A 40,460-nucleotide genomic window follows, 5' to 3' on the forward strand; every position below is an offset into this window, starting at 1 on the left:
GTCTTGAGACAATTGCTGTCGGGCCGCGAACTCGATTTCAGCGCCCGACCAGATTTAGAAGTGCCGGATTTAAAAACGTTGGTGGAGGCGATCGCCTAAATAACCGCAGATTGATGTCAAAATAGTTGTTTAAAATTATAAAAATGTGGAGATTACTATGAATTGCCAAATATTGACCGGATTGTTGACGGGATTAGTTGTTTCGACTACCACAAGTTTGATAAATTGTCAACCAAGTTATGCGGAAAGTCACAAAATTTTAGGGGAAATTGCGATTAATTCAAATTTGAGATTGTTGGCTTCAGCAAAGGTAGATTTGGGAGTTGAGGTTGCGAGGAAGCTTGTGGCGGCAGAACCCACAGCCGAGGAGTTTTATAATCAGGGTGTGGAGAAGTACAACAAACGAGATTATCAAGGTGCTATAGAGGCTTTCGATCGAGCAATTCAGCTTAATCCTAATTATGTTGATGCCTACGTTAACCGGGGTAATGCCCGCGATGACTCAGGAGACAGACAGGGTGCGATCGCCGATTACGATCGAGCCCTAAAAATTGACCCCAACAATGGCTCAGCCTATTACAACCGGGGTGTTACCCGATCGAGGTTAAGAGACTATGAAGGTGCGATCGCCGATTACAGCGCAGCCCTAAAAATTAACCCCAACAATGGCTCAGCCTACTACCACCGGGGTGTTATCCGAGTGAGGTTAGGAGACAATCAAGGTGCGATCGCCGATTACAGCGAAGCCCTGAAAATTAAGCCCAACGATGCGTTAGCCTACAACGAGCGGGGTTATGCTCGCTATATATTAGGAGACAAGCAGGCTGCTCTCGCCGATTTCAACGAAGCCTTGAAAATTAACCCCAACTATGCGTCTGCTTACACAAACCGGGGTAATGCTCGCGATGACTTAGGAGACAAGCAGGGCGCGATCGCCGATTACGATCGATCCTTAAAAATTGACCCCAATAGTGATAATACCTACTACAATCGGGGTGTTACCCGATCGAGATTAGGAGACAAGCAGGGTGCGATCGAAGATTACAGCGAAGCCGTGAAAATTAACCCCAACTATGCGTCTGCTTACTACAATCGGGGAGTTATCCGCTATGACTTAGGAGACAAGCCTGGTGCGATACAAGATTTCCAAAAAGCCGCCAACTTGTATCAGCAACAAGGAAACACAGATAGCTACGAAAAAACATTAAACATAATTAGAAGAATCCAATAAATTTCTATAACTCCGGGCGAGTGCCGGTTACGCAAGTTCACAACTTTGATGTTAGAAATATGCGCGCACCCGCCCGACAAACATTATGCTTGTTGCTTGTTTAACCGCCCGCTAGCTAAAGATCGTTCAACTTGTAGCGACTTAATTCTCTTTTCAACAGCAGGGGCGAGTCAAAGTATCCCCCACAGCACAGATGCAGATTATAGTTGAGAACGGCTGCCCGACGGATTTGCCACATAAAATTATCTACTGGCAATCGCGCTGTGCACCATATTCAGGTAAAATTGTCAAGTCTTAAAAAACTACATTTAGGGCGATCGCCTTTATGAAAGTTAAATTAATCTAAATTATTTTGCTCTCTAGAACTTTGGAAATCAAAATTAGAGTGATCAAATAGTAATTTCGCGATTAAATTCGTTGCATTTTCCCAAATCAAGCGATTTCTTGCTAAACTCTAACCGAGCAGGAAATTTGCAGGCAATAAACGCTATTTATGCCGTACATTACTATCCCTAAACAATTCAGGGAACCTTCCAGGGTCATCAAATCTCAACTATTTTTAAGACCGAGACGGCTCGCCATTTTTGAAGCTTGTCTGATTGGCTTAGTCGCCGGAATCGCAGGCGTTTTGCTCAAGTCAGGAGTCGGATGGCTCGGCAGTTGGCGAGTAGCTAGTTCGGCATTAATTCCAGTTTGGATATTACTCCCCAGCGTCGGATTAGTGGGCGGGTTCCTAACAGGTTTGTTGGTAGAACGTTTGGCTCCCGAAACTGCCGGAAGCGGCATTCCTCACGTCAAAGCTGCTCTCGGCGGCGTCAATCTTGCCTTAGATTTGCGAGTAGCTGTCGCCAAACTTCTCACCACTATTTTAGCAGTTGGTTCCGGTTTATCTTTAGGAAGACAAGGCCCCACCGTGCAAATAGGAGCATCTTTAGCAGGCTGGATTGGTCACTTAATGCCTACTTCCCCAGACTACCGCAGACAATTGATTGCTTGCGGTGCAGCGGCGGGATTAGCTGCGGGTTTCAATGCTCCCATTGCGGGAGTTTTGTTTGTAGTTGAAGAACTTTTGCAGGATGTTTCGGGATTGACATTAGGGACTGCAATCATCGCTTCATTTATTGGTGCAGTTGTTTCGCAACTTTTGGGCGGCGATAGTTTAAACTTGAACCTGCGCGAGTACCCAATAACTTTTCAAATTTCCGAAATTCCGTTTTACATACTGTTAGGAGTTCTAGCGGGAATTTTCGGAGCTTTGTTTAGCAAAGGGATTGTTGCTAGCTTAAACTTTAACAAACGAACCCTCAAATTGTCCTTGCCAGTGCGAATTGCTCTAGCTGGTATAATCTGCGGTTCAGTAATAGCTTTTTTGCCAGAAACTTTTCGGAACAATACAGGTTTGCGGGAGTTTTTGCTGACTGGCGAAGCCAACGCTACAACGAGTTTAACTGCTTTTACCGCTCATTTTTTTCTGACAATTATTTCCGCTGCTTCTGGAGCTCCGGGAGGATTGTTTTCTCCTTCCTTAGTTATGGGTTCTGCCCTGGGTCAGCTAGTGGGGATTTTGCAAGAAAATTCCCTTGGTGTTGGTTTGCCAACAACCTATGCTTTGGCGGGAATGGGAGGTTTTTTTTGCGCGGTTTCGAGGGCTCCGATTACTGCGGTAGTAATTGTGTTTGAAATTACGGCGGATTTCAAATTAGTGCTACCTTTGATGATCTGTTCTGTTGTTGCTTATTTAGTCGCAGAAAAGGTAGACAGCGGCTCGTTGTACAGTCACCTTTTGGAGTTTAACGGCATTCAACTGACGCAGGTAAAAGCTGCCAGCAATACTTTGAGCGACTTGCACGCAAACGACGTTATGCAGCGCCGAGTTGAAACTCTTTCGAGCCTGCTGACTTTGGAGGAAGTGATGCAGGCTTTTTCGCGATCGCACCACCGAGGATTTCCAGTAGTAGACGGCGGTAAATTAGTGGGAATTGTCAGTCAAACCGATTTGGCAAATGCCAGCAATCGCAATTTTTCCGGCAACTCCCTGCTAAAAGAATTTATGACTGTACAGCCAATTACGGTAAAAGCAACCGATACTTTAAGCGAGGTTTTGTACAGGCTCAACAACTACCATCTCAGCCGCTTGCCGGTAGTAGAAGGCCGCCATTTGGTGGGAATTATTACTCGCAGCGACATTATCCGAGTTGAATCCGATCGCCTCAGCGGACAAGCAACCCAGGGCCCGCATCCAGAACCATCCTATGTAGTGTATCAAACCAAAGCTCCCCAAGTCGGCAACGGCAGGCTGTTAGTGCCACTTTCCAACCCGCAAACAGCGCCGGCTTTGCTGCGGCTGGCGGCGGCCATTGCGCGCGATCGCAATTACGAATTAGAATGCCTGCAAATCATCTTAGTACCGCGCAACAGTTCCCCCTCCGAAAGCGCAGTGCGGACTACAAAAAGCCGTCGCCTCCTGCAACAAGCCGAGCGAATTATTCGCACTTGGAACTTGCCAGTACACACCCAAATACGGGTAGCTCACGACGTGCCTAACGCGATTTTGGAGACGATTAAGGAGCGACATATAGATTTAATTTTGATGGGCTGGCAAGGCGAATTATCCACAACTGGACGCATTTTTGGCGATGTGGTAGATACTGTAATTCGGCAAGCTGGCTGCGAGGTAATTTTGGTGAAGTGGAGTGACAAGTTATTACTCAAAGGTAAGACAGGTGACTGGGGACAAAAGGCACAAGTTAGGGGCGAAGCATTGAGGAAAGAGTCTGCTGATTCGATCGACAACAACCTCCCAGAAAATCCCGAATCCCAAATAGCAGAATCTCCCGCACCATATTCCAACATTCACACCGAGGAATTGGGGTTGCATACGCTGATGGGTTTACAGCGCTGGTTAGTACCAATCCGCGGCAGTTACAAACAAGCCGCGGCTTTGCGATTGCTACCTGCTTTCGTGGCTGCGAGTGCTCTACCGGAGATTAAATTGTGTCAAGTTCACCAGCCTTCAGTTACAGAACCCTCGCGCGACGAATTAAAGCAAGCAGCGGAGTTTATCCAGCGCAGGGTTAGCTGTTCGGTAATCGCGACTACGGTTTGCGCTAAATCGGTTTCTGATGCTTTAATCGATCAGGCTCAGAACGATCAGTGCGATGCGATCGTGTTAGGAGCGAGTCGCGAAGGGCTACTGAAACAGGTAATTCACGGGAACATCCCGGAAGCAGTGGCGCGCGGGTGCGACTGTACAGTTATTTTAGTGCGATCGGCATCCTAGAAAAATCATACCATTTGCGATTTGCGATCGGGGATTAAAGTTTGTAGGGTGTGCACTGCGCACCGATTGATTTTGTAGCTAACCGTAGGGTGCTTAGCGGGGTAAATTCTTGAGTAGGTGGTCGTCATATTCTGACCTGACGCACCCTACAATAACTAACTTCTTCCCTCTTCCTTCTTCCTTCTTCCCTCTTCCTTCTTCCCTCTTCCTTCTTCCTTCTTCCTTCTTCCCTCTTCCTTCTTCCCTCTTCCTTCTTCCTTCTTCCTTCATTATGGTTCACTACGCACCCTACAATAACTAACTTCTTCCCTCTTCCTTCTTCCCTCTTCCTTCTTCCCTCTTCCTTCTTCCTTCTTCCTTCATTATGGTTCACTTTAACGTCGGCTTTCAAAATTTTAATTCCTTCGCCGACATCACCCTATCACTGGCGAAAACCTTAGACAAAATGGGAATTCCTATTTCAGTCGAACCCTCAGAAATCGCCTCTCACATCACCCGCAATTCCACAGCCGAAGAAAACCACCTGCTAGCGAAGTGGATGAACACCGCCCCATCAGATTTATTTCAGATAAAATGGTCTCATTACTGGAAACCTTACTTTCTCAAAGAACTTAACGGACATCTCAACTTAGAATTTTTTGCCATTAATTACGAATTCGCCAAAAACAATGATGATCATGATTACTGGATTTACGATGCAGTCAACAATTCATCCCACATTTTAGCAGTAAGCGAATATTCTAAAAACGTTTTAATCAAAGCTGGCTGTCCCGCCCAAAAAGTCTCAGTCGTACCTTTAGGTTTCAATCCTTTAATCTCGCAACTGTATTCTCCCAAACCGCACAAAACCCAAAAAAATATAAAATCTATTCTGCACATGACCAATTCTTACGATTTGTATAGATTTGGCACCGACCTCGCCATTCAAGCATTTTATCAAGAGTTTAAAGATGATGCCAACGTAGAGTTAATTATCAAAGATGGCGGCAAAAATCCTGATGTCATAGTGGAACATCTCGTAAATATCGAAAAGCAATTCGGCAAGTTAAAGCCAAAAGTTTACGTAAAACCTAAATTTTTTACCAAAGCAGAACTAGCTGATTTATACTTATCAGCCGATGCTGTTTTAGCTCCCTTTCGCGGCGAAGGTTTTGCGATTAAAATTTTGGATGCCTTTGCTGCGGGTTTACCCGTCGCCATGACTCTGTACGGAGGCCCGACGGATTACGCCAATACTACTAACTGCTATCCCATTGCTTACGATCTAATTCCCGTCGGAGAGTGTTACGATACTCAGTATCTGAAAATCAGAAATGCTCCTCATTGGGCAGAACCAAATGTTCAGTCTGTTCGCGAGCAATTGCGAAAAATTATTGAAGACCCGATGCGTTTTGAGATAGCTCAAAAAGCTAGAGAGACGGCGGATTTGTTTAATTGGGAAGCTACGGGCAAAAAATTGCTAAGATTGATGCGAGAGTTGTTTTAGGAGCGGAAATTATGGGACTCGAACGCAAAATGTTTAGGGGAATGTTTTCACCTAGCGAAGTGGTAAGATTGAAGCAGCCTTGTTTTACTCCTGGGCGATTGTTTGAACCAGGAAATTATAACGCCGCTGATTTACCAGATGTGGCTTTTGATATGGGTTTAGTAGACCATTTGTCGCCAGTCAAAGGCAAGAGTGCAGAAAATCTCAATACCCCGAACGCGCAACCTCAAAACCTTGAGGACTAAACTCCTGTTTGTAGTAAGGACTTTAGTCCTGAAAACTCCCGTTTGTACTAAGGACTTCAGTCCTGAAAACTCCCTTTTGTACTAAGGACTTCAGTCCTGAAAATTTAAATAATCAAAGACTCAAGTCCTGAATGCAAAAAATATCAAGCTAATTTAACGATTTTGTTCAATCTGGGCAATTAACTCTTTCAAAACTTTACTAGCTTGATCGTTTTCAATCTGACAAGTTCCAGCATTCCGGTGCCCGCCGCCGCCATATCTTAACATTAACTCCCCAATATTAGTTTGAGAAGTTTTGTTAAAGATTGATTTGCCAACTGCGAAAACAGTATTTTGTTTTTTCAGTCCCCACAGTGCGTGAATCGATATATTGCACTCCGGGAACAAAGCGTAAAGTACAAAACGATTCCCTGCATAAATCACATCTTCGTTGCGCAAATCCAAAACAACTAAATTACCATAAACTTTGGCGCAGCGCTGTATTTGGTCTTGAAATTTTTCTGATTGCTCGAAGTAGAGGTCTACTCTTTCTTTCACATCAGGAAGCTGCAATATTTGATCGATGGTATGATTTTTGCAGTAATCGATTAACTCCATCATTAACTGATAATTGGAAACCGTAAATTCTTTAAACCTGCCCAACCCGGTGCGGGCGTCCATTAAAAAGTTTAACAGTACCCACTCTTGCGGATGCAAAACCTCTTCTTGGGCAAATTGAGCGGAATCTGATTTGTCAACTGCCGCCATCATCGCCTCGGAAATAGTAGGAAACTTTGCTTTGCTTCCATAATATTTGTAGAGCACCCTAGCTGCTGAAGCTGCATAGGGGTCGATGATGTGGTTGATTTTGATTTTGTCGTGTCTGAGAGTTTCGCTGAAATGGTGATCGAAAGCTAGATGCACTCCCTCAACATAGGGTAAATTGGTGCTAATATCGTTATTTGTTATGTCGATTTTTCCGTCTTGCATATCTTTAGGATGCACGAATTTAATCTCGTCGATCAAATCGAGTTCTTTGAGCAAAACGGCACAGACAAGACCGTCAAAATCGCTGCGGGTGACTAATCTGTATTTTTTAGTGAGTGGCATATGCTTTGGTGATGCGGAGGAACTGATCACCCGCTAATATAACTTATTACCCGATCGCCGAACAATATGAACGCAGACCCTTATGCTTGGATAGAGAAGTCCCTCGACACTGTTCACCGGGCCGATTGGTATCGATCGCCCCAATCGATCGAAAGCTGCCCCGGGTCTGTGGTAAAATTAGCAGGGCGGCGGCTGATCAACTTTGCCAGCAACGATTATCTCGGCCTCGCGGGGGATGACAGGCTAATTCAAGCTGCTATTGCTGCAACTCAGGAATTTGGTACGGGCGCGACTGGTTCGAGGTTGGTGGGCGGACAGCGCGATTTGCACCGACAGCTAGAACAGGCTATAGCTAATTTAAAACAAACCGAAGATGCTTTAGTATTTAGTTCGGGATATTTAGCGAATTTAGGGGCGATCGCATCAGTTGTCGGCCAGCGCGATCTGATATTATCTGACAAGTACAACCATTCGAGCCTGAAAAACGGAGCCACACTCAGCGGTGCAACGGCGCTAGAGTACAAGCACTGCAATCTTGAAGATTTAAAAGCCAAACTAGAGCAAAATCGCGCCAAATATCGCAAGTGTTTAATTATTAGCGATAGCGTCTTCAGCATGGATGGGGACTTGTGTCCGCTGCCGCAGTTGTTAGCTTTGGGCGAGCAATTTAATTGTATGGTATTAGTAGATGAAGCTCACGCTACAGGAGTTTTCGGTGCTAGCGGTGCCGGTTGCGCCGAACATTTCGGGTGCAGGGGATTGCCGCTAATCCAAGTGGGCACCCTTAGCAAAGCTTTAGGAAGTTTGGGCGGCTACGTTGCGGGCTCTGCTGCTTTAATTGATTTTCTCCGCAATCGAGCTGCAACTTGGATTTATACTACAGCATTGACGCCTGCTGACACGGCGGCTGCTTTGGAAGCCGTGAGAATTGTCCAGCAAGAACCAGAACGCCGAGTTCGGTTGCAGCAAAATATTGAAACTTTTAAATATTGCGCGATTACCAATCACCAATTACCAATTAGCAATTCCCTCTCCCCAATTTTCAGTCTGCGGTTAAAAGATGCAGCCACAGCTTTAACAGTTAGCAGCCAACTTAAGGAGATGGGTATTTTTGCTGTGGCGATTCGGCCTCCGACTGTCAGCGTGAGTCGAATTCGGATTTCGCTGATGGCAACTCACGAGCTCGCACACCTTCAGCAGTTGGTAGAGGCGCTGGAGCAAGTTTTGAGTTTTGACTAAATGTTGAGTGCGCCGCGGCGCACCGCTTGACTAAATGTAATGTTGGGCATCGGGCATCGGCCTAATGACTACTGACTAATGACTTTTGATTGTCAAGATATCGCTATTGACTTATGGCAAATAGTATATACTATTTTGGGCGATCGGTCAATCAATGTAAATTTTTTGTAAATTTCGATACTTTTTGAAATTTCGCGCTATATTGAATAAGTAGCGAGTACACCAAATTAAATATAAGGAATGTCCACCATGAACACAAATCGCCAAAACGTCAAAAAAATCGCTGACACCCACCGTGCTAATATTCAAAAGCAACTGACGCACCGCATAGAAGTAGCCAGAGCCAACGGCAACCAAGATTTGATTCGGGTGCTTGAAGATGAAATGAGACAGCTTTAAGTAGCGGCCATTAAAATTTGCCCGTAGTTTGGTTTAGAGGGTTGTGCGAGAAATACAGAATTCCCGCAACCGCTACATTTTGATTTTTCACTCCTCTGTTAGTTGGTAGAAAAAACCCCGGTTTCTTCAAGAAACCGGGGTTTTTTATTGAGAAGGAAGAAGAAAGAAGGAAGAGGGAACACTCCTGGAGGCACAAACTCTATCTGTAGGGTGCGCCTCGGCCCACAGAGACTCTACCAATAGCGGATTGAACAATTTTTTGCGTAAGTTATGAAGTCAGAAGGAAGAGGGAAGAGGGAAGAACAATACTTACGCTGTATTCCTTCTATTTTTACACTATCTGTATTCACTTGACAGTTGACAGTTGACAGTTGACCGCACGCGGGGCGACCTCTAACTGGAAGGAAGAGGATTGGAGTAATGAATAGTCTTCTTTTAATTTCTCCCGATCAGGCTTGGGGCTTTAAACCAATTCTTTCTGGTAATAAATTGCGCCTCGGCGCACCCTACTAAGGAATGAAAATTTAATAACTTATACTTTTGTTTTTGTGGGATGGGCGTCTCGCCCGTCCAGAAAGGGCGGGCTCTCCCGCCCACCCCACAAACTTGTGTAAATTATTTAATTCGCGATCCTAATTAACTACAGGACTTACGCAACTGGCACATGGTGAGGGTGTGATCGCCCCCTCACGCATTAATTTAAGCAGTCCGGGGCACTGACAAGTGGACAGTCGCGACAAACTACCGGACTAAATCCAGCACAAATTACCTACAAAAACTGTTTGCTATTCGTTGGAAAATTGAGCAATTTCCTAGGGAAATCAAGCAACTAACCGGGAGAGAATATTGGCAGTGCCGTCTAGCTATAATTCCAATAAATCCTATACCTTGCCATGAATTTTTGTGGGTTGGTTGTCAAAACTTTAGCGGATAAAAATCGTCAAACAATATATAAAATTAAACAAAAATTACTATCAAAATATTTAATTGAGCAACTAAAACTTGCCGAAGTTCCGATATTTATTGTCTATTTTTATGGGGCTGGTATACGGAGCTGTGACAGTTGCGTAAGTTCTAGGCAATTTCTATGTAATGCCTGAATCCCCGAAACACCCAACGATTTAGCGGAAGCCTCAACGGCATGGCTAAAAGAACGCGAAATTTGCAAAAGTCAGAAGTCACAAATAAAATGTAATATTGAATGTAATATTGAAGATGGATGGAGATAGATTTTCCTGGTTGACTGGGAAAGGCTGCTTTGCCAAAATTTAAGACTAGGAACAATACTTAACAAAAAAAATTTAGATCTATAAAGCTGAACATCGGGGTAGTGACTGCAAAATCCCAAAAATAATAGGTAAAATTGATGGCGACAGACATCCGACACCAGCCAGAAAACGGCTATCACTCAGAACCAGCTCAGCCTTCCCCAATAGAAAATCTTAACAGCCGATCGCTCATGCGCCTGCCCCGAAGCCTGAGTGCCGTCGAAACATCGGGCTTTGGTCTCACCGCCCACGCCAATTGGTTTACCATCGCCCCAGCCATCCAAGCAGCAATTGGGCCTAGCGCCATCTTCGTCTGGTTGCCCGGTATCCTCGTCGGTATGATGCTCAACCTACAAGTAAAACGCATCGGCGAGCATTTCCCAGACATGGCTGGGGGAACGCCCAATTATACAACTAAACTACTGAAAAATTATCCCGGTCTGGGAAGCTATGCAGCGATCGGCTACTTTTTAAGCTGGGTAGCAACACTGCCAATTTCTGCGATCGTCATCACGCAACTCATCAAAGTCAACCTTAATAGTTTAGGTTTTAGCTGTCCTGAAGCTTTACTAGCTATTACCTTCACGCTCCTACCCTTCATTTTGACATTCAGCGGCACTCGCGCCTTAAGTATTCTCCACGCCTTTTTTGTGCTGCCGACAGTCGGCATATTATTAATTTTTTCCATTTACGGTCTGTTTTGGTTAGCTTTTTCCCCAGACAGTCCCGGCTTTTTCCCCACCACTTGGCCGGAATTCACCTTTATCGACTGGGCTAAATGGTTTTACTTTGGTACATACAGCTACTGCTGCGCTGACTCCGCCGCCAGTTTCGTCGCCGATAGCCGCAACCCTACTAAAACCTTACAATTTCTCAAAACTTCCGCACTGGGGATGCCACCTGTGATTTTAGGAGGCGCTTGGGTACTAATGCGCTTGGCCACCGAACCCAGTCTGAAGGACGACATATTCTTGAATGTACTAGCGGCCTGTCAGGCATTATGGGGGCCCTGGGTTCCCACCCTTGTCACCTTTCTAGTTATCGCTAGCTGTCTTCTGAGTTGCGCGACCATAGTTTCCAACTGCCCTCGGATGTTGTACCAACTTGCCGTAGATGGACATATTTCGCCAACATTCGCAGTTGTATCCCGACGGGGTGTATTTGGATCGGGCCTTGTCCTAGTTTTGGTTCTCAGTTTAATCTGTCTAGCTTGGGGAAATGTGCCTCGGCTTGTGGCAATTACTAATGTTGGCTTGGTTGTGTGCCTGACTCTGTTCCATCTGTCACTGTGGCTGCGGCGGGGTAGGCCAGAAATTCGGTGGCCTTGGTGGTCGCTGGCATTCTTCGTAGTAGATGCGGTAGTTCTAGTCGTCGGAGGCTTGGCTTGGGGCTGGCAAGACTTTATCATTGGGTTGTTGTTTCCCCTTGCCATTTTAGCAGTGGATGCAGGGATGAGTCGCATTGCCTTTGCCCCCTTCCATCCGTCGTGGTGGATTCAGCGTTACCGCAACAGTAGCAAGGTTAAAATCCCAGATTTTGTAGCCTATCAGGTTGTAGTTTTGATCTTGCTAATCGTCAGCGCCGTTGCTGTCGGCTGGATTTTTGGCCTCAAATTATATGCTAACTCTAGTGTTGGTTGGAATCTATTAGTAGTGCTACTCCTGACAGTTGTTTTTGTGGGGGTGGCCGTTGCCTGCTGGACAAGCTTACCCCAAGTCATCTCAATGGACGAAGCACGAGAGGGAGCAGAACAGCTATTTACGATCGCCCTAGATGCTATTGTAGTGCTGGATGAAAAAGGTATAATTCGTCAGACTAATCCCGCTGCTGAAAGCGTCTTCGGAATAGATGCTACTCGGCTAATTGGGTCTCACCTGAACAAATTACTACCGGGATTAGCAGCTCAGCCAGAGCAGTGGCTCAGTCGTAGCGAACAAAATCTCAAGCTACGCGATGGAGACTCGCGGATTCTGGAAGTTGCTATCTCAGACCGATTCTCTCAAGATGCTTCCGTTTCTAATCGGGATCTGCAAGAATATGTTGCGATCGTCCGCGATATCACCGATCGCAAGCAAGCCCAGGCAGCCCTACAACAGGCTAATGATGAACTAGAAATCAAAGTCGAGGAGCGTACATCTGAACTCACCCAGACTGTAGAACAACTGCAAAAGGAAATTGAAGAGCGCCAGCGAATCGAAGAAAATCTCAGAGCCATGCAAAATCAGATTATTGTCCAAGAAAAACTAGCTTCTCTGGGTAGTTTAACAGCAGGGATTGCCCACGAAATCAGAAACCCATTAAACTTTGTCAACAATTTCTCAGAAGTTTCTGCCGAATTAACCGACGAACTGTTTGAAGAATTGGGAAATCAAGGAGAACGGTTAGAACCCGAAACAAATGAATATATTGCCGAGCTATTAACCGATCTCAAAGAAAATCTTAAAAAAATTCATCAACACGGTGAAAGAGCCGACAAAATAGTTGGCAATATGCTTTTGCATTCCAGGGGACAAAGCGGGCATTGGGAGCCCACAGATATAAATAGTTTATTGGCCGAATATATCAATCTAGCCTATCACGGTATGCGAGCGAAGGAAACTACTTTTAACATTACCATAGAAACCGACTATGACAATAATATTGGCAAAGTTGATGTCGTAGCACAAGACATAGCTAGGGTTTTTCTTAACATTGTTAGCAACGCTTGTTATGCACTTCATAAAGAGAAACAAGAAAGGGGAGAAGGATTTTCACCTGTACTTGACGTGAAAACTCGAAATTTCGACAGCCGGATTGAAATCCGCATTCGGGATAATGGCCCAGGTATAATGCCAGAGGTACTCGATAAAATTTTCAATCCATTTTTTACTACAAAGCCACCAGCAGAAGGTACTGGGCTAGGTCTTTCTATCAGCCATGATGTTGTCGTCCAGCAACATCGCGGAGAACTAAAAGTTGAAACAGAAGTAGGAAACTACACAGAGTTTATCATCACATTGCCGAAAAAAATAGCCACATTTAAGGAGTAAAAAAAATGAAAGTAATGGTTGTAGACGATGAGGAAGATATTCAGTCATTGTTCAAGCAAAAATTTAGAAAAGAAATCAAAGCAGGGCAAATACAATTTTATTTTGCCCTGTCAGCAGAGGCGGCATTAGACTACTTAGAAAACCATAAAGAAGCTTCCATTGTCTTGATTTTGTCGGATATTAATATGCCGGGGATGAATGGGCTAGAACTGCTCAGAATTACCAAAGAAAAATTTCCCGCTCTAAAAGTTTTTATGATTACCGCTTATGGAGATGATAAAAATTACCAAACCGCAATGGCTTATGGAGCCGATGACTATATTACTAAGCCTGTTAATTTTGAGATGGTCAAAAATAAAATCATCAATTTGGGGTGAATTCACAATGAAACATAATTGCTAATTAAAAGCAGTACCTCACCCAATTGAAAACTGCTATGTTGCATTGTCCTTATGTTCTTCTAGATTGCTAAATTTTTATACCTGCTGCGTTCTACTAGCAACTGAGAGATTAATATGTCAGCAAAAATACTGTTTGTAGATGACGAGTCAAGTTTAGAATATCTAATTTTGCAGAAATTTAGAAAAAAGATTCGCGCGGAAGAATGGCAGCTTTTTTTTGCTCGTAATGGCGTAGAAGCGCTGGAAAGATTAAAAGAACATCCAGATATAGATATGGTAGTGACCGACCTTAATATGCCTGAAATGGATGGTCTGACTTTACTCTCTAGACTTAATCAGATAGATGTCCTCCTCAAAACAGTAGTTATGTCAGCCTATAGTGACATGGAAAGCATCAGAAATGCGATGAACTTAGGTGCCTTTGACTTTCTGACTAAGCCGATAGATTTGCAGGATTTAGAAATTACCATCAACAAAACGCTGCACCACGTACAACAGCTAAAAGAAAACCAGCGCTTGCGGCAATCAGAAGCTCACGCGAGAGAACAAGCTCAGTATTTACAAGAAGGTCTGCAAGAGCTAAAAAAGACCCAAGCTCAACTAATTCAGACGGCAAAAATGTCTTCTTTGGGTCAATTGGTTGCCGGAATTGCTCATGAAATCAATAACCCCACCAACTTTATCTACGGCAATATTAACCACGTCAGTGATTATATCCAAGACCTACTGCACCTGCTACATCTCTATCAGCAGCAGTATACCCCTCCCTGTGCTGAGATTCAAACTGAAATCGAAGCCATAGATTTAGAATTTATCATAGCAGATTTATCCAAAGTTCTAGCTTCGATGAAATGTGGTGTTGACCGCATTCACAAGATTGTTTTGTCTTTGCGTAACTTCTCAAGGCTGGATGAAGCTAACATCAAGGCTGTTGACATTCACGAAGGGATCAAAAGCAGCCTGCTGATTTTGGATAATCGACTTCAAACAACGGCAGCACGTCCAGAGATTCAAGTGATCGAGGAGTACAGCAATCTGCCTTTAGTGGAATGCTATGCTGGAGAACTCAACCAGGTGTTTATTAACATTCTTTTTAATGCGATTGATGCTTTGAATGAGTACAAAAAACAACGATCGTCAGATGACATTCCGGCTCCCCCGTTCGCCATTACTATTCGCACTGTTCTGCTAGAGGAAAACTCCCGTGTCATCATTCAAATTCGGGACAATGGACTGGGAATGACCGCAGACGTGAAAGATCGTATTTGTGAACCTTTTTTTACCACTAAGCCTGTAGGTCAGGGTACTGGTTTGGGTCTCTATATCAGTTACCAAATTATAGTGGAGAAGCATGGGGGTGCATTGAAGTGTTTTTCAGAGGTGGGGGAGGGAGCGGAGTTCTGGATTGAAATTCCAATCAGACAAACTAAGGCTGAACTCGACTTGAGCTAATCAATCGCCCTCTAACAAACTCAGCCCCTATTCCAGCCATCCGGTTTGGGATTGCAGAAATCAGCTTTTTCATTCCTCCTGAAATAATCTACAATGGAACTTAAAGTATATAAATATTACTTGGACTAAGTTAATCAATTTAAGGAGTTCAAAAAATGTCGCCTACAACCGGAATTGCTGGCAATATGCCAGCTAAAATATTATTTGTGGATGACGAGCCAGATTTAGAATCTTTAATTTCCCAGAAATTTAGAAAAAAGATCCGCACAGGAGAATACCAAGTTTTTTTTGCACACAATGGCGTAGAAGCGCTTTCAATGTTGCGAAAGCAGCCGGATATAGATATTATACTGACAGACATTAATATGCCAGTCATGGATGGCATGGCTTTGCTCGCAAAACTTAACGAGCTAGTTACTATGGTCAAAATAGTAGTTATATCTGCCTATGGCGACTTGGGAAATATTAGAAAGGCGATGAACGGTGGAGCCTTTGATTTTTTGACTAAGCCGATAGATTTTCAGGATTTATAAATTACAATTAACAAAACATTGTCCCATGTAAAACAGCTAAAGGAAAACGAGCGTTCCCGCCAACAAAGAGAGGAGAAATTACGGCAATCGGAAGCGCGAGAGCGAGAAAAAGCCATCCAACTAGAACTGGCACTGCAAAATTTACAGCGCACCCAATCTCAGCTTATTCAGACTGAGAAAATGTCTAGCTTAGGACAACTCGTTGCTGGTGTTGCCCATGAAATTAATAATCCCGTTAACTTTATTTATGGCAACTTAATTTATGTCAATGAGTATACTCAGCAGCTATTGGATTTAATCAAGCTTTACGAGCAATACTATGCCTATAATTACCCGGAAATTGAGGCTTTAATTGAAAAAATAGATCTGGAATTTATTAAAGAAGATTTGCCGAGAATGCTGTCTTCGATGGAAGTGGGGGCTGAACGTATCCGTCAGATTGTGCTAACTTTGCGGAACTTCTCGCGCCATGACGAAGCTGAGATGAAACCCGTTAATATTCATGAGGGAATCGACAGCTCTCTAGTAATTTTGCAGAGTCAGCTCAATGCTAAGCCGAATTCTTCGTCTATTCAAACTATTAAAGAATACGGAAATTTGCCAAAAATAGAATGTTATGCCGGTCAGTTGAATCAGGTATTTATGAATTTGCTAAGCAATGCCATTTATGCCTTGAATGATTATGATAAAAAACGCAGCCAGGAGCAAATTAAAAACCAGCCTAGTACGATTACGATTCGTACTTCTATAGTGAATCAGGATTGGGTAAGGATTAGTATTAAAGACAATGGGCAGGGGATAACGAGTGATGTAAGAAAGCGGCTGTTTAGTCCTTTCTTCACAACTAAACCTGTGGGTGATGGCACTGGCTTGGGATTATCGATCAGCTATCAGATTGTGGTGGAGAAGCACGGCGGAGATTTGAAGTGTTTTTCGCAGCTCGATCAAGGTGCAGAATTTGTGATTGAGATTCCCATTAAGCAGAGCGATCGGGTACAGATGAAGGCGAGTTAAGGGGAATTAAACTGGCTATAAGAACGCGAAATCAGTAAAAGTTAAGCTGATTCGTTGTGCGAATTGATGGGCGGAAATTTACGCATTTGGTAGCGGTAGCCTGCGGCATCGCACTCAGCGGGAGTGAAAGTCAATAGTAGATTTGGAGTCGTTTGTCAACTTGTCAGTGCCCCGGACTGGTTAAGGTGATGGGTGATGGGTGAGGGCGTGAGTACGCCCTCACCCTGTGCCAGTTGCGTAAGTTTTGAACTAATAACTAATGACTAATGACTAATGGCTAATGACTAATGGCTAATGATTACCTTCCTCCGACTACAACATTTTTAATTCGCAAATGGGGGCCGCCGACGCTGACGGGTAAACCGCTTTGGCCACCTTTGCCGCAGCCGCCGTAGGCATAAACTGAGTCGTTGCCGATCGCCTCAATATCCTTTAAAGTCTGAAATACATTGCCGCTTAAAGTGACATCACTCACCGGTTCGGCCAATTTGCCATCGCGAATCATGAAGCCTTCAGCCGCCGCAAAGGTAAACATTTCGCCGTTGGTTTGTCCTCCCAACATCCGCACTGCATACACTCCTTCCTCAATGTCGCCCACCATTTCATCAAAAGAATGTGCGCCAGATTCGATCGCCGTATTAGTCATCCGCACCAACGGCATAAAAGTAGCACTCAGGGCCCGCGCATTTCCCGTCGGAGCTTCGCCCATTTTGCCCGCAGTCTCGCGATTGTGCATCCTCGCTGCTAAAACTCCATTTTTGATTAAATGCTTGCACTGAGCCGGCACACCTTCGTCGTCGTATTTGAGAGTTCCCGGCAATCCCGGCAAAGTTGCGTCGTCAATTACGTTCAATTGTTCGATCGCCACAGGCTTACCCAAAGTCAGCAATTCCTGCATTTTCGGGTTTTCGTAAATGCCGTCTGCTTCCGACAAATGCCCGAAAGCTTCGTGAATAAACACCCCCGACAAATAAGGGTCTAAAATCACCGGATACTGACCGCCTTTGACCGGTTTTGCCTCTAGTTGGCTGACAGCTCGAACCGCCGCACTCTTAACACGATCTTCAATATTTGTCAAGACATCGTAATCCGATCGCGAATGAATCGACTCAAAGCCTTGACGGACGACACCATCTTCATTGCGGGCGATCGCCCCGAAGCGTCCGGTGACATCCAAACGCTCCTGAGCGATCGAAGTACCTTGAGAATTCACAAAATAAGTAATCCCAAATCGATCGCTGTAACCCGCCATTGTCGTCTGAATTCGCGGGTCATAATCTAACAGCAACTGGTTGTAAGATTCGAGCAACTTGCGCTTTTCTGCTAGAGTGATCGATCGCGGATCGTGGCCCAATTCCACCGCTACATAATCTTGAATCGGCGTGACATCTGCTAGTACAGTTTTTTCGCTGCCAACTAAACGAGACTGCACGACAGCTTCTTCAATCCGAGCTTTTAACTCAGCTAAACCGTTAAAAGTTACAAAACTCCAGCCGCCTTTGTGACAGGCGCGGATGCCGCCGGCGAGACTGAAACTGCGGTTGACAGCATCTAACTGAGGGCCGCGAAAACTAATTGCCGTTGACTCGCTTTTTTCGAGGCGAACTTCTAAATAATCTACTCGATCGCGATAAGGTGCGATCGCTTCCATCAACTGTTCCTGCATCAAATTGCCTCTATGAAGATTTACAGCGCTGACAAAAATTATTGCTAACCCTATTTTAACGAATAAATCCCAATACGCTTGGGTTAAGACAGATCCCCCCTAGCCCCCCTTAAAAAGGGGGGGACAAGAAATTGCTCAAAGTCCCCCTTCTTAAGGGCGATTTAGGGGGATTTAGGGTGATCTCCGACAAGAAGCACTCAAAGTCCCCCTTCTTAAGGAGGATTTAGGGGGATCAGGCCTCGGCTGCGAACGAGAAATACAAAGGTTTTTGACCTTAAGTTGAAACCAATGGGGAGAATGGGAGAGGGAATTGAAATATACAAGTTAAATGCAGTACGGCTTACAACACAAAACAAACTCGCGCAGGCTTGCCAAAAGCCCGGTATGCCGGAAATTTTGCATCTGCCTAGAAAAATCGAATTAAAATAAATCTATCTAAAGACTGAAAAATGTAGCTTAAGCGCTGGCCAATGGAATACTTTAAGATTAAAAAATTCCAAATTTCACCTTATTTAGCAGCAATTGCCACATCAGTAGCAATTTTGGTCGGAGTGGGCATTTTAGACCGATCGGAAGAACAGCGATTTTTGCAGTACAGCCGCGCTAATACGCTCGATCAGCTCAGCACAGTCCGTTCTAAGCTGGAAAGCTCTTTGAATTCCCGGCTGTTTTTGATGCGCGGTTTGGTGGCTTACGTTTCCAACAACCCAAACATCACCGAAGCTGAGTTTGCAGCGATGGCGAGAATTCTCATGGCACAGCAAAGGGGAATTCGCAGCCTAGGTTTAGTTAAAGGCACAACCATTGCTTATATGTATCCGCTTCAAGGCAATGAACAGGCGATCGGGGTTGAGTTGACAAGGGTACCCCAACAGCGCCAAATGGTCGAAGAGGCGATCGCCACTAGAAAAACTGTGCTGGCTGGGCCAGTGAAATTATTGGCGGGGAATTTGGGTTTTATCGGTCGATCGCCCATTTTTCTCACCCCCCCCGGCGCAGAACCCGAAACAGGGGTTTTTTGGGGCTTGATAGGGGTTCTGATCGACCAAGATGAACTTTTGCAAGAAGCAGGACTCAACGATTCCTCAGCCAAGCTGCAATACGCTGTGCGGGGCAAAGACGGGAGGGGAAAGTCCGGCGACGTGTTTTTCGGCGACAAGTCGATTTTTGAGAACAATCCCGTGGTTCTGGAAGTGACCTTGCCCAACGGTTCCTGGCAGTTGGCAGCAATTCCGGCGGGAGGATGGCAAAAGAATTCGCCGCTGCGGGGGTGGTTGCTGTTTGGCGGCTGCTTGCTGGCTGTTTTCTGCGGGGCGGTGGCCTTTAGCTGGGTCTACGGCACTGCGAAATTGCGCGCGAACGAAGCTAAGTACCGGCAATTGGTGGAGAATGCTAACAGCATTATTGTGCAGTTAGATAGCGAAGGTAAGATTACTTTTTTTAATGAGTTTGCGGAAACTTTTTTTGGGTATTTAGAATCAGAAATAATTGGCAAAAGTGCGATCGGCACAATTGTAGATCCGGCTAATTTGTCGGAAAATCATTTAGCCCTAATGATTCGAGACTGTGTGGCACAGCCGGACAAATACTTCAAACACGAAAATCAAAACATCCGCCGCAATGGCGAAAAAGCCTGGGTAGCCTGGAGAAACCAACCTTTGCTCGATGCCCAAGGGCGATCGATCGGGATCCTGTCGGTAGGTACAGACATTAGCGATCGCAAAAAAGCTGAAATCGCCCTGCAAGCATCTGAATCAGAATTGCTAGCTTTGTTTGCGGCCATGAATGACGTGATTTTGGTGCTGGATATTGAAGGACGCTTCCTGAAAATTGCCCCCACAAATCCCGAACTTTTGTACAAGCCACCGGCCGAAATTATCGGACAAAAAACCCGCGATATATTTGATCCAGAAAAAGCAGAAATGTTTCTGAAGCAAATTCGCCTCGCCCTCGCTACGAATCAAATCAGTAGTTTTGAATATAACCTGCAAATTGGCAGCGAACAAAAGTGGTTTTTCGCTAACATTTCGCCCATGAAAGAAAATACGGTTCTCTTGGTAGCCCGCGACATTACGCAGCGCAAGCAATCTGAAAATTGGTTGAGCGGTCAAAAACAAATTTTAGAAATGATTGCTCAGGGCGCTTCTCTGAGCGATACTTTAAATACATTAATTGAAATTGTCGAACAGCAATCGAGAGATGTCATGGGTTCGGTTTTGCTGTTAGATGAAGACGGTCAACATTTGCTGCACGGAGCGGCGCCGAGTTTGCCGGAAAGTTACAATGCTGCTGTTAATGGTGCAGCCATCGGCCCGGATGTCGGTTCCTGCGGCACTGCTGTCTACCGCCGCGAACAAGTGATCGTTACAGATATTGCTACCGATCCTTTGTGGGAAAATTATCGAGATTTAGCCTTTACTTTTGGACTGAGAGCTTGCTGGTCTAGTCCGATTTTATCGTCGGTCGGCAAAGTTTTAGGGACTTTCGCCATGTATTCCGCCGAACCGCGCGCTCCCCAAAATTTTGAGCTGGAATCGATCGAAACTGTCAGGCATTTAGCAGGAATTGCGATCGAGCGCAAACAAGCAGAAGAAAGTCTCAAACAGCTTAATCAAGAACTAGAAAATAGAGTAGAAAGAAGAACAGCTCAATTGCTCCAAACAGAAGAACGGTGGCAGTTAGCGCTCAAAGGCAATAATGATGGTATTTGGGACTGGAACTTACACACCGGAGAAATATTCCTATCCGATCGCTTTAAGGCAATCACCGGATACGAACAAAGCCCAAATCTCGATTACTTTGACGAATGGAACAGGATGACGCATCCCGACGATTTAGACTTAGTAATGCAGGCTTTCCAAGACCATTTAGACAGAACAACACCCCATTACATCATCGAATACCGCTTGTGGTGCTACAACATCTCCTACAAATGGATACTCTGTCGGGGACAAGCTTTGTGGGACGAATCTGGAAAAGCAGTCCGCATTGTTGGTTCAATTACTGACATTACGGAGCGCAAACAAGCAGAGGAAGCACTGCGTTCAAGCGAGGCAAAATTTCAAAAGCTGTCGGCTAATTTGCCGGGAATGATTTATCAATGTTTGCTGCGTTCAGATGGCTCTGTCAGTTTCCCTTACATGAGTCCTGCTTCCCTAGAAATGTTTGAGTTAGAACCCGAAGCTGTTTTACAAAATGCGGATTTACTAATAGATTTAATTCATCCAGACGACCGCCAAAGTTATGAAGAATCTATTACTATTTCAGCGCAAAATTTGCAACCTTGGCAGTGGGTAGGAAGGCTGGTGCTGCCTTCTGGCAAAATTGGCTGGTTTCAGGTAATTGCGCGTCCTGAAGCTAAAAAAAATGGCGATCTTCTTTGGGACGGCATCACCATTGATGTGACGGATCGCAAGCAAGCTGAATTAGCTTTGCAAGACAGCCAGCAGTTCATTAAAAAAATCGCCGATGCTACTCCCGGTATGTTGTATCTCTACGACTTGGAAGAACAGCGAAATGTCTATGCTAATTCTTCTATTGGCACGATTTTGGGCTATAGCTTTGACGAAATTCAAGCGATGGGTGCGTCACTGATTCCTCAGTTAATGAACCCCGAAGATTTGTCAAAAGTTCTGGAACATCACGCGAGTTTTGCAGGAATTGAGGATGGCAAAGTTCTGGAAATTGAGTACCGGATGCAGGGCGCAGACAATCAATGCTTTTGGCTGCAAAGTAGGGATAGTATTTTTAGCAGGAATTCTGAAGGTCAGCCCAAGGTAATAATTGGATTTTCCCAGGATATTACGACTCGTAAACAAGCAGATGAAGATCTGCGACAAAGCGAGGCGCGAGAAAGATCGAGATCCAGAGAGTTAGAGTCAGCGCTGCTGGAATTGCGCTCTACTCAATCTCAGCTCATTCAAACTGAAAAAATGTCTTCTTTGGGGCAATTAGTTGCAGGCATCGCCCACGAAGTTAATAATCCGGTTAACTTCATTCACGCTAACATTGATTATCTCAAGCAATATACTACACAGTTGATCGATCTGGTGACTCTTTACGAACATGAGTATCCCGAACCTAATCCAAAAATTGTCGATCGCATTCAAGAGATTGATTTGGAATTTATGGCAGAGGATTTAAGAAAACTTGTGGGTTCGATGCAGGTAGGAACCGAGCGCATCCGGCAAATTGTCTTGTCCCTCAGAAATTTCTCGCGGCTGGACGAATCGGCAATGAAGCCCGTTGATATTCACGCGGGAATTGATAGCACTTTGTTAATTTTGCAGCATCGCTTGAAGAGTGGGGACAGCCGCCCGGAAATTGAAATAATTAAGGAGTTCGGGAAACTGCCGCCGGTGGAGTGCTATGCGAGCCAATTGAATCAGGTGTTTATGAATATTCTTGCTAATGGCATTGATGCGATTGAAGAACGATATCAAAAATTGTCGGTTCCGCGATCGGAGACAAATCCCGGGCGGATTGCTATTTGGACTGGTGTAACGCCGCAAAACACTGTGATGGTGGAAATTTCGGATAACGGTACGGGCATTCCCGATGAGATTGTCGATCGCATTTGTAACCCGTTTTTTACCACAAAAGCTGTGGGGAAAGGTACGGGGCTGGGAATGTCGATCGCGCACTCGATTGTGGTAGAAAAGCACAAGGGTAAGATTGAGTGTATTTCCCAAATGGGACAGGGAACGACTTTTAAGATTGAAATTCCGATCGGCAAAAGCTATCAGTAGTAGGGTGCGGAGCTTCGATTTGGGATTTTAGATTGACTCCATAGTGGTAGGGTACGTCAGCTCATGGCCGAATTTTTAGGTGGGGAGCCAGAAGCGGCGAGCTGACGCACCCTACAAATCAGACTGTCAATTGTCAACTGTCAACTGTCAACTGTCAACTCTTCCTTCTGCTATAGCGACTAAGATAGATTCAAGCTGCTGAGAAAGCGGTGCTGCCTCAAACCTTTAACTGTATAAAAATTAACATGATGGGATTAATCCTGGAAGCGCTCGAAGCAATGGGACACAATGTCCGCTGGATGTCTTGGAATTTATTTTTAGGTTTACTACCGCTGGCGCTGAGTTTTTGGCTGTTCCGCAAACCCCGATCGCGCTGGCTGCTGTGGGGTACATGGGTGCTTCTGGGCGCTACTTTTGTGCCCAGTACCCGCCATGTTTTGTCCTATCTGAGGCACATTGTGCAGGATGTGGGCAAAACTTACGTTTTGGGGGCGATCGCCATTACGATCGTGCTGATGGCTGTAGACATCTGGGTACTGCGACAGCGCGGAGTTCGCTCTCTCCGCTGGTGGGGCGGTTTTCTGGCGTTTATCGCATTTTTGCCCAATGCGCCCTACGTTTTAACTGATATTATTCATCTGATCCGCCAGATTCAATATGGGTACTCGGAGTGGACTGTAACTCTGGCTTTAATTCCGCAGTATCTGGCGTTTATGCTGGCGGGATTTGAGGCCTATGTACTGTCGGTGATGGCTTTGGGTTACTATCTGAAGCAACAGGGTTGGGGTAGATTTATTCTGGTAACGGAGATAACTATACACGCACTTTCGGCGATCGGCATTTATTTAGGGCGATTTATCCGCTTCAACACTTGGGACATTCTGACGAATCCCGATGCGTTGGTTAACACCGTCATGAATGATTTGATTGGTAAGCGTCCGGTTGTCGTAATGGCTGCAACATTTGTCGTCATTGCTGTTTTGTATTGGGTGCTCAAGCAAGTTAGTTTGGGGATTAGCCACCGATTTTACTACAATCTATCGTCGTCGGAGGCGATCGGCGACAGCGCGACTGCTTCTGATGCGATCGATTTGAAATTTTAGATTTGCTCCACAACTAACCTACAAACTTTTTGGCTTTCCAGGACTTAAATCGGAAAACAAATATTCCTCTTTCAGTTGACAGTTGACAGTTGACAGTTGACAGTTGACAGTTGACAGCTTGAGGGCGACATCTACGTAGAAGGAAGAGGATTGGAGTAATGAATCGTCTGATTTTAATTTCTCCAGATCAGGGTTCTGGCTTTAAATCAATTCTTTCTGGTAATTAAGATCGTGTCCGGTCAAATAACCGTTATCAGGTTGGTAGCGAGGACTTCAGTCCTCTGATTTTCATGAGGACTAAAGTCCGAACGATCGAACCAATTTAATTGTACTGACCGCGCACATGATATGAAACCCAATTTCTTCGCTCAACTCCCAAATAAATTACTGCGACACTCGGTAATAAAACTTGATATGTTAAAACAGTTGAAGTAGTTTTGTAAACAGCAAAGATGAATCGATTTGACCGTCAGTTGTGGAAGAGATTTATTGCGATCGCTCAGCCTTACTTTTATCCTTTAGAGCCTGGAGGAGGCAAGATTTTTCTGGGATTAGTAGCGCTGTTGTTGATATTTCTCTTCGCTGCTATGTTTGTACTCGTCAGTGCTGTATGTTTGGGCGGGGCCGCTCTTTTTCCCGCTTTTGTCAATAATATTGCTGCTGGGTTAGTTAGTTTATTGCAAGAAATTATTCATTCTTCGGCAATGCTTATTATTGCCTTGATGCTAATTATTCCTTTCAGCAGTTTTTTATTAGTCAAAGGCAAATTGAGACCGCATTGGCAGTCGTGGGCATTATTGGCTCTATTGCTGTTATTGTCCCTATCTGTCAGCGGCTTGAATGTAATAATTAGTTACGTCAGCAACTTTTTCAACACAGCACTAGCAAAGAAAGACCAGCTAAATTATTGGAAGTATCTTTTTGTCTATGCAGGGGTTTTTGCAGTCGGCACTCCTATTGTAGTAATTTACGGCTACACCCAAGATAAATTGAGTCTCTACTGGCGGGAATGGATGACAAATAAGTTCCTGGACAAGTATTTTAAGAATCGGGCTTATTATGAAATAAATTCACACAAGGAAATCGACAATCCCGACCAACGAATTTCTGAAGATGTTAAATCGTTTACTCAGACAAGTTTGACATTTATAGTGGCCATCCTGGCTTCAATAGTTAATATTATATCTTTCACAGGTATCCTGTGGTCAATCTCGAAACCACTTTCGATTTTCCTGGTTGTCTATGCTATTTTGGGCACGATCGCCACTCTGATTTTTGGTCAAAGATTAGTGCCTCTGAATTTCGAGCAACTTAAAAAAGAAGCTAATTTGCGCTACGGACTGGTTCACATTCGCGACAATGCTGAATCAATTGCTTTTTATGGGGGGGAAGAGCGAGAATCGATGCAAATAAAGCAGCGGTTCGTGGAAGTATTTCGCAATTTTAATTTGCTAATTGGCTGGCAGCGAAATTTGAATTATTTTACAACTGGATACGGGTATGCTGTGGTGATTATTCCGGCTTTGTTTCTCGCTCCTGCTTATTTTGCCGACAAAACCGATACGATCCAGTTTGGAGACATCACTCAGGCGGCTTTTGCTTTCCGTCAGGTTTTAGCCGCTTTTTCACTGATTGTCAGTCGCATTGAACCGCTTAGTTCTTTTGCAGCTAGCATCAATCGTTTAACTATATTTACAGATACTTTGGAAGCAGAAAGGGCGGTATCTCGTGCAGAAGGAACTACTATAGATGTCGTAGTAGATTCTCAGTTGACGCTGAAACACGTTACTTTAGATACTCCCAAGCATCAAAAGACTTTGATTAGGGATTTGTCCGTAGCGGTGTCGCCGGGAGAAGGACTGTTAATTGTCGGTCAAAGCGGTTCTGGGAAGAGTTCTTTGCTGCGGGCTATTGCGGGTTTGTGGGATTCGGGAACGGGTTGTCTGGCGCGGCCGGAACTGCGAGAAATGCTGTTTTTGCCGCAGCGTCCTTATCTGATTTTGGGCAGTTTGCGATCGCAACTTCTCTATCCCAACACCAGCAGCGAGGTTGATGAGGAACAATTGCGCCAGGTTTTGGCATTAGTAAATTTAGCAGATTTGCCGGACAGATTGGGCGGTTTTAATGAGGCTTTAGATTGGGTCGAGATTTTGTCCCTGGGAGAACAGCAGCGTTTAGCTTTTGCCAGATTGTTGTTGACGAAACCGCGATATGCTATTTTGGATGAGGCGACAAGTGCTTTAGATTTGAAGAATGAGCAAGTTTTATACGAGCAGTTGCAAGCAACTCAAACTACATTTGTGAGTGTCGGCCACCGATTGAGCTTGTTGAAATATCACCAGCAGGTTTTGGAACTTTTGGGCGATGGGAGTTGGCGGCTGCTTTCGAGCGAAAAATACCGCGATAGTACGAAGGTTTTTGGCTGATACAGAGCTGCTTTCAGGAATTGTAAATTGACCCGGTTGTTTGTTCGCGGTGGTGGCGGCGCGGTTGGAGATTTATCGTTGAGTGCTACAGATTAATTGCCGCGCCGACCCCCACCCTAGAATAGGTTCTACTACTTCCTGTCCCTGGATTTGAGGACTGAGCCAGGTTACAGAATATAATAGAATGTATATTTTTAGTACAGGCGAGATTCCTACTTTGACTACTCCGATCCCTCAAAACTTTGTGCAAACGATCGCCAAAGAGCGCGGTGTCACAGATGCCGAGTTAGAGACTCTGTTTATGGCTCTCGATGGTCAATCTACGGCTACCATTGCAACCCAGCTTGGCATTAGCGATATCGCAGTTCGCAAAAGATTAGGCGAAGTTTACAAAAAGTTTCAGATTGCGGGGAACGGCCCTGGAAAGCTCTCGGAATTGAGGCATCAGTTGCTATTTTCATACCACACGGAGCAGGGTTCGATCGATTTTAGTCGAAGTAAAGGATCTCTGTTCAAAATGCCTATCGCCCGCCGACAGGAAGATTGGGGCCAAGCACCGGATGTTGCGGTTTTTTACGGACGGACTGAAGAATTAACTACTTTAAAGCAGTGGATTCTATCGGATAATTGTCGGGTAGTAGCGCTGCTGGGTTTGGCCGGTAGTGGTAAAACAACTCTGTCGGTGCAGTTGGCAAAACAGGTACAGGATGAGTTTGATTTTGTGATTTGGCGATCGCTGCGATCGACTCCAGCACCATCCGACTTCCTCGCTAGCTTAATTCAACTTTTTTCTAACCAACAAAGACCTGATTTACCAGCAGACCTCAACGGCAAAATTTCGCGATTAATCGATTATCTGCGGAAACACCGCTGTCTGCTAATTTTAGACGATTTTGAATCAGTGCTCAAACCCGACGCACTAGCGGGACACTACCGCGAAGGCTGCGAAGGATATCGAGATTTAATTGTGCGGCTCTGTGAGGTCAATCACCATAGCTGTTTTGTCCTAGTTAGTTCCGAAGAACCTACGGAAATGGCTTTGCTGGCGGGAGAAAAAGTCAAGTCTTTAAAACCGGCGATTTCCCAGGAAATAGCCAGGGAAATTTTCCAAGAAAAAGGCTTATCGGCTCAAGATAGAGAATGGGAAATATTGTTAACCCGGTACGGAGGCAATCTGTTAGCATTGAAGATTGTAGCGACAACGATTCACGAGTTTTTTGATGGGAATGTTGGCAAATTCTTGGAAGCGACGGCGTTATTTATTGAAGAACATATCAGCAATTTGCTCGCGCAGCAGTTCGATCGAATGTCGAGTTCAGAACAAGAGATTTCCTACTGGCTGGCTATTGCTCAAAGTCCGATTTCCCTGGCGACTTTGCGAGAGCAGATGTTGGTCAATTCGTCGCTTTCGGATTTGCTCAAAAATCTCGATTCTCTGGGTCGTCGCTCGCTGATTGAAAAAATCAGTGAGGGCGGGGAAACTGTTTTTATGCTTCAGCCTTTAATCGTGCAATATGTAAGCGAAAGATTAGTCGAGCAGATTCGAGCAGAGGTTTTGGAGACGGTGAAGACGCAAGGAATAGAAAGAATGCGGCTATTGAAAACTCACAATTTGAGCGCGAGTATTGCTCAACAAAAAGAGATTAAAGAGGCTCGAAGTCGCTCTATTTTAGAATTAGTTAAAAATCGGCTGCAAGTTTTGTTTATGACAACTACAGGCTTTGAAGAACCGCTAAATATTCTGACCAAAGTTGCATCTTTGTTGGAATATAAATCAACCCTGGATGTGGGATATGCTAGGGAAAATCTAGCGCGGATTATTGCAGAAATTCAGCGCTAAGGCAACTGCAAAGATGGTTAGGACGTTGTTAATTGCTTCTTCTCTGTTCCCTCTTGTTACTCGCTCGCGAAGCCGAATGGCCTGCTTCCTTCTACAAAAAAACGATCGCCCTTTCAAAAAAAGCGATCGCCCGATTTTCAACAAAAACAGAATTCAATAAAATTATTTGACAATGCCCAAAACCGAGGCAGATTCAGAGGCAGTAATTTTGCCCAAAGCAGGCGTAGTTGGAGCCTGTGCAATTTTGGGAGCCAAAAATCCCTTCGCATAAATCTGAGGATTTTGTTGAGCGATTTGGATGTAAGATTCGCGGACTTCGGCATTCACCGCCACAGTCTTCGCGTCGTAAACCTGCATCGCCATGTTGGGATAAAAACCAATGCCGACAATCGGTATCAAAAAGCAAAATGCGATCGCCACTTCGCGAGGTTTAGCATCAATAAACGGTGCATCACCAGGCAAAACGCAACTATTACCGAAACAAACCGCTGCATCAAGATTATTTCTCTGATTCAGCAAATTTAGATCTTCGATGTCGCAAGCCGCCAATGTTCCACAGTTGTAAAATAACTGTCGCAGCATCGAGAGCAAATAAATCGGCGTCAAAATCAGTCCCACTGCCGCCAGGAACACAATCACCGCGCGGAAAGAAGTGCTGTACATATCGCTAGTTGCGACGCCCACAAACACTGACAATTCGCTAGCAAAACCGCTCATACCGGGGAGTGCCAAAGAAGCCATCGCGCCTGCTGTAAACAAGGCAAACACTTTCGGCATCACTTTCCCAATCTCGCCCATCTCGTCCATGATCATGGTATGAGTGCGATCGTAAGTCACGCCAGCCAGGAAAAACAATACTGAGGCGATCAAACCGTGGGAAATCATTTGCAGCAGCGCCCCGTTGATTCCCAAATCCGTGAAGGAAGCAATACCCAACAACACGAATCCCATGTGAGAAATCGACGAATTCGCAAGGCGGCGCTTCATGTTCGTTTGGCCGAAGGAATTCAGCGCGCCGTAGATAATATTAACCACGCCGAGCACCGCCATAATCGGTGCAAAGTAAACGTGTGCTTTGGGAAGAAGTTCTAAATTCAGGCGAATCAGTCCGTATCCGCCCATTTTCAGCAACACGCCAGCCAGAATCATCGACACAGGAGAAGATGCTTCACCGTGGGCGTCAGGTAGCCATGTGTGAAAGGGGAAAATCGCCAGTTTTACGCCGAAGGCAATGAACAATCCGCCATAAAGCAGGATTTCTAAACCTAGCGGGTAGTCCTTCAAGCCGAGTTCTACCATGTCGAAGGTAACGTTTCCTCCGCCGTAAAATCCCATTGCTAAGGCAGCTATCAAAATAAAGATGGAAGCGCCGGCGGTGTAAATCAAGAATTTGGTAGCTGCGTAGCGACGGTTTTGTCCGCCCCAAATCGAGATTAGCAAGTACACCGGAATTAGTTCTAATTCCCAAACAATGAACAGCAGCATGATGTCTTGGGCGACGAATACTCCGATTTGTGCCGAATACATCACCAACATGAGGAAGTAGAACAATCGCGGCTTGCGATCGACCTCCCATGCAGCAAAAATAGATAGCGTCGTCACCAATCCCGCCAACAACACCAGCGGAACCGACAGCCCGTCAACCGAAACAGACCAGTTGAGGCCTAAAGAAGGTATCCAGGAATATTTCTCGACGATTTGGAAAGTAGAGATGCTCGGATCGTAGTGCGTCCAAAACACCCAACACATTAATACAAAATCTGTAATGCCTACACCCAGCGCATACCAGCGCACAGTTTTGCCGTCTGTATCGGGCAAAAAAGGGATGGCGAGGGCAGCGATGAGGGGTAGGATGACTATCGCGGTTAGCCAAGGAAATTGATCCGCTATCATGTTAGTGAGAATAAATACTTAGTTGGAAGTTACCTCGATTATAATACTTAAGTTAATAAAAATTTAAGATTTGTAAATATTTTTTTTCTACCAATACCGGGGTTAGTAACTTAATCACAGATTGTGGCAAATGTCAAGAACTTTTTTCAAATTAAATAAAGGTACGTTGTTGCGCTTGGGCGCTCTTTTGGATAACAGGAAAGAGCGCCCAAGCGCAACAATATATTTAAAAATTAACCCCGATCGCTCACGGTTTGGGGCAGGTCTTATTGGGGAAGTCACAGCTATAAATATAGGGTTTCTGCCAGTTTAGAGGAATTTCTAGCAAATCCCTGGTTCCAGTCATTCCCTGTCCCAGAAACAGCATGACAGCGATCGAGTTCAAGATGACATGGACAGTGCGCCAGCGATTCGATCGATCTTTGTAGATGTCTTGAATAATGGCAAGGGAGAAAACCATCAGTAGCGCAGCGGTGATCCCAATGTAGTAGTGAGACCAATACCATTCATCGGTGCGACGATAAACGCCATCTTGAGTGCCAAGAATCACCAAGCCAGCACCAGTCAAAGTCGCAAATATGCCACGCCATAACGCCGGTGTCGATCGATACAACATGATCAAAGAGGCGATCGTCGCAACAAACATCAGCACAATGAAAATGACCTGAAACGAGTTTTTACTCCAAACATCCTTGCTCAAAATATGCTCAAAAATCGGGTAGCCTAGCCCCAACAGCGTCACTCCTACCACAGAGCCTGACAGAATTTTACCTGCTTTGACGTGTTCTGCGCCGACTACAGGAGGAATTTTGCTCTTATCCCCGGATGCAATTTGCTGGCGGCGCTGCATGGTTTGCCAAGCCATATTCAGAACCACGCCCAGCATCGGAAAAACGATCGCTACAGCTACAACGGGATGCAGCAAAGCCATAAAATCTTTAAATTCCATAAAGAACCTTTTTGTTTTTAAAGTCGATCGAACCTGACATCTTGCACCAAACCAATGTCTATAGGGGCTTTTTCACGGGCAAGGGCGGGTTTATTTAACCTGTTTGTAACTTTTTGTGACTGTTGGCGAAGTGAACCCATACAGGGTTATTGACAATCTGGCAATATCTCAGTTTAACTAAACTTTTGATACCTTCACGAAATCGATCGCCCGATCGCGATCGAACAACACGCGAGGCTTCAACAAAATCCCAAATAGCAGCAAAAGAGACTTTAACTCGCCAGGAGCGCAAGGGCGTTTCCATTGACCCGGACGACAAAACAACATCTCCACCAGACATCGATGTTGGGGTAGAGCCAATTCGCCAAAGCGGATGTGTACCGAAGGAAATTCATTACTAAAATCAACGCGAGTTATCTGTCCTTGCAGCCTCAAGTTATCTTCCAGAATTTTTAGCGTGACTGGGAGCGTTTCTCCTGCAATCAATGAAGGAAATCCGGCTTGAGTCATCTCGACATGAACTCCCACTTCAGAAATAAAAGTAGTCACGCCCCACATAATTTGTCCGTCGAACGTCAGCCGTACCAATCGACGCAAATCAAACCATTCATATCTATCGGATTTAGGAGCATCCAACAAAATTAACAGCGTGATGCTGATAATTAAAAGGTTGTAGGCGCTCCAAATCCAACCAATCCCCAACCCTTTGAAATGCTGGATGATTTCAGGCTCTGATGCGTGCATCTGCAATTGAATCAAACAAGTTCCCAGAACGTGCCACAGGCTGATCGCATTTGGAACAAATAATAGCAGCAACGGTAGCGCTAACTTCCAGTTGAAGGAAAATCGATCGCTCACAGTGCCTTTGGCTGTGACGTTAAATCCTTTGGAGAAGGGAGACAGCATCACCTGAATGATGGTCAGAACCAGCGGGAAAGCTAGTACCAGCGAATAAATATCAGACAACAATGCCGATCGCGATCGATGATTCAACCAGGAAAAAACCGTTAACTGCACTAAATAATAGGGCAGAAAGAAGTACAACATTTCTGGAACAGTGGCTCGGATGGGAATCACGCCCAAGAACGAATAAGCTAAGGGCATCAACAGAAAGCCGAGGCGCGGAATGCTGCCAAACCAATTCAGAAGTCCTTCTAAATGCGCGAGTCGCTGAATAGGGTTTAGTCCGGGAATAGTCAGGGGATTGGAATCAATAAAAAAAGCTTGTAAAGTTCCCCGGGCCCAGCGCAGGCGTTGAGTGGCGTAAGCAGAAATATTTTCTGCTGCCAAACCAGCGCTGAGTTTTTCGTTGAGATACACTAAGCGATAGCCTTTTGCAGAAAGTTTAATGCCTGTGAAATAATCTTCACTAAGAGATTCCGTGACAAATCCTCCGGCGTGTACTAAGGCGCTGCGCCTCACCACAAAGGAGGTTCCAGAACAAACTACACTGCCGGCACCATCTTTGAGCGGTTCAATTTGGCGGTAAAAAACCTCTTCTTCCGGCGCGATCACGTTATCTAAGCCTAAGTTACGGGCTATAGGATCAGCATTGTAATAACTTTGAGGCGTTTGAACCAGCGCAACTGCGGGATCTTGGCAGAAACCAAGGGTGCGAATCAAAAAATTTTTGGTAGGGATAAAGTCAGCATCAAATACAACAATATACTCTCCTTGAGTATGAGTTAAGGCATGATTCAGATTCCCTGCTTTCGCATGGTTATTATTCGGTCTAGTCTGGTATTTGCAGCCTAATTCTTCTGCAAGTTGCCGGATTTCTTCACGCCGCGTGTCATCGAGCAGATAGATTTTTTTGTTGGCATACTCGATGGCTTGACAACCAATTATTGTGCGTTTGAGAATATAAGCAGGCTCATTGTAAGTGGGAATCAAAATGTCAACAGATGGCGTGAATCTACCCTCAACTACATCGATCGCCAATCGATTCGCTTCGGAACGGCGATCCTTTACCAGCAACATCAAAAATAACTGAAGGATATTGGTAAGCAAGAGGAAAAGTTCTAGCAGAAACAACCCAATGCTAAAGACTCCATCTAAGGGATCGGATACATTTAAGGTGGTGAGCGATCGCCACAGCAGATAACGAGTCACCAACACCAACAAAATTCCCACAACTACCACCCGCGACCAGGTTCGGGGTACCGGCGAAACCCGCATAATTACCCAAGAAATCGCCAGCAGAGCGATCGTAGGTGTTAGCAAATACTCCCCCATTACCATTGGCACTTCCAGCCACATTGGAGGATGATTCTGCATTGTTTGGAGTTGAGCGAATAGGCGATCGAGAGTGCCGTTACCGGAAAACCAAGCCGCAACCAGTCCACCAACTAAAATAACCGAACCTAACATGACCGCAGTGGCGATCGGTATTCGGTTGCTGGGGGTACTGTCTCGACGATGCCAGCCCAAATAATTAAGCCATGAAGTCATATTTTTTTTGAGCAAATTTTATAAATGGGTGTGGGGTGTCCAGCCGGCCCTTCTCACAGCCACAGGCAAGATGCCTGTGTCACCAGAGATCAAATTGCTTGTGGGGTATCCCCCTGATATAAGGAATGAAAATTTAATAACTTAAGCGATTGCTCGTTACTTTCGCTCTGCCTGGTAATGCAGATCTGGAGGCAGAGCCTCCTTTGATCTGGGAACTTACAGGAGAGAGGACTGTAGGAGGTGTTTAAGTTATTAAGTTTTCGATCCTAAGTCCTATGTGAATTTAGCGGAACAGTTCTTTGTTATTCAGAATAGTAGGCCAATTTTTGTTTGCTAAAGCAATGTGACCGGGGATATCACCCATCCACTGTGCTTGTACTTTCTTGTCGTAGTTGAGATAAAGCTTCCCATTAACTATTTTCCAGGCATCAGGTTGGGTAGCAACAAGATTGCCTTCACTGGCAGCCTGGGCGCAATATCCACCGTATTCAGGAGCATACTTTTGAGGATTTTGAGCAAACATATCGCGGTTTGCTGCACTAGCAAACATCCAAGTTGTTCCACCCCAATTATGTTTGAATTGGCTAACTCCCATCACTAATTTGCTTTGGGTAAAATAGGCTACGACATCCTGACCATCAAGAGCCATACCATTTTCGGTGTAATACTTAGGATGAACGGTTGTTGTGCTGTTTTTACCAGCACAAGGATTGGCTTTCCCCGCACAAGGATTGGCTTTACCAGCACAAGGATTTGCTTTTCCAGCACAAGGATTTGCTTTACCAGCGCAAGGATTAGCTTTTCCAGCACAAGGATTAGCTTTTCCAGCACAAGGATTGGCTTCTGCAATTTTGGATGAAACTGTTGTAGAGTTTAAGTTAGAAGCCTTGAAGTTGGCGTAGCTAACATTAGCTGTTGCCAAACCTAAAATGGTGGCAATGGCGATCGTGGTAATGTATTTTACTTTCATGTGTTTAATTTCCAGATAAATTGTTAGTAGTTTCAGACCAGATATTTGCTTGAAAATTCTTGCTTTCTGGCAATTCTGCTGGCATTTTGTTCTCCTCAAGATTGTAGGGTGTGCCATTTTGGGATTGAACACGAAAAACTATGGTTTAATCCGACGGGCACCCTACTAATTGTAACCGTTGCGTCCAGGACTCTCAACGTAAAGCGCGATCGCTATTAGAGCCGCGGCTTCTTTAAAAAGCCGGGGTTCTTTGTACTCTGTTTTTTTAGGTGAGCTTACAGACTTAAAATCTTTCAAACATCCTAAAGAAACCAACGAGTGCCCTCAAATATGTAATACAAACCTGTCAGAATTAGAGCGACACTTCCAAAGCGGAGAATCAACTCGGAATGCTGCATCAAAGTCTTAGCTTGCTTGGCAAAACCAGTCAATAGACTGGCAAGAAAGATGATGATTGTATATCCCAGACCATAACAGATCATGGTCAAGGTTCCTAGCAATTGTGAACCAGTAGCCGCTGCCGCTGCTAGTACAGCAAATAAAACTGGACTGGCACAGGGAGAACTCACCAAACCAAATGTCACTCCTACTCCATAGGGCCCCAAATTGGAAGCATTTATATTGACTCCTGGTAAAGGCAATTTCACAATTCCTAGCAAGCTCAAACCCATGATAAAAATGATGGTTCCTACAGCAATGTTAATGTAGCCCCGGTAATCCACCATGACAGCCCCGGCAAATGAAGATGCCAGCCCGAAAAAGCTAAGAATTGTCACAACTCCCAACACAAACAAACTGGCTTTAACAAAAGCATCTCGCCGGGAAGTGATATTACGGGTACCAATGTAGCTCAAGTTAACGGGTAACATTGCCAGAATACAGGGTGAAATACTGGCGATCAAACCACCGATAAACGCCAGGGAAAACAACACCAGTGGGTTAGCTGTATCTTGCTGGCTGAACCACTGCTGATAGCGGTTTTCCGTTACCGAAATCAGATGTTCAATTGCCTGAGAAATGGGGCCTATGATGACCAGTGCAATCACTAAGCCCAAGACTACCAATCCACCCCAAAATAGCCATCTATTCGGAAATTTGAAAACTTTGGTGCTTTTGGTTTGGGGTTCAGGCTTTTGAAGATTGGTCATGGGGTTCTCCTGGGATCTTTAAGAGGACTTACGCAAAAGTAATGTATTTCTGTCAGTGCGAGGGAAGTGAAGTAATCTCAAAACATTGCTACACAGTTATAATGCGTAAGTCCTGTTTAATCAGCTATTACCGATAACCTGAAACAGCTATTTTTTTGCAAGCGCCCGATCGAGCACGGTTGTATAGGCAGATTTGTTGGGATTGTTACGATGCTGCGCTAGAATATTTCCTGTGGCAGGATCGATGATAGTTAGCATTCCCGTTTTGGATTTATTAGCGGCTAAAAATTGGCTGAGTCCTAACTCTTTCGCTGTGGCTTCTGCTTTAGAAGTTGTTGATTTATCTGTCACATCTAGCACCACAAAATTCACTTTTCCTGCATATTGCTGTTTCAGTTGGGAAATGGTAGGGGCAATGTTTTTGCAGGCAGGACACCAGCTTGCATAAACGTCAACTATGACGGGCTTTCCTTGTAATTGTTTTGCTAGTGGGCCTCCTACGTTTCCTTGCTTGGAGGCGCAGGGGTTTTTGGAGGCGCAGGGGTTTTTGGACGCGCAGGGGTTGGTTTGCGCGATCGCACTATTAGGCATAGCAGAGGTATTGAGTGTCGTTGCAGTCACCAGCGATACTGTAACTACCAAACTACTTAGACATAAGCTGAGCCATAATGCTGGTTTACGCATATTCAATCTCCAAAATCTAGGGTTTATGTACAAGAGGGCGAATAAAAAACTCTTTGAGTTTCAATCCTGAATCTAGACAAAGAGTAACTCATCGCTCTATGACTTGAGATTAACAGCATTAAATTCTCGAAATATGAGTGTAAGATGAAAACCAGATGGATTTTGGATAAAAATCATGGGCGGTTGCTAATTGGTCAGCCAAATTGATTTACCTGGTTCTTCATCTAAAATTAATCTGTGCCTTATCCAGAGATCATCTAGTTGCAAGGAATGTCTTATAGAGTGTAGATCAACCGTAACTATCTTTTGGTAGTACAGTAAATTAACCGCGAGTTGAAAATTATGACAGGAAAAGACTGGTTAGTGACGGATGATGGACAGTACCATGTTTGCGAAGCTACTAATCAAATTGAAGATTTGACTCATCCCTACCGACTTTACCGCTTTTTAACTGACTTGGAAGATGTCTTAGAGCAAATTAGTGATGATTATTTACGACTCCAGGCAATTTGTCCCCTTGTTCGCAGATTGTTAGATAGTTCTTCCTGGCTTCAAATTGCTCCCCTTGAACCCGACTCTGAGACAGGCTGGGCAGTACAAACGCTTTATGATGAACCATTTTTTCCTCTGACTGTCCAGTTGGTTGCTTGGGTTCCGGGTGCAGTTTCTCCGATTCACAATCATGCGAGTTGGGGAGTGGTGGCGCTACTTGGTGGAGAGGAGAAAAATACTTTGTGGAGGCGATCGCCAATTCCGAAGTTTCCCGATAAAATCACAACAGTGGGCGATATTTTGCTTGCACCTGGTGACGTTTTGTGCTTAATGCCTGATGCGATTCATCATGTGGAGGCGATCGGAGATGAACCAACAATTAGTTTTAATATTTATGGTGAAACAGATTATGCTCGACGCTTTGAGTTTAACCAGATTCAAGGCACGGCAGAAAATTTTTAAGGAAGCATCCAGATTGGCAATAGGTAATTGGTAATGGCTAATGGACTTGCATTGCATTCAATCGCTTTCCAATCTTGAAATTATCTGCGTTAATCTGTGTGTATCTGCCTATATCTGCGGTTGTAGGAGCGATTTAAAATTTATGCAATAATTCTAATGAGTAATTAGTAAATGAAGCAAATCACTAAATTTATAGCTGCTATTCATCATTTTACAGGTAAGCGAATTTCTACTTCTTCCCTTCAGTTTCGCCTGACGCTGGAATTGCTGGTACTCTCAATTTTAGGACTTAGCAGTGTGGCATTTTGGGCCGGCTGGCAAAGGTCTCAAAATCTGGTCAGTGCCCACAAACAAACGCTGGAATATATTGGAATGCGTTTTCCAGAACAGGTTGAACTTTATAGTGAAATGGGTTCCCTCGAAATTGGTTTGACGCGAAGCGTTCACAAATCTTCTACAGGAGGAATTATGGTGTGGGTGAAGCGAAAAGATGGGATGCTTTTGGTGAATTCACCTGATATGGATCTGCAATCTTCTAAGATTACAAAGATGATCTCGTTGACGGAAGTACCTGCTGAGCCGACTTTTGTTCAGGTGGGCGATCACTATTTGGTGATCTGTAGCACGACTCTACGGATTAAAAATGAATTGCTGGGTACGGTATATTTCTCTCAAGATATCACTGATGAGCAACGTCAATTAAATGATGGGATTCGGAGTTTAATTGTTGTCTGTATTGTGGTAATCTTAGTGTTGATGGTGGCGATCGCCAGTCGCATACGTCATGCTCTCCGCCCTTTGGAACAGATGAGTCAGGTAGCTAGCACTTTGTCTGCTGATAATTTGCAAGGGGCAAAACTTCAACTGCATCAGGCTCCTGATGAGATTTTAGGACTAGCACAAACTTTTAATGAAATGTTGTTTAGATTGTCGGGTTCCTGGGAGCAACAACGCCAATTTGTTGGTAATGTTTCCCACGAATTACGCACTCCGCTGACCGTTGTTGTTGGTTATTTACAAAGTTTGCTGCGCCGCAGCACTAACTTAAATGACTATCAGCAGGAAGCACTGGAAACAGCGGTTGGGGAAACCGAACGCACGATTCGGATGTTAGAAGATTTGCTGGATTTGGCACGGGCTGATAGCGGCAACCTGCACTTTCGCTTGCATCCGGTGATGCTGAATACTCTGGTGGCTGAAGTGGCAGAAATGAGTCAAAAAGTTAGCAATCGGAAAGTTATTTTAGTGTCAACTTATGAGGATGTTGTCGCCTGTGCGGATCAGGATCGTTTACAACAAGTGTTAATTAACTTAGTTGATAATGCAATTAAGTATTCTGCTCCAGAACAACCCGTTGAGTTAGTCTTAGAAAAGAAGGAACAGCAGGTGATGATTCATGTGACCGATCGCGGAATTGGGATTTCTCTGCCCCATCAAAACCGGATTTTTGAGCGGTTTTACCGGGTGGATGAGTCTATGACTCGCTCTAGGGACGGTACAGGGTTGGGATTGGCGATCGCCAAAAGCCTGATCGAAGGTATGGATGGACGTATCACGCTCCGTTCTAAACCGGGAGAAGGTAGTATTTTTACTATCACCTTACCTGTCTGGAATCCGCAGCTATGAGCGATCGCATTCTCCTGGTTGAAGATGACCCTAAACTAGCGAAGTTCATCGAATCTGAACTTACTCTAGAAGGCTATCACGTCACCGTCGCCCCCAATGGATTGGATGGATTAACCCTCGCCCGCACGGCTGAACCGGATTTATTGATTTTAGATTGGATGCTTCCGGGTATCTCTGGATTGGATATCTGTTTAAGATTGCGATCGACTGGCGTGCAAGTACCAATAATTATGTTAACAGCAAAAGATGAAATACCCGATCGCGTAACGGGATTAAATGCTGGCGCTGATGATTATGTGACTAAACCTTTCAGTATGGAAGAACTCCTCGCGAGGGTGAAAGCACGTCTGCGCCGAACTCAACCAAATGATCCGGATCGATTAGAATTTGAAGACCTAATTTTGAATGGTTTAACCCGTGAAGTGTATCGAGGAAATCAACTGATTGAACTCACTGCTAAAGAGTTTGATTTGTTAGAATTTTTGCTGCGAAATCCCCGTCAAGTCATTACGCGCGATCGAATCTTAGAGAAAGTCTGGGGTTACGATTTTATGGGCGAGTCAAATATTATTGAAGTGTATATTCGGGCATTACGGATTAAGTTAGAAGCAAGTAACTCAAAACGCTTGCTGCATACTGTTCGGGGAGTTGGCTACGTGTTGCGAGAGCAAAAGTAATGATTTTTATAAAAAAACGACAAATTTTGTGTTTATCAAAAGTGAAAATGATGCTTATTTACATAATTATTTGGTCAGGTGCGTCGCTGTGAGATTGTCGATTTTTATGCGGGGATTTTTGCTCGCGACGCACCCTACGGCTAGTGTTGCATAAAAACTCAGTTTCTCGTCACCCGTGCGTAAGTCCTACAGTCAAGAGTTGTTCGGCGAAAGATGCAATTAAAGAGCGATGTGCCAATTGCGATCGCCATTTTTCCGGTATAGCAGATTCGCCGTAAAAAGCCCCCGCCAACTGTCCGTAAACCGCACCAGTTGTATCCGCATCGTCGCCCAAATTCACCGCCAACAAACACCCTTCGGCAAAAGACGAACTGTTATAAAATGCCCAAAGTGCCGCCTCTAATGACTTAACTACGTAACCAGTACCCTTAATTTCAGGAGGTTGTCGCCGTTTAAAAGAACCCGCTGCAATTTCATCAATTTCTGCCACGAGCGGGTGCGCGGCCCAATATTCGGCGATCGGACAATATCTTTCCGAAAGCAACTCTTCTTTGCTAATTCCATTCACAGCCCCCGCAATTAAGAGACCTCCACAAAAAGAATGATCCAACAGCTATGTGGGTTTAGCGAAAATTTCCACGAACCATTTTTGAAGATTG

The 40,460-nt window shown here is 44.7% G+C and carries 27 protein-coding genes and 1 pseudogene (1 of these 28 only partly in view); 18 read left to right on the forward strand and 10 right to left on the reverse strand.

What is annotated here, in order from left to right:
• The 3 genes from QUB66_RS14645 to QUB66_RS14655 form a co-directional block, all read left to right on the forward strand.
• Nucleotides 1–99: the 3' portion of a hypothetical protein gene (locus tag QUB66_RS14645; protein ID WP_265237117.1), read on the forward strand. It extends 81 nt beyond the left edge of the window; only the last 99 of its 180 coding nucleotides appear in the window; its start codon lies beyond the left edge, outside the window; it ends in the stop codon at nt 97–99.
• A 58-nt stretch (nt 100–157) separates the two neighbouring features.
• Nucleotides 158–1,231, forward strand: a complete 1,074-nt coding sequence (locus tag QUB66_RS14650) for a tetratricopeptide repeat protein (RefSeq protein WP_332968330.1) — start codon at nt 158–160, stop codon at nt 1,229–1,231.
• A 493-nt stretch (nt 1,232–1,724) separates the two neighbouring features.
• Nucleotides 1,725–4,511 (forward strand): chloride channel protein, encoded by a 2,787-nt coding sequence (locus QUB66_RS14655; protein ID WP_332968329.1) that lies wholly within the window; start codon nt 1,725–1,727, stop codon nt 4,509–4,511.
• 124 nt (nt 4,512–4,635) lie between these two features.
• Here the strand turns inward: QUB66_RS14655 and QUB66_RS14660 are convergent, their stop codons facing one another.
• The gene (locus tag QUB66_RS14660) at nt 4,636–4,884 is read right to left on the reverse strand and encodes a hypothetical protein (RefSeq protein WP_332968326.1); all 249 of its coding nucleotides are present in this window, start codon (nt 4,882–4,884) and stop codon (nt 4,636–4,638) included.
• Here QUB66_RS14660 and QUB66_RS14665 point away from each other — a divergent pair.
• Entirely contained in the window at nt 4,876–5,997 is a 1,122-nt protein-coding gene (locus QUB66_RS14665; protein WP_332968325.1) for a glycosyltransferase family 4 protein, read from the forward strand. The two genes, QUB66_RS14660 and QUB66_RS14665, sit on opposite strands and share 9 nt — an antisense overlap.
• A gap of 11 nt (nt 5,998–6,008) precedes the next feature.
• Nucleotides 6,009–6,242: a hypothetical protein gene (locus QUB66_RS14670; protein WP_265237112.1), complete on the forward strand. Its 234-nt coding sequence runs from the start codon at nt 6,009–6,011 to the stop codon at nt 6,240–6,242.
• Between the two features lie 153 nt (nt 6,243–6,395).
• On the opposite strand, the gene QUB66_RS14675 is transcribed toward QUB66_RS14670, so the two are convergent.
• Nucleotides 6,396–7,331 carry an exopolyphosphatase gene (locus tag QUB66_RS14675; protein ID WP_265237111.1) on the reverse strand — a complete coding sequence of 312 codons (936 nt, stop codon included), beginning with the start codon at nt 7,329–7,331 and terminating at the stop codon, nt 6,396–6,398.
• A 66-nt stretch (nt 7,332–7,397) separates the two neighbouring features.
• On the opposite strand from QUB66_RS14675, the gene bioF reads away from it, so the two are divergent.
• The 6 genes and pseudogenes from bioF to QUB66_RS14705 all read left to right on the forward strand — a co-directional run bounded on the left by bioF (nt 7,398) and on the right by QUB66_RS14705 (nt 16,666).
• Nucleotides 7,398–8,570, forward strand: coding sequence for an 8-amino-7-oxononanoate synthase (bioF, locus tag QUB66_RS14680; RefSeq protein ID WP_332968322.1), 1,173 nt, complete (start codon nt 7,398–7,400; stop codon nt 8,568–8,570).
• Between the two features lie 249 nt (nt 8,571–8,819).
• Nucleotides 8,820–8,969 (forward strand): arginine synthesis PII-interacting regulator PirA, encoded by a 150-nt coding sequence (pirA, locus tag QUB66_RS14685; protein ID WP_265237109.1) that lies wholly within the window; start codon nt 8,820–8,822, stop codon nt 8,967–8,969.
• 1,366 nt (nt 8,970–10,335) lie between these two features.
• A complete protein-coding gene (locus tag QUB66_RS14690; RefSeq protein ID WP_332968320.1) occupies nt 10,336–13,266 on the forward strand; it encodes an amino acid permease in 2,931 nt (976 codons plus the stop codon).
• A 5-nt stretch (nt 13,267–13,271) separates the two neighbouring features.
• A complete protein-coding gene (locus QUB66_RS14695; RefSeq protein ID WP_332968318.1) occupies nt 13,272–13,643 on the forward strand; it encodes a response regulator in 372 nt (123 codons plus the stop codon).
• A gap of 138 nt (nt 13,644–13,781) precedes the next feature.
• Nucleotides 13,782–15,119, forward strand: coding sequence for a hybrid sensor histidine kinase/response regulator (locus tag QUB66_RS14700; protein WP_332968316.1), 1,338 nt, complete (start codon nt 13,782–13,784; stop codon nt 15,117–15,119).
• Nucleotides 15,120–15,304: 185 nt separating this feature from the next.
• A pseudogene (locus QUB66_RS14705) lies at nt 15,305–16,666 on the forward strand (response regulator).
• Between the two features lie 298 nt (nt 16,667–16,964).
• On the opposite strand, the gene QUB66_RS14710 reads toward QUB66_RS14705, so the two are convergent.
• Entirely contained in the window at nt 16,965–18,332 is a 1,368-nt protein-coding gene (locus QUB66_RS14710; protein WP_332968315.1) for a TldD/PmbA family protein, read from the reverse strand.
• Between the two features lie 470 nt (nt 18,333–18,802).
• On the opposite strand from QUB66_RS14710, the gene QUB66_RS14715 reads away from it, so the two are divergent.
• From QUB66_RS14715 to QUB66_RS14730, 4 genes are all read left to right on the forward strand, one after another.
• On the forward strand, nt 18,803–23,080 hold the full coding sequence (locus QUB66_RS14715; protein ID WP_332968313.1) for a PAS domain S-box protein: 4,278 nt from the start codon (nt 18,803–18,805) through the stop codon (nt 23,078–23,080).
• Between the two features lie 245 nt (nt 23,081–23,325).
• Nucleotides 23,326–24,183, forward strand: coding sequence for a DUF1361 domain-containing protein (locus QUB66_RS14720; protein WP_265237106.1), 858 nt, complete (start codon nt 23,326–23,328; stop codon nt 24,181–24,183).
• A 452-nt stretch (nt 24,184–24,635) separates the two neighbouring features.
• Nucleotides 24,636–26,609, forward strand: a complete 1,974-nt coding sequence (locus tag QUB66_RS14725; protein WP_332968312.1) for an ABC transporter ATP-binding protein/permease — start codon at nt 24,636–24,638, stop codon at nt 26,607–26,609.
• 184 nt (nt 26,610–26,793) lie between these two features.
• The gene (locus QUB66_RS14730) at nt 26,794–28,449 is read left to right on the forward strand and encodes an NB-ARC domain-containing protein (protein ID WP_332968311.1); all 1,656 of its coding nucleotides are present in this window, start codon (nt 26,794–26,796) and stop codon (nt 28,447–28,449) included.
• 162 nt (nt 28,450–28,611) lie between these two features.
• Here the strand turns inward: QUB66_RS14730 and QUB66_RS14735 are convergent, their stop codons facing one another.
• From QUB66_RS14735 to QUB66_RS14760, 6 genes are all read right to left on the reverse strand, one after another.
• Nucleotides 28,612–30,342: an NAD(P)H-quinone oxidoreductase subunit 4 gene (locus QUB66_RS14735; protein WP_265237103.1), complete on the reverse strand. Its 1,731-nt coding sequence runs from the start codon at nt 30,340–30,342 to the stop codon at nt 28,612–28,614.
• 247 nt (nt 30,343–30,589) lie between these two features.
• Nucleotides 30,590–31,291: a DUF4079 domain-containing protein gene (locus QUB66_RS14740; RefSeq protein WP_332968309.1), complete on the reverse strand. Its 702-nt coding sequence runs from the start codon at nt 31,289–31,291 to the stop codon at nt 30,590–30,592.
• A gap of 177 nt (nt 31,292–31,468) precedes the next feature.
• A complete protein-coding gene (locus QUB66_RS14745; protein ID WP_332968307.1) occupies nt 31,469–33,742 on the reverse strand; it encodes a glycosyltransferase in 2,274 nt (757 codons plus the stop codon).
• A gap of 283 nt (nt 33,743–34,025) precedes the next feature.
• Nucleotides 34,026–34,712 (reverse strand): YHS domain-containing (seleno)protein, encoded by a 687-nt coding sequence (locus QUB66_RS14750; RefSeq protein WP_332968306.1) that lies wholly within the window; start codon nt 34,710–34,712, stop codon nt 34,026–34,028.
• A 302-nt stretch (nt 34,713–35,014) separates the two neighbouring features.
• The gene (locus QUB66_RS14755; RefSeq protein WP_332968305.1) at nt 35,015–35,860 is read right to left on the reverse strand and encodes a cytochrome c biogenesis protein CcdA; all 846 of its coding nucleotides are present in this window, start codon (nt 35,858–35,860) and stop codon (nt 35,015–35,017) included.
• A gap of 147 nt (nt 35,861–36,007) precedes the next feature.
• On the reverse strand, nt 36,008–36,544 hold the full coding sequence (locus tag QUB66_RS14760; protein WP_332968302.1) for a TlpA family protein disulfide reductase: 537 nt from the start codon (nt 36,542–36,544) through the stop codon (nt 36,008–36,010).
• Nucleotides 36,545–36,886: 342 nt separating this feature from the next.
• On the opposite strand from QUB66_RS14760, the gene QUB66_RS14765 reads away from it, so the two are divergent.
• From QUB66_RS14765 to QUB66_RS14775, 3 genes are all read left to right on the forward strand, one after another.
• Complete coding sequence (locus QUB66_RS14765; protein WP_332968301.1) at nt 36,887–37,498, forward strand: cupin; 612 nt, start codon at nt 36,887–36,889, stop codon at nt 37,496–37,498.
• A 171-nt stretch (nt 37,499–37,669) separates the two neighbouring features.
• On the forward strand, nt 37,670–39,124 hold the full coding sequence (locus tag QUB66_RS14770) for a sensor histidine kinase (RefSeq protein ID WP_332968300.1): 1,455 nt from the start codon (nt 37,670–37,672) through the stop codon (nt 39,122–39,124).
• The gene (locus QUB66_RS14775; RefSeq protein WP_332968299.1) at nt 39,121–39,801 is read left to right on the forward strand and encodes a response regulator transcription factor; all 681 of its coding nucleotides are present in this window, start codon (nt 39,121–39,123) and stop codon (nt 39,799–39,801) included. The genes QUB66_RS14770 and QUB66_RS14775 overlap by 4 nt, the downstream gene beginning before the upstream one ends.
• Before the next feature lie 169 nt (nt 39,802–39,970).
• Here QUB66_RS14775 and QUB66_RS14780 read toward each other — a convergent pair whose 3' ends face one another.
• Nucleotides 39,971–40,411 (reverse strand): ADP-ribosylglycohydrolase family protein, encoded by a 441-nt coding sequence (locus tag QUB66_RS14780; protein WP_442923292.1) that lies wholly within the window; start codon nt 40,409–40,411, stop codon nt 39,971–39,973.
• Between the last annotated feature and the right edge of the window lie 49 nt (nt 40,412–40,460).

The organism is Microcoleus sp. A2-C3 (genome assembly GCF_036706065.1).
GTDB lineage: Bacteria > Cyanobacteriota > Cyanobacteriia > Cyanobacteriales > Microcoleaceae > Microcoleus.

Excerpts from the sequence above, each read along its gene's own strand:
- QUB66_RS14650 (WP_332968330.1), top strand. The coding sequence starts at position 158 with ATGAATTGCCAAATATTGACCGGATTGTTGACGGGATTAGTTGTTTCG.
- QUB66_RS14655 (WP_332968329.1), top strand. The coding sequence starts at position 1,725 with ATGCCGTACATTACTATCCCTAAACAATTCAGGGAACCTTCCAGGGTC.
- QUB66_RS14665 (WP_332968325.1), top strand. The coding sequence starts at position 4,876 with ATGGTTCACTTTAACGTCGGCTTTCAAAATTTTAATTCCTTCGCCGAC.
- QUB66_RS14670 (WP_265237112.1), top strand. The coding sequence starts at position 6,009 with ATGGGACTCGAACGCAAAATGTTTAGGGGAATGTTTTCACCTAGCGAA.
- QUB66_RS14675 (WP_265237111.1), bottom strand. The coding sequence starts at position 7,331 with ATGCCACTCACTAAAAAATACAGATTAGTCACCCGCAGCGATTTTGAC.
- bioF (WP_332968322.1), top strand. The coding sequence starts at position 7,398 with ATGAACGCAGACCCTTATGCTTGGATAGAGAAGTCCCTCGACACTGTT.
- pirA (WP_265237109.1), top strand. The coding sequence starts at position 8,820 with ATGAACACAAATCGCCAAAACGTCAAAAAAATCGCTGACACCCACCGT.
- QUB66_RS14690 (WP_332968320.1), top strand. The coding sequence starts at position 10,336 with ATGGCGACAGACATCCGACACCAGCCAGAAAACGGCTATCACTCAGAA.
- QUB66_RS14695 (WP_332968318.1), top strand. The coding sequence starts at position 13,272 with ATGAAAGTAATGGTTGTAGACGATGAGGAAGATATTCAGTCATTGTTC.
- QUB66_RS14700 (WP_332968316.1), top strand. The coding sequence starts at position 13,782 with ATGTCAGCAAAAATACTGTTTGTAGATGACGAGTCAAGTTTAGAATAT.
- QUB66_RS14710 (WP_332968315.1), bottom strand. The coding sequence starts at position 18,332 with ATGCAGGAACAGTTGATGGAAGCGATCGCACCTTATCGCGATCGAGTA.
- QUB66_RS14715 (WP_332968313.1), top strand. The coding sequence starts at position 18,803 with ATGGAATACTTTAAGATTAAAAAATTCCAAATTTCACCTTATTTAGCA.
- QUB66_RS14720 (WP_265237106.1), top strand. The coding sequence starts at position 23,326 with ATGATGGGATTAATCCTGGAAGCGCTCGAAGCAATGGGACACAATGTC.
- QUB66_RS14725 (WP_332968312.1), top strand. The coding sequence starts at position 24,636 with ATGAATCGATTTGACCGTCAGTTGTGGAAGAGATTTATTGCGATCGCT.
- QUB66_RS14730 (WP_332968311.1), top strand. The coding sequence starts at position 26,794 with ATGTATATTTTTAGTACAGGCGAGATTCCTACTTTGACTACTCCGATC.
- QUB66_RS14735 (WP_265237103.1), bottom strand. The coding sequence starts at position 30,342 with ATGATAGCGGATCAATTTCCTTGGCTAACCGCGATAGTCATCCTACCC.
- QUB66_RS14740 (WP_332968309.1), bottom strand. The coding sequence starts at position 31,291 with ATGGAATTTAAAGATTTTATGGCTTTGCTGCATCCCGTTGTAGCTGTA.
- QUB66_RS14745 (WP_332968307.1), bottom strand. The coding sequence starts at position 33,742 with ATGACTTCATGGCTTAATTATTTGGGCTGGCATCGTCGAGACAGTACC.
- QUB66_RS14750 (WP_332968306.1), bottom strand. The coding sequence starts at position 34,712 with ATGAAAGTAAAATACATTACCACGATCGCCATTGCCACCATTTTAGGT.
- QUB66_RS14755 (WP_332968305.1), bottom strand. The coding sequence starts at position 35,860 with ATGACCAATCTTCAAAAGCCTGAACCCCAAACCAAAAGCACCAAAGTT.
- QUB66_RS14760 (WP_332968302.1), bottom strand. The coding sequence starts at position 36,544 with ATGCGTAAACCAGCATTATGGCTCAGCTTATGTCTAAGTAGTTTGGTA.
- QUB66_RS14765 (WP_332968301.1), top strand. The coding sequence starts at position 36,887 with ATGACAGGAAAAGACTGGTTAGTGACGGATGATGGACAGTACCATGTT.
- QUB66_RS14770 (WP_332968300.1), top strand. The coding sequence starts at position 37,670 with ATGAAGCAAATCACTAAATTTATAGCTGCTATTCATCATTTTACAGGT.
- QUB66_RS14775 (WP_332968299.1), top strand. The coding sequence starts at position 39,121 with ATGAGCGATCGCATTCTCCTGGTTGAAGATGACCCTAAACTAGCGAAG.